Source organism: Carboxydothermus islandicus, from assembly GCF_001950325.1.
GTDB classification, from domain to species: domain Bacteria; phylum Bacillota; class Z-2901; order Carboxydothermales; family Carboxydothermaceae; genus Carboxydothermus; species Carboxydothermus islandicus.
Map to the genome: position 1 here is coordinate 57,672 of NZ_BDJL01000035.1, position 57,215 is coordinate 114,886.

60 protein-coding genes, 1 riboswitch and 1 other annotated feature (2 of these 62 cut by a window edge) are annotated in these 57,215 nt (G+C 43.0%); of the genes, 46 read left to right on the forward strand and 14 right to left on the reverse strand.

All coding sequences use genetic code 11. The features are described from left to right. Positions 1–213, reverse strand: the start of a protein-coding gene (locus ciss_RS05970) for an alanine/glycine:cation symporter family protein (RefSeq protein ID WP_075865376.1). 1,242 nt of this gene lie to the left of the window's left edge; 213 of the gene's 1,455 nt are visible here — the first part of the coding sequence; its start codon is at positions 211–213; its stop codon lies beyond the left edge, outside the window. Positions 214–567: 354 nt separating this feature from the next. Between ciss_RS05970 and ciss_RS05975 the strand changes: the two genes are divergently transcribed. From ciss_RS05975 to ciss_RS05995, 5 genes are all read left to right on the forward strand, one after another. Further along, positions 568–1,662: a PfkB family carbohydrate kinase gene (locus tag ciss_RS05975; RefSeq protein WP_075865377.1), complete on the forward strand. Its 1,095-nt coding sequence runs from the start codon at positions 568–570 to the stop codon at positions 1,660–1,662. After that, entirely contained in the window at positions 1,659–2,573 is a 915-nt protein-coding gene (locus ciss_RS05980; RefSeq protein WP_075865378.1) for a pseudouridine-5'-phosphate glycosidase, read from the forward strand. The genes ciss_RS05975 and ciss_RS05980 overlap by 4 nt, the downstream gene beginning before the upstream one ends. Before the next feature lie 79 nt (positions 2,574–2,652). Beyond that, a complete protein-coding gene (locus ciss_RS05985; protein ID WP_075865379.1) occupies positions 2,653–3,117 on the forward strand; it encodes a GyrI-like domain-containing protein in 465 nt (154 codons plus the stop codon). An 18-nt stretch (positions 3,118–3,135) separates the two neighbouring features. Beyond that, positions 3,136–3,951, forward strand: a complete 816-nt coding sequence (locus ciss_RS05990; RefSeq protein ID WP_075865380.1) for an amidohydrolase family protein — start codon at positions 3,136–3,138, stop codon at positions 3,949–3,951. Positions 3,952–4,082: 131 nt separating this feature from the next. Then, positions 4,083–4,532 (forward strand): universal stress protein, encoded by a 450-nt coding sequence (locus ciss_RS05995; protein WP_075865381.1) that lies wholly within the window; start codon positions 4,083–4,085, stop codon positions 4,530–4,532. 160 nt (positions 4,533–4,692) lie between these two features. On the opposite strand, the gene ciss_RS06000 is transcribed toward ciss_RS05995, so the two are convergent. From ciss_RS06000 to ciss_RS06010, 3 genes are all read right to left on the reverse strand, one after another. Beyond that, entirely contained in the window at positions 4,693–5,364 is a 672-nt protein-coding gene (locus tag ciss_RS06000) for a Crp/Fnr family transcriptional regulator (RefSeq protein ID WP_075865382.1), read from the reverse strand. Positions 5,365–5,483: 119 nt separating this feature from the next. Beyond that, positions 5,484–7,394, reverse strand: a complete 1,911-nt coding sequence (gene cooS / locus ciss_RS06005) for an anaerobic carbon-monoxide dehydrogenase catalytic subunit (RefSeq protein ID WP_075865383.1) — start codon at positions 7,392–7,394, stop codon at positions 5,484–5,486. 17 nt (positions 7,395–7,411) lie between these two features. Next, entirely contained in the window at positions 7,412–7,846 is a 435-nt protein-coding gene (locus ciss_RS06010) for a 4Fe-4S dicluster domain-containing protein (protein WP_075865451.1), read from the reverse strand. Positions 7,847–8,286: 440 nt separating this feature from the next. Between ciss_RS06010 and ciss_RS06015 the strand changes: the two genes are divergently transcribed. Genes ciss_RS06015 through ciss_RS06035 form a run of 5 tightly spaced genes read left to right on the forward strand, consistent with a single transcriptional unit; the run spans position 8,287 to position 13,543 of the window. Then, a complete protein-coding gene (locus ciss_RS06015) occupies positions 8,287–9,468 on the forward strand; it encodes an efflux RND transporter periplasmic adaptor subunit (RefSeq protein ID WP_075865384.1) in 1,182 nt (393 codons plus the stop codon). Beyond that, positions 9,465–10,157 (forward strand): ABC transporter ATP-binding protein, encoded by a 693-nt coding sequence (locus ciss_RS06020; RefSeq protein WP_075865385.1) that lies wholly within the window; start codon positions 9,465–9,467, stop codon positions 10,155–10,157. Before ciss_RS06015 ends, ciss_RS06020 begins: the two co-directional genes overlap by 4 nt. 10 nt (positions 10,158–10,167) lie before the next feature. After that, complete coding sequence (locus ciss_RS06025; protein ID WP_075865386.1) at positions 10,168–11,370, forward strand: ABC transporter permease; 1,203 nt, start codon at positions 10,168–10,170, stop codon at positions 11,368–11,370. Between the two features lie 14 nt (positions 11,371–11,384). Beyond that, positions 11,385–12,842 carry a sensor histidine kinase gene (locus ciss_RS06030; protein ID WP_075865387.1) on the forward strand — a complete coding sequence of 486 codons (1,458 nt, stop codon included), beginning with the start codon at positions 11,385–11,387 and terminating at the stop codon, positions 12,840–12,842. Continuing rightward, entirely contained in the window at positions 12,839–13,543 is a 705-nt protein-coding gene (locus ciss_RS06035) for a response regulator transcription factor (RefSeq protein WP_075865388.1), read from the forward strand. Before ciss_RS06030 ends, ciss_RS06035 begins: the two co-directional genes overlap by 4 nt. Positions 13,544–13,690: 147 nt before the next feature. Here ciss_RS06035 and ciss_RS06040 read toward each other — a convergent pair whose 3' ends face one another. Continuing rightward, positions 13,691–14,818: a 4Fe-4S binding protein gene (locus ciss_RS06040; RefSeq protein ID WP_075865389.1), complete on the reverse strand. Its 1,128-nt coding sequence runs from the start codon at positions 14,816–14,818 to the stop codon at positions 13,691–13,693. Between the two features lie 90 nt (positions 14,819–14,908). Continuing rightward, positions 14,909–15,271, reverse strand: a complete 363-nt coding sequence (locus tag ciss_RS06045) for a YbaN family protein (protein ID WP_077177475.1) — start codon at positions 15,269–15,271, stop codon at positions 14,909–14,911. 79 nt (positions 15,272–15,350) lie between these two features. Between ciss_RS06045 and ciss_RS06050 the strand changes: the two genes are divergently transcribed. Then, positions 15,351–16,256, forward strand: coding sequence for a radical SAM protein (locus ciss_RS06050; protein WP_075865390.1), 906 nt, complete (start codon positions 15,351–15,353; stop codon positions 16,254–16,256). A gap of 64 nt (positions 16,257–16,320) precedes the next feature. On the opposite strand, the gene ciss_RS06055 is transcribed toward ciss_RS06050, so the two are convergent. Continuing rightward, entirely contained in the window at positions 16,321–17,031 is a 711-nt protein-coding gene (locus ciss_RS06055) for a formate dehydrogenase subunit gamma (RefSeq protein WP_075865391.1), read from the reverse strand. Continuing rightward, positions 17,018–18,016 carry a 4Fe-4S dicluster domain-containing protein gene (locus tag ciss_RS06060; protein WP_174574965.1) on the reverse strand — a complete coding sequence of 333 codons (999 nt, stop codon included), beginning with the start codon at positions 18,014–18,016 and terminating at the stop codon, positions 17,018–17,020. Before ciss_RS06060 ends, ciss_RS06055 begins: the two co-directional genes overlap by 14 nt. Before the next feature lie 236 nt (positions 18,017–18,252). Here ciss_RS06060 and ciss_RS06065 point away from each other — a divergent pair, with 236 nt between their 5' ends. From ciss_RS06065 to ciss_RS06085, 5 genes are all read left to right on the forward strand, one after another. Continuing rightward, positions 18,253–19,104, forward strand: a complete 852-nt coding sequence (locus ciss_RS06065; RefSeq protein WP_075865392.1) for a formate/nitrite transporter family protein — start codon at positions 18,253–18,255, stop codon at positions 19,102–19,104. Positions 19,105–19,150: 46 nt separating this feature from the next. After that, the gene (locus ciss_RS06070) at positions 19,151–20,371 is read left to right on the forward strand and encodes an MFS transporter (RefSeq protein WP_075865393.1); all 1,221 of its coding nucleotides are present in this window, start codon (positions 19,151–19,153) and stop codon (positions 20,369–20,371) included. Continuing rightward, positions 20,365–21,504, forward strand: a complete 1,140-nt coding sequence (locus tag ciss_RS06075) for a THUMP domain-containing class I SAM-dependent RNA methyltransferase (RefSeq protein ID WP_075865394.1) — start codon at positions 20,365–20,367, stop codon at positions 21,502–21,504. The genes ciss_RS06070 and ciss_RS06075 overlap by 7 nt, the downstream gene beginning before the upstream one ends. Before the next feature lie 40 nt (positions 21,505–21,544). Further along, positions 21,545–22,942 (forward strand): ATP-binding protein, encoded by a 1,398-nt coding sequence (locus ciss_RS06080; protein WP_075865395.1) that lies wholly within the window; start codon positions 21,545–21,547, stop codon positions 22,940–22,942. A gap of 103 nt (positions 22,943–23,045) precedes the next feature. After that, entirely contained in the window at positions 23,046–23,909 is an 864-nt protein-coding gene (locus tag ciss_RS06085) for a DMT family transporter (RefSeq protein WP_075865396.1), read from the forward strand. A 55-nt stretch (positions 23,910–23,964) separates the two neighbouring features. Here the strand turns inward: ciss_RS06085 and ciss_RS06090 are convergent, their stop codons facing one another. The 3 genes from ciss_RS06090 to asnB all read right to left on the reverse strand — a co-directional run bounded on the left by ciss_RS06090 (position 23,965) and on the right by asnB (position 27,549). Next, complete coding sequence (locus tag ciss_RS06090; RefSeq protein WP_075865397.1) at positions 23,965–24,477, reverse strand: ferritin; 513 nt, start codon at positions 24,475–24,477, stop codon at positions 23,965–23,967. Positions 24,478–24,549: 72 nt separating this feature from the next. Beyond that, complete coding sequence (locus ciss_RS06095) at positions 24,550–25,473, reverse strand: HD-GYP domain-containing protein (protein ID WP_166503992.1); 924 nt, start codon at positions 25,471–25,473, stop codon at positions 24,550–24,552. Positions 25,474–25,532: 59 nt separating this feature from the next. Further along, positions 25,533–25,617, reverse strand: a riboswitch (cyclic di-GMP riboswitch). 93 nt (positions 25,618–25,710) lie between these two features. Next, positions 25,711–27,549, reverse strand: a complete 1,839-nt coding sequence (gene asnB / locus ciss_RS06100) for an asparagine synthase (glutamine-hydrolyzing) (protein WP_075865399.1) — start codon at positions 27,547–27,549, stop codon at positions 25,711–25,713. A 179-nt stretch (positions 27,550–27,728) separates the two neighbouring features. Between asnB and ciss_RS06105 the strand changes: the two genes are divergently transcribed. From ciss_RS06105 to ciss_RS06125, 4 genes are all read left to right on the forward strand, one after another. After that, complete coding sequence (locus ciss_RS06105) at positions 27,729–28,115, forward strand: YckD family protein (protein WP_075865400.1); 387 nt, start codon at positions 27,729–27,731, stop codon at positions 28,113–28,115. Between the two features lie 100 nt (positions 28,116–28,215). Further along, positions 28,216–29,220 carry a spore photoproduct lyase gene (gene splB / locus ciss_RS06110; RefSeq protein ID WP_075865401.1) on the forward strand — a complete coding sequence of 335 codons (1,005 nt, stop codon included), beginning with the start codon at positions 28,216–28,218 and terminating at the stop codon, positions 29,218–29,220. A 371-nt stretch (positions 29,221–29,591) separates the two neighbouring features. Beyond that, positions 29,592–30,437 (forward strand): zinc metalloprotease HtpX, encoded by an 846-nt coding sequence (gene htpX, locus ciss_RS06120; protein WP_075865403.1) that lies wholly within the window; start codon positions 29,592–29,594, stop codon positions 30,435–30,437. Between the two features lie 131 nt (positions 30,438–30,568). After that, positions 30,569–31,021, forward strand: a complete 453-nt coding sequence (locus ciss_RS06125) for a YkvA family protein (protein WP_143298494.1) — start codon at positions 30,569–30,571, stop codon at positions 31,019–31,021. 16 nt (positions 31,022–31,037) lie between these two features. On the opposite strand, the gene ciss_RS06130 is transcribed toward ciss_RS06125, so the two are convergent. Next, positions 31,038–31,262, reverse strand: coding sequence for an ATP-binding protein (locus ciss_RS06130; RefSeq protein WP_075865405.1), 225 nt, complete (start codon positions 31,260–31,262; stop codon positions 31,038–31,040). Between the two features lie 131 nt (positions 31,263–31,393). On the opposite strand from ciss_RS06130, the gene hflX reads away from it, so the two are divergent. The 20 genes from hflX to ciss_RS06230 all read left to right on the forward strand — a co-directional run bounded on the left by hflX (position 31,394) and on the right by ciss_RS06230 (position 51,413). Further along, the gene (gene hflX, locus ciss_RS06135; RefSeq protein WP_075865406.1) at positions 31,394–32,644 is read left to right on the forward strand and encodes a GTPase HflX; all 1,251 of its coding nucleotides are present in this window, start codon (positions 31,394–31,396) and stop codon (positions 32,642–32,644) included. Beyond that, positions 32,619–33,116, forward strand: a complete 498-nt coding sequence (locus ciss_RS06140; protein WP_075865407.1) for a phosphatase PAP2 family protein — start codon at positions 32,619–32,621, stop codon at positions 33,114–33,116. The genes hflX and ciss_RS06140 overlap by 26 nt, the downstream gene beginning before the upstream one ends. 38 nt (positions 33,117–33,154) lie before the next feature. Continuing rightward, positions 33,155–33,365 (forward strand) — a binding site (T-box leader). 44 nt (positions 33,366–33,409) lie between these two features. Then, positions 33,410–33,892 carry an Lrp/AsnC family transcriptional regulator gene (locus tag ciss_RS06145; RefSeq protein WP_075865408.1) on the forward strand — a complete coding sequence of 161 codons (483 nt, stop codon included), beginning with the start codon at positions 33,410–33,412 and terminating at the stop codon, positions 33,890–33,892. Beyond that, the gene (locus tag ciss_RS06150; protein WP_075865409.1) at positions 33,889–35,067 is read left to right on the forward strand and encodes an aminotransferase class I/II-fold pyridoxal phosphate-dependent enzyme; all 1,179 of its coding nucleotides are present in this window, start codon (positions 33,889–33,891) and stop codon (positions 35,065–35,067) included. Before ciss_RS06145 ends, ciss_RS06150 begins: the two co-directional genes overlap by 4 nt. A gap of 106 nt (positions 35,068–35,173) precedes the next feature. Continuing rightward, the gene (locus tag ciss_RS06155) at positions 35,174–35,605 is read left to right on the forward strand and encodes a MarR family winged helix-turn-helix transcriptional regulator (RefSeq protein WP_075865410.1); all 432 of its coding nucleotides are present in this window, start codon (positions 35,174–35,176) and stop codon (positions 35,603–35,605) included. Continuing rightward, on the forward strand, positions 35,602–36,261 hold the full coding sequence (locus tag ciss_RS06160; protein WP_075865411.1) for an ABC transporter ATP-binding protein: 660 nt from the start codon (positions 35,602–35,604) through the stop codon (positions 36,259–36,261). The genes ciss_RS06155 and ciss_RS06160 overlap by 4 nt, the downstream gene beginning before the upstream one ends. Further along, on the forward strand, positions 36,258–37,004 hold the full coding sequence (locus tag ciss_RS06165) for an ABC transporter permease (protein ID WP_077177477.1): 747 nt from the start codon (positions 36,258–36,260) through the stop codon (positions 37,002–37,004). Before ciss_RS06160 ends, ciss_RS06165 begins: the two co-directional genes overlap by 4 nt. A gap of 123 nt (positions 37,005–37,127) precedes the next feature. Continuing rightward, the gene (locus tag ciss_RS06170; protein ID WP_075865413.1) at positions 37,128–38,597 is read left to right on the forward strand and encodes a sodium:solute symporter family transporter; all 1,470 of its coding nucleotides are present in this window, start codon (positions 37,128–37,130) and stop codon (positions 38,595–38,597) included. A gap of 4 nt (positions 38,598–38,601) precedes the next feature. Continuing rightward, a complete protein-coding gene (locus ciss_RS06175) occupies positions 38,602–39,924 on the forward strand; it encodes a phenylacetate--CoA ligase family protein (RefSeq protein ID WP_075865454.1) in 1,323 nt (440 codons plus the stop codon). A 15-nt stretch (positions 39,925–39,939) separates the two neighbouring features. Continuing rightward, a complete protein-coding gene (gene iorA / locus ciss_RS06180; RefSeq protein ID WP_075865414.1) occupies positions 39,940–41,685 on the forward strand; it encodes an indolepyruvate ferredoxin oxidoreductase subunit alpha in 1,746 nt (581 codons plus the stop codon). Next, positions 41,678–42,241 (forward strand): indolepyruvate oxidoreductase subunit beta, encoded by a 564-nt coding sequence (locus ciss_RS06185; protein ID WP_174574966.1) that lies wholly within the window; start codon positions 41,678–41,680, stop codon positions 42,239–42,241. Before iorA ends, ciss_RS06185 begins: the two co-directional genes overlap by 8 nt. A 71-nt stretch (positions 42,242–42,312) precedes the next feature. Beyond that, positions 42,313–42,735: a YwiB family protein gene (locus ciss_RS06190; RefSeq protein WP_077177478.1), complete on the forward strand. Its 423-nt coding sequence runs from the start codon at positions 42,313–42,315 to the stop codon at positions 42,733–42,735. Positions 42,736–42,737: 2 nt separating this feature from the next. After that, positions 42,738–44,411: an arginine--tRNA ligase gene (argS, locus tag ciss_RS06195; RefSeq protein WP_075865417.1), complete on the forward strand. Its 1,674-nt coding sequence runs from the start codon at positions 42,738–42,740 to the stop codon at positions 44,409–44,411. A gap of 76 nt (positions 44,412–44,487) precedes the next feature. Then, complete coding sequence (pyrG, locus tag ciss_RS06200; protein ID WP_075865418.1) at positions 44,488–46,095, forward strand: CTP synthase; 1,608 nt, start codon at positions 44,488–44,490, stop codon at positions 46,093–46,095. 121 nt (positions 46,096–46,216) lie between these two features. After that, positions 46,217–46,585, forward strand: coding sequence for a response regulator (locus ciss_RS06205; RefSeq protein WP_075865419.1), 369 nt, complete (start codon positions 46,217–46,219; stop codon positions 46,583–46,585). An 81-nt stretch (positions 46,586–46,666) separates the two neighbouring features. Then, positions 46,667–47,242 carry a hypothetical protein gene (locus tag ciss_RS06210; protein WP_075865420.1) on the forward strand — a complete coding sequence of 192 codons (576 nt, stop codon included), beginning with the start codon at positions 46,667–46,669 and terminating at the stop codon, positions 47,240–47,242. Between the two features lie 17 nt (positions 47,243–47,259). After that, positions 47,260–48,114 carry a class II fructose-1,6-bisphosphate aldolase gene (locus ciss_RS06215; protein WP_075865421.1) on the forward strand — a complete coding sequence of 285 codons (855 nt, stop codon included), beginning with the start codon at positions 47,260–47,262 and terminating at the stop codon, positions 48,112–48,114. Positions 48,115–48,125: 11 nt separating this feature from the next. Further along, entirely contained in the window at positions 48,126–48,770 is a 645-nt protein-coding gene (fsa, locus tag ciss_RS06220; RefSeq protein ID WP_075865422.1) for a fructose-6-phosphate aldolase, read from the forward strand. A gap of 127 nt (positions 48,771–48,897) precedes the next feature. Next, positions 48,898–50,175, forward strand: coding sequence for a transcription termination factor Rho (rho, locus tag ciss_RS06225; RefSeq protein WP_075865423.1), 1,278 nt, complete (start codon positions 48,898–48,900; stop codon positions 50,173–50,175). Beyond that, positions 50,172–51,413: a radical SAM family protein gene (locus tag ciss_RS06230; RefSeq protein WP_075865424.1), complete on the forward strand. Its 1,242-nt coding sequence runs from the start codon at positions 50,172–50,174 to the stop codon at positions 51,411–51,413. Before rho ends, ciss_RS06230 begins: the two co-directional genes overlap by 4 nt. A 49-nt stretch (positions 51,414–51,462) precedes the next feature. On the opposite strand, the gene ciss_RS06235 is transcribed toward ciss_RS06230, so the two are convergent. Continuing rightward, positions 51,463–51,783 carry an AzlD domain-containing protein gene (locus ciss_RS06235; RefSeq protein ID WP_075865425.1) on the reverse strand — a complete coding sequence of 107 codons (321 nt, stop codon included), beginning with the start codon at positions 51,781–51,783 and terminating at the stop codon, positions 51,463–51,465. Continuing rightward, positions 51,780–52,487, reverse strand: coding sequence for an AzlC family ABC transporter permease (locus ciss_RS06240; RefSeq protein ID WP_077177480.1), 708 nt, complete (start codon positions 52,485–52,487; stop codon positions 51,780–51,782). Before ciss_RS06240 ends, ciss_RS06235 begins: the two co-directional genes overlap by 4 nt. Positions 52,488–52,672: 185 nt before the next feature. On the opposite strand from ciss_RS06240, the gene ciss_RS06245 reads away from it, so the two are divergent. The 6 genes in view from ciss_RS06245 to ciss_RS06270 are tightly spaced (at most 18 nt apart) and all read left to right on the forward strand, a layout consistent with a single transcriptional unit that may run on beyond the window. Next, complete coding sequence (locus ciss_RS06245) at positions 52,673–53,566, forward strand: methyl-accepting chemotaxis protein (protein ID WP_143298496.1); 894 nt, start codon at positions 52,673–52,675, stop codon at positions 53,564–53,566. Next, positions 53,559–54,245 (forward strand): type IV pili methyl-accepting chemotaxis transducer N-terminal domain-containing protein, encoded by a 687-nt coding sequence (locus tag ciss_RS06250; protein ID WP_075865427.1) that lies wholly within the window; start codon positions 53,559–53,561, stop codon positions 54,243–54,245. The genes ciss_RS06245 and ciss_RS06250 overlap by 8 nt, the downstream gene beginning before the upstream one ends. 18 nt (positions 54,246–54,263) lie before the next feature. After that, positions 54,264–54,986 carry a ferredoxin-like domain-containing protein gene (locus tag ciss_RS06255; protein ID WP_075865428.1) on the forward strand — a complete coding sequence of 241 codons (723 nt, stop codon included), beginning with the start codon at positions 54,264–54,266 and terminating at the stop codon, positions 54,984–54,986. Beyond that, a complete protein-coding gene (locus ciss_RS06260; protein ID WP_075865429.1) occupies positions 54,987–55,427 on the forward strand; it encodes a hypothetical protein in 441 nt (146 codons plus the stop codon). 11 nt (positions 55,428–55,438) lie between these two features. After that, positions 55,439–56,191 carry a globin-coupled sensor protein gene (locus ciss_RS13735; RefSeq protein ID WP_075865430.1) on the forward strand — a complete coding sequence of 251 codons (753 nt, stop codon included), beginning with the start codon at positions 55,439–55,441 and terminating at the stop codon, positions 56,189–56,191. 1 nt (position 56,192) lies between these two features. Further along, positions 56,193–57,215: the 5' portion of an HD-GYP domain-containing protein gene (locus ciss_RS06270; protein ID WP_075865431.1), read on the forward strand. The gene runs 192 nt beyond the window's last position; 1,023 of the gene's 1,215 nt are visible here — the first part of the coding sequence; the start codon lies at positions 56,193–56,195; the stop codon falls past the right edge of the window.

Genomic DNA, 57,215 nt, shown 5'->3' on the forward strand with positions numbered 1-57,215 from the left:
AACCCGACCGGCAATAGCCATGGCAAACGCCTGGAAGGACGATACGCCTTTTTCCGAACTCTGGCCACCAAAGAGCAACTTCCACATGTCTTTGATGTACCTTACCTGGAAAAAGCGCATCCTGATGGAAAAATAAAGTCCTGCTAAAAGACAGAAGTAAACTAAAGCTTTGCTCCAGACGAGACTGTTCAAAAAGTCCACAAGCTGTGCCATAACTTACCTCCTTTGTTTGTGGTTTGTAAATAGTATTTGTCGGCGGTGCCTAATTTATGATAACACATTTTTTAATAATTTTAAATATTCAATTTAATATTAAAATTTTAATAACAATACCCGAAAATGTTTTGGAAGGTAAAATGTACCAAAATATTTATTATCTAAAAATTAGAAAAATTTATTAAAAATTAGATAAAAAACGATTTTGAGAACTGTATAATGTATACAAACTTTTAAACTTGTAAAATATGGTTTTAGCATAAAACCAAAAAAACTTTTTCACATTAGAATTTTTTGGTTATAATTATAAATAGATGCTTAGACTTAATAAACAAAAGCTTAGGAGGTATTATGACCCGGCGGGAGGAAGAAATTTTAAAATTACTTCGGGAAAATCCCTTTATAAATCAAGAAGAAATAGCCCGGATCCTTGGAATTACCCGGTCCAGTGTGGGAGTGCATATTGCTAATTTAATGAAAAAGGGCAAAATTAAAGGACGCGGTTACATCCTTTCCCCTAATGAACCGGAAGTTACCGTTATTGGTGGGGCCAATATAGATATTTATGGCTTTCCCTATGAAAAGCTTCGCCTGTATGATTCAAATCCTGGTAAAATTAAAATAAACGTGGGCGGGGTTGGCAGAAATATTGCGGAAAATCTTGCGCGCCTGGGTGTAGCTACAAGACTTATTACTGCTGTAGGAGATGATTTTTACGGAAAATACATTAGCGAGCGTTGCCGGGAAGCAGGTGTTAATACGGAAGAAATTTTAACCGTAAGTGGTGAAAGCTCTTCGGTTTATCTTGCCATAATGGATGAAGCCGGAGATATGACGGCGGCTGTGGCGGGGATGGATATTTTAAACCATTTAACTTTGGATTTTCTGAAAAGGAAACTTTCAATAATAAATTCATCTCCCGTTTGCGTGGTAGATACCAATCTTCCGGCAAAAAGTTTAGAGTTTCTTATAAATAATGCTTCCAAAACGGAATTTTTCTTAGATGGAGTATCGGTAACCAAAGCTCTTAAATTAAAAGAGCTTCAAGGAAAATTTTATGCGGTAAAATTAAACAAAATGGAAGCGGAAGGGGTAACCGGGGAAAATTTAAATACCGATGCCGGTCTTAAAAAGGCGGCGGAATTTTTCTTAAATAAGGGAGTTGAGCAGGTTTACTTTACCCTTGGTGCCGAAGGGGTTTTTTATGCGGATAATAAAAGTTACGGGAAAATAGTTTTGCCTCCGGTGCAACCGGTTAATACTACCGGAGCCGGTGATGCCTTTACGGCAGCGATTGTTTACAGTTATTTAAAAGGATATGATATAGATAGGGCTGCCCGCTTTGGTGCGGCGGCAGCAATTTTAACGCTTTTGGTGGAAGAGACGGTTAATCCTGAAATATCCGAAGAAAAAATTAAAAAGAAAATGGAGGTGTTGGGACTATGAATGAATATTTGGTTTTAAGCAAGGAAGTAAAAGAGGCTTTGGCTGAAAGTGCGCCGGTAGTGGCTTTAGAATCAACCATTATTGCACACGGTATGCCTCATCCGCAAAATGTAGAAACGGCATTAGCGGTAGAAAAAGCAGTTCGGGAAAATGGCGCCGTTCCGGCCACTATTGCAGTTATTGGCGGACAAATTAAGGTAGGGTTGACTTGCGAGGAAATAGAGTATCTTGGAGAAAAGGGGCCGGAGGTTTTAAAAGTAAGCCGCCGGGACCTGCCGTATGTGGTAGCCAAAGGTTTGGATGGGGCGACTACGGTGGCGGCAACCATGTTTATTGCTGCAATGAGTGGCATAAAAGTTTTTGCTACCGGTGGCATAGGTGGAGTTCACCGGGGAGGCGAAAAAAGTTTTGATATTTCTGCCGATTTACAGGAACTTGCGCGGACCAATGTGGCGGTGGTGTCGGCAGGAGTTAAGTCAATTTTAGATATTGGACTTACCCTTGAATATCTTGAAACCTATGGAGTTCCGGTAATAGGTTTTGGTACCGATGAGTTTCCCGCTTTTTATACGCGGAAAAGCGGCTATAAGGTGCATATCACTGCTGATACTCCTGCGGAGCTTGCGCGTATTATTAAAGTTAAGTGGGATTTAGGTTTAAACGGAGGCGTAGTGGTGGCCAATCCGATACCTGAAGAATATTCTTTAGATTTTGAAGAAATTACCCGGGCGATAGATAGTGCGGTTTTGGAAGCGGAAGAAAAAGGGGTAAAAGGGAAGGAAGTAACTCCGTATTTGTTGGCTAAAGTAAAAGACATCACCGGCGGTAAAAGTTTGGAAGCCAATATTCAATTAGTGTTAAATAATGCCCGGCTTGCTGCTAAACTTGCAAAAGAACTAAGTAAACTATAAAGTGAACTCCATGTCCGTAACTCTATTTCGGGCATGGAGTTTTTGGTATATAATTAGGTTAAAAAATTGGGGGAATTAGATGAAGCCGGAGATAATCTTTAAACCGGGATTTTTTTTAGTGGGAATGAAATATGAAGGGCGGAATGAAAAGGGAGAAATTTCAGAATTATGGAAAAAGTTTAGCGAAAAAATTTTTGAAATTAAAAATCGGGTAAATGAAAAAGAGTGCATAGGGCTTAGTATTTATAGCGAGAAGTTTTTTGCTACCGGTGAGTTTCTTTATTTGGCGGCGGTGGAAGTAACAAAGATAGAGGAGGTACCTGAAGAAATGGTTGCGGTAGAAGTAGATCCTGCCAGGTATGCGGTTTTTACCCTCCCGGCAGATCCGGATAAACTTCCAAAGTTAATCCACGATATCTACTGTCGCTACTTAAAGGAAGAGGGCTTAAAGCCGGTTGGTAATTATGATTTTGAACTTTATAACGAACGGTACCCCCCGAATCAAAAAGATTCTAAAATATATTTTTTTGTGCCGGTAGAATAAGGTAAAGGTTGGGAAGCTATGGAGGAAAGAAAAATTATTGACGGTCATGTTCACTTACTGCCGGATAAGCTCATGCGGGCAATTTACCGGTGGTTTGAGGAAAATTTGAGCTGGAATATGCCGTTTAAGTACGATTTAGAGGGCTATATTAATTATTTGGAGTCTCTGGGAATTTCTGAAATGATGGTTTTGGGGTATGTTCATAAACCGGAAATGGGCCGGGGGTTAAACGAATGGTTAAATAATGTTAAAGAAAAGTACCCGCAGGTGAAGCCTTATTTGGCGGTCCATCAAGATGATCAGGATAAAGGGAAAATGGTGCGGGAATTTTTGGATAAGGGGTTTTTAGGAGTAAAAATTCACTGTTTTGTGCAAAAAGTTGGAGCCGATGACCCGAGATTTTTTGAAGTTTATAAAATTTTAGCGGAAGAAGAAAAAGGGTTGGTTCTTCATGGAAGCGGTATGCCGGTAAAAGCGGAGTTTATATTTCCGGATCAGGTAAAGAAACTCCTTAAAGCTTTTCCGGGGATGAAAATTATGGTTGCTCATCTTGGTTTGCCCGATTATTTAAATGAGTATTTAAATCTGGTAGATAAGTACGAAAACCTCTGGCTCGATACGGCCTATGTCCTGGGAAATCCTAAATTTGATAATAAGTACTTGCGAAATGTTCTCTTAAATTATACGGAAAGGATTATTTTTGGAAGCGACTTTCCGATAATGGATTATTCGCCTGAATTGGCTTTGGAAGAGCTTTTTTCTTTTAACCTGGGGCGGGAGAAGGAAGATTTAATCTTGTTTAGAAATGCCGAGGAATTTATGGGCAGGGGTTAAATTAAGGTATAATAAAAGAGTAGAAAAAGACTTAAAAGGGTTTTTAATTTATAAAACTGGAATATTATATGAAGGTTTTGAAAGAATAAAAGGTTTTATTTTAGAAATTCTTAACCAAGAAGGTGAAAAAGGTGTTTAAAAAAATTTTAGTGGGGATAGACGGCTCGGCTAAAGGGGATAAGGCTTTGGAGATGGCTATTGGGCTTGCCAAAGAAAGTGGGGCTGAAATTCATCTTGTTCATGTAATCCCCTGGCCAAATTTACCCAATGTGTTTCCGCCTGGGGCGATTGCTTACGTGCCGGAATCGGTGATACAAGATCTTACAAATGAGCTTAAAGCTAAAGCAGAAAAGACCCTTAAGGAAAGGCTTTTAAAAGTCGAAGAGGCAGGAGTTAGCGGAAAAATTAAGGTGTTAGAGGGAGAGCCGGCCAGCGCCATTGTAAATTACGCCCAAGAAGAAGGAGTGGAGTTAATTGTAGTGGGCAATCGGGGGATTTCGGGGGTAAAGGAGCTGCTCTTAGGAAGTGTAAGCCATAAAGTATCGCAGCTTGCCCGTTGTCCGGTTTTGATTGTAAAGTAACCGTTAGGGACGGTTCTGAGAGGATACATTTAGAGAAGTGGTCATTGTGGCTACTTCTCCTTTATTTATGAAGGGAGAATAGCATAATGAATACGGGAAAAGGGCTTGGCCCCTAAAAAAAGTTTTGCGGAAATGTTAAAATAAAATTTGAAAATTTTGGTTACAAACTCCTTTGAAAAATCACCTTTTTTAGGGCTTCTAAGTCCCTTACAAAAATGCTCCTCTTGTTTACTTTAATAATTTTTTGAGCCTCAAACTCTTTTATTAAAGTAGCCAGCCTTTGCCGGGTGGCTCCAATTAAATAGGCCAGTTCTTCTTTGGTCAAACCGGTATTTACCAGAATACCCTCCTCCTTGTGTATGCCTCGGTTGAGTGCCCAATGATATAAAAGATTGGCTAAACGAATTTTAGCTTCCATAAAAACCATTCGCTCAATTACATCCAAAGAGTGTTTTAATGCGTCTCCCAATACCCGAACCAACCCGTACATTAGCTCAGGATATCTTATCAACATTTCACGGAATGTATCTATCGGGATCAGCAGCATAACCGAGTTTTCAAGAGCCTGGCCAAAAGCACGGGTGTGGCCGCTGAAAATATCTCCAGGCTCCAGCAAAGTAAGGATAAACTCATTACCGTCCGGGTAAGTGAGAAATACCTTGATCCGGCCTCTGGTAACTAAAAAAATATCCCTGGGGTAACGTCCGGGCGCAAAGGCCATTTCTTTTTTCTTAAGATGAATTTCTTTAAAACCTTTGATAAATTCTTTAAGCTTTTCCCCGGATAACCCGTCCAGCAATTTATTTTCAGTTTTAAAATAGAAGCTGCGCAATCAAATTCACCCCTATCACTATTCTACCATCGCGTCATAAATATAAAAACCTCGTTTCGGGTGTGATAGGAAAAAAAATGCCCTCCTATTTGGGGAGGGGCAGTATTGGTTATTTTCTTCTAATTACGCAACCCCAAGCTGGCCCGGCGTTCGTTGATAGCTGCAAGGAGCTTATCGGCTGCCGCTTCGGGATCGAGTTCGACAATAAAGTAGCCCCCGGTTATATCTTTGACGCTGTTCGTAAGGATTTGAGTTACTTGTAAACTGCCTGTAACCGGCGGTAAAACACCAATGTGAGTAGGTAAGCCAATGGTTACGGCCCAGGTGCCGATTGCAACGGCTTTTTCGTGCATTGCCTCGGCGGCTGAGGCTACCACCGGAAGTCTATCTATATCTACCCCCAGCCGATTGGCCAATGCTCCAACTAAAGCCACTGCCCGGGAGTTATCCACACAGGAACCCATATGGAGTACCGGTGGCAGAGGACCGCCTAAACCGTTGGCTTTTCCAATGGCAGTAAGTACCGCTTTAAGGCCGTCACCACACAGCTCTTCTACGTTGGCCGGATCCATAAAGCCGTGACGCATTAGAGCGCCAGCACCGCAGCCGGTGGCTACTACGAGAACATTCTCTTTGAGAAGTTTGCGAGCGATAGTGGTGAAGTTTTGATCCTGGGGAACTTTGATGTTGTTACAACCGGCGAAGAGACAGACACCCCGAATGTTACCGTTAACTACATTATCGATTAACGGTTTCAACGGATCTTGGGCGTCCAGTTTGCTGAGAGCATTGAGGATGGCTTCAGTAGAAAATCCTGCAACTACCTTAGTTTTTATATTGGGGATTTCGACCGGTTTACCTTTGCGGCGTTTAAAAGTATCGATGGCCAGGCGAAGGATTTGTTTGGCATTTTCAACGGCCGTTTCTTCGGTAAAATTCACGTGAGTTGCACCGGAAATTTTTGATATTTCCATAGTGGTGATAACGGTGGTTCCGGTACATTCGGCTATGGTAGCTACTGCAGGCTGAATACATTGATAGTCAACAACCATGGCATCCAGGGCTCCGGTGATCATAGCCATTTCCTGGCTCACCGAATGAGTAGCGGCAGGGATACCGTGGCGCATCAAGACCTCGTTGCCGGTGCAGCAAATGCCCACCACGTTAATACCGGTAGCGCCAGCCGCTCGAGCTTCATCTTCCATTTCTTTGCTTACCGACACGATAATGTCGGATAGAACCGGGTTATGACCGTGAACGGCCACATTGACCGCATCGGCTTTGAGCACTCCGAGATTGCTCTCGGTAACTACCGGCGCGGGAGTACCAAAGAGAATGTCAGCTAAATCGGTACCCATGTAACAACCGGCTAAATCGGCCAGGGAACAGCGAAGACCGCCCAGTAATAAATTTTGAGCATCGGCATCACAGCCCATGGAAGTACGGTGCATAATTTCAGCTATTTCGTGGTCGATACCGGCGGGAAGCAGACCATAGTCCGATAAAAGCTGTACGCGGTTGGGAGGCAATACCGTAGTTACCCACAGGACCGGGGTATCTTTTTCGTGAAAATCCGCCAGGGCGGCTTTGGCAACCTCGAGAGCGATAGCTTCATCCGTATGTCCTTCGGTAGGAATACCAAGGCGTTTGGCAATGGAGTGCAACTTGGCCCGGTCTTTAATCATATAACTTGCTGCCTTACCTTGAACTGCTTTTTTCAAAGTATGAGCCAGGTGTTTGGCGTGCCCGGAATGCCCTGCTGCCCCAGCAGCAATGGACCGATCTAATCCCCGGGCCACTATCACCTCGGCGGTTGCCCCGCAAATACCCACCTTTGGTTCATCACCAAAGGGATTGATGCGGCAGGGACCCTGAAGGCAGTGCCGGCAGCATAAGCCAGTCTCACCAAACCCACACTGAGGTTTCATTGCTTCATACCGGTCCCATACCGTTTGAATCCCTTCGCGTTTTGCCTTGTCCAGCATTTGCTGTACAGCGCGGTCGGTAGACTTGATACTATGATTAGCCATTAACCCACACCCCTTTTTCATGAAATTTCCTTTACCGTTAGTGCGCCAACGGGACAGGAGGTAACACATACCGGAAAATCAGAGACACCTTTGCATAAATCGCATTTTATACAGCGGTCAATCACCCTGATAGCATGAAACGGGAAGGCTTTTTCACAAAGCCCACAGCCGGTGCACTTTTCTTCCGAACAAACTACTCTGCCTTCTTCGTCATAAAAAAGCGCATTTTCCGGACAAGCTTCTATGCATTTAGCTTTTTTGCAATGTTTGCATTGTTCTATCGTAATTCCAGTTCTCTTGTCGTCCGAGGCATAGACAATGTGTATTCTCGGTTTAATACCGTTCACTATAGCTGAAATTAGTGATTTTTCCGGTGAATGGATGATTGAACAGCCAACTTCACAGCTATGACAGGCTATACAAAGGTTTTTATTAAAAATCACTTTATTCATTTTTTCTTCCTCCCTGGATGGGCTCACCAGACTGTAATTCGGAGTAATGAATTGACAGTATTGTAAAACAAATCTGTTTTTTCTGAATAATTTACAGACACTAACCCCAATGGCAAACTTTTCCCACACTCCTCTTTCGAGTTTTTTTGAATAATTTGCTGACGCTAACATACCAGGATGCCGATGTTCCTGAAATCTACCTCCTTATATTACAGATTTTGCTTGTTTTAAGTATACATTAGGGAAGTTTTTATTTCCGTAAAATATTTTACATTTTCACTTAATTTACACCGGTTATTAAATTTTGCAGTTCCCAAAACGGGACTTTCCGTAATTGTTTCTGCTGGTAATTTAGAAAATTTTAAGGATTTGTTTAGAGGGGGTTTAGGAAATTGATGTAGAATTAGGGTAAAATACATTCATTAAACGGAGGGTGAATCATGAAAAAGGGTGTAAAGATTGCGTTTGTGCTGGTGGTTTTAGCGGTTGTTGTGGTAGTTTTTTTTTCCTATCGAGCAGTGATGGATAGAAAAAACTCCGAGCTTTCGGTTAAAACCGCTAAAGCTACCGTAGGGGATGTAGCGGCGTATCTTTCGGTTTCAGCGACAATCGAGTCCCAAAAGAAAAAAGATTATTATGCTCCTCAAGCTAAGGTAAAAAAGGTTTATGTTAAAGTAGGAGATAGGGTTAAAAAAGGTGATGTTTTAGTTACCTTTGAAACCCAGGATTATACTGCGCAAATCGAACAGGCCAAAATTCAGTATGATAATGCGGTGCTACAGCGGGATGAGCTTTATGCTCAGAAAAAGGAAATTGAAGATAAAATAAAAGAGCTTGATGCCCAAATAAGTAGCTTAGAAAAAAGCAATAATCAAGATGCGGCAAAGCTTGAAAGCTTAAAACAGCAAAGGGCTAATATCCAGCCGGTATCTGATGCCCGGATTAAGCAAGCGGAAAACTCGGTAAAGCTTGCCAAACTTGCCTTGGATAATGCCAAAAAAGCAGCAGCAGAGGTCCAGGACAAGATAACCGCCGACTTCTCCGGGGTGGTTACGGCGGTGAACGTGGTGGAAGGAGCTATGGCCAATGCCATGCAGCCGGCGGTGACCGTTATGGATCTTTCTAATTTAAAAGCGGTAGCAAAGCTTGGCCGGTTTGATGTGGCTAAAGTTTCTTTAGGGCAAAGAGTAATTTTACGTAATGGCAAAAAGAGCTACAATGGCGAAGTTAACTTTATTGAGCCGGTAGCCAGCACCACAATGAGTGCCTCGGGGCAGGAAAGCACTGTTGGGGTAGAAATTAAAATTTTAGATAAAAACCCTGATTTAAAGGTTGGTTTTGATGTGGATGCTGATATTTTAATAGGAAGCAAAACCGGGGTGGTAAAGGTGCCGGTGGAAGCAATACGCCAGGAAAAAGATAAAACCTCGGTATTTGTAGTCGAACAGGGGAAAGCAAAGCAAAAGGAAGTACAAACGGGTCTCTGGGCGGATGATGAAGTGGAAATTATTTCGGGGTTGACAGCAGGGGAAACGGTGATTTTAAACCCGGGATTAAAAGTTACTGATGGTGCTCCGGTAAGGCTTCCTTCCTCCAGCGAACCGGGAGGGCGGATGCAGTGATTGAATTAGTAGATGTAGTTAAAGAGTATGAAGTAGGGAAAGAGCGCTTTCGGGCTTTAAAAAATATTAATTTAAAGATAAAAGCCGGAGAGTTTACCTCGATTATGGGCCCGTCGGGGTCCGGTAAATCAACAATGATGAATATTTTAGGACTTCTTGATAGGGCGACAATCGGAAAATATTTTTTAGATGGTAGAGACGTATCGGTTTTATCCGATAGAGAATTAGCTTATATCAGAAACCGGGAAATAGGCTTTGTTTTTCAGGCGTTTAATTTAATTCCCCGGATGACGGTTTTAGACAATGTTATGCTGCCCATGGTTTATGCCCGTATCCCTGGAAAAGTGCGGCGGGAAAAAGCCCTTGAGGCTTTGGCCAAAGTAGGTCTTCTACATCGCATTAAACACTATCCCAATGAAATTTCCGGTGGGGAAAAGCAGCGGGTTGCCATTGCCCGGGCTATAGTTAATACCCCTAAAGTAATTTTAGCGGACGAGCCGACCGGGAACTTAGATTCCAAGTCTTCAGAGGAAATTATGAAAATTTTTCAGAAGTTAAATGATGAAGGGGTAACGATAGTGGTAGTTACCCACGAGCCGGATATTGCCCAGCATACCAAGAGGATAGTGCGTTTTCGTGATGGCCAAATAATATCCGACGAACCGGTAGTAAACCGGATTGTATTATAGGGGGGCTACTATGATTTATGAAAGCCTGAAAATGGCGCTGGAAAGTATTTTAGCCAATAAACTGCGGACGTTTTTAACTATGCTGGGGATAATTATCGGTATTAGCTCGGTTATTGCTATTGTTTCCCTGGGGCAGGGCGGGCAAAATGCTATTACCGGGGAGTTTGAAAAAATCGGGGTAGCCAGTGTCAACATCAAAGTTGATACTTCTAAAGCCAGTGCCGGTGACTATTTTACTTTGGATGACGTGGAAAAAATCAAAGAAAAAGTAGAAACGGTTAAATATGCGGCTATTGAGGTTCAGAAACAAGGGGTAGCAATAACTGACCAGAAAAACAAGCGGGCTGTAATTTTTGGAGGAACGCTGGATTCGTTTTATACTGATAATGTGGAAATCCTCTACGGAAGGTTTTTTAACGAACGGGAATTTAACGAAGGAATGGCAGTAGCAATAATTGACAGTAATGCCGCCAAAACCCTTTTTGGCTATGAAGATGCGGTAGGTAACACTTTAAAAATTGGTCCCGCGACCAACCCTAAAAAGGTCACTATTATTGGAGTTTCCAAGGGCTTCACCGGGCCTTTTGGCGGCGGTGACAACATGCCGGTTTTTGTAACGGTGCCGGTAACCTTTTTTCAGGGGCTATTTTCCGGCGAGGTAGTCTTTGATAGTATGACTATTATGGCTACTTCAAAGGATGCTGTCGAGGATGCCGGAAATGCGGCTATTCGCCTTTTAGAGGCCCGGCATAACAATGCGGGTAACGAAATTTATACGGCGCAAAATGTAATGCAGCAGCTTGAACAAATAAATAATGTCTTAGGCATCTTTACGGCGTTTATCGGAGCGGTAGCGGCTATTTCCCTCCTGGTTGGCGGTATCGGGGTTATGAATATCATGCTGGTGTCGGTTACCGAAAGGACTCGAGAAATAGGGATTAGAAAAGCCATAGGTGCGACTACCACCGATATTTTAATCCAATTTTTGATGGAATCAATAATTATTTCGTTGATTGGTGGATTAATTGGTATGTTTGTCGGCATTGCGGGGGCAAATATTGTTGGAAGTATGATAGGAGTAGTGCCGGCTTTATCGCTGACGGCGGTTTTAGGAGCAATTGTTTTTTCTTCGGCGGTGGGAATTTTCTTTGGGATATATCCGGCAAGAAAAGCGGCAAAGTTAGATCCGATTGAATCCTTACGGTATGAATAAAGGAGGTGCGGCCGGTGTCTTTAAAATTTCGTCTTATACTGTCTTATTTAGCAATGCTGGTGATACCCATTTTATTATCGGCGGTAGCCAGCTTTTTAGTGGGTTTAATTTATATTGGAGACGCCGGCCAGGCTTTTAATCTTCCCCATGGGCCTAAAGCCTTTCGGGAAGTTTTTCGCGAGCGTCAGAAGACAATTAATGAAATTAAATTAAGTATCTTAAAACAGCCGGAAAGGGCTTTAAGTATAAGTTTTTGGGCCGATGAGGAGAAAAAGCTTGTAAATCACCAAACTTATCTTGTGGTTAAAAAAGGAAAGGATTTAATTTATGTGTCAGAACTTCTGCGAGAACAAAAGCTTTTAGAGCAATTACCTGCTTTTGGGAATCCTGAAGAAGAAGGGGCAATAAGGGCGCCGGATGGGAAACGTTATTTATTAAAACAGGTTGATTTTTACTTTAATGATCAGACTCCGGGAAGTGTTTATTTTATTACCGATGTCGAAAATGTCCGGAAAATCATGATTCGCTTTAGCATTACCATGCTGGTAGTATTTCTTTTAATTTTAGTAGCTACTAACGGCACTTTAACTTTTCTTGTTTCCCGCAGTATTTTAAAACCTCTTTCCCAGCTTAAACAAGCTTCCGAACAGATAAAAAACGGCAATTTTGATTTTACGGTTAAAAACAATACTAAAGATGAAATAGGGGAGCTTTTTGTTGCTTTTGAGGAGATGCGGAAAAGGCTTAAAGAGTCGGAAGAAATAAAAAAGCAGTATGAAGAAAATCGCAAGGAACTAATAGCCAACATTTCCCATGACTTAAAAACACCAATTACTGCGATAAAAGGTTATGTGGAAGGAATCCGGGATGGGGTGGCGGACAGTCCGGAAAAGTTATCCCGGTATGTTGACACTATTTACCGCAAGGTTTTGGAAGTAGATGGGCTTATCGATGAGCTGTTTCTTTTTTCCAAGCTGGATTTAAAAAAGCTACCTTTTAATTTTGAAAAAGTTAATTTAAACCGCTACTTAAGCGATGTGGCCGAAGAATTGGAGTTTGATTTAAGAAAGAAGGGAATTGAACTTAAACTTTACCTGCCGGATAACCAGGTTTTTGTTTGGGCCGACCGCGAAAAACTAAAGCGAGTTATCAACAACATTGTGGATAATTCCGTTAAATTTATGGATAAAGAAAAGCCGCAGGTGGTTATTAATGTTAAAGATGGGGAAAAGCGGGTTATTATAGAAATTGCTGATAATGGCCGGGGAATACCGATTGATGCAGTACCGAAAATTTTTGAGCGTTTTTACCGGGTGGATTCAGCCCGTACAGGAACTGCCGGCTCGGGTCTGGGGCTATCAATTGCTGCTAAGATTATTGAAGAGCACGGTGGGGAGATTTGGGCCAATAGTGTTTTAAATGAGGGAACCACTATCAGTTTTACCTTGAAAAAACTGGGGGAAGGCGCATGAAAAAAGTGCTTATTATCGAAGATGACCGGAGTATTGCGGAACTTGAGCGGGATTATTTAGAAGTAGCGGGGTTTTTGGCGGAGATTGCAGTTCATGGTGACCAGGGCTTAAAAAAAGCTTTAGAAGAAGAGTATGATTTAATCTTATTGGATCTAATGCTTCCCGGAATAGACGGCTTTGAGGTTTTACGGGCGATTAGGGCCCAAAAGGATACGCCGGTCTTATTGGTTTCCGCCCGGAAAGAAGATATCGATAAGATCCGGGGGTTGGGGCTGGGAGCGGATGATTATATCACCAAGCCCTTTAGCCCCAGTGAACTGGTAGCCCGGGTAAAGGCTCATATTGCCCGCTATGAACGGTTGACCGGAGGGCGAAAAAACCAGGATTTATTGGAGTTTCCGGGTTTAGTGATTGATACTGCCGGGCGCCGGGTTTTTGTGGAAGAAAAAGAAGTTATATTGACGGGTAAAGAGTATGATTTACTGCTGTTTTTGGCAAAACACCCTAACCGGGTATTTAGCAAGGAGGCATTATTTGAACGAATTTGGGGGATGGATTCCCTGGGCGATTTATCCACAGTTACTGTGCATATTCGAAAACTTCGGGAAAAAATCGAAAAAGACCCTTCTAACCCCCAGTATATTGAAACCATCTGGGGTGTAGGCTACCGGTTTTGTGGTCTGTGGCAAATTAGAGATTAGAAGTTGGAAGTTGGAGGTTAGAGGGAAAAATTCATGTCGATCGGTCATTACGTTTGCTGTCTTTTAACCGGCCGGCTTTTTTGGCGGCTTCCCGAAGTAAATATTCAATGTTTTGCCAACCACCGACGACCGAACACCTACCACTATTTACAGCCGCACTTTTTCCATAGCAATGCGGTACATTTGTTCTTTTTTGTTAAGGGGAACGTTGGGGATATAGTCTCGTTTCGTTAAGGTTAAAGCTTCTTTTTTGCAGGATGAAACACAAACGCCGCAGCCAAGGCAGAGCTCTTTGTTTAAGACCGCTTTTTTACTTTTGGGGTTGCCGGGCTCCCGCTCCACCAAGGATAAAGCATGAACCTGACATCTTTTGACGCAACTGCCACAACCCACGCATTTTTCTTCTTCAATATTTAAGATAAAGCTTGACGGTTCAATAGACATAACCTGATGTTCGTTAATGGCTCTTAATACCCCGCAGCAGCAACCGCAGCAGTTACAAATGTAGGCGGGTTTATTTTGGACATTATCCACCGAGTGAACCAGGCCCAGGTCTTTGGATTTTTTTAGAACCTCTAAAAGCTCATCGACCGTTGCCGGGCGGGCAAAGCCCCGACGAATAAGCCAGTCGGCAGCCCCTCCGAGAGAAATGCAAATGTCTTCAACTGGAGCTCCAACCTTGCAGGTATTGCCAAGATGTTCCTGCTGGTGGCGGCAGTAGCACAAGGTGAGCGCACCGCCACCGGCAGCTTTTACAATTTCCGTGGCTCGCTCGTAAGATACGATTTCGGTTTTAACTTCGTCGTTTATCGCTTCTTCATAAGGTAGGGCCCGAAACATTTTGGTGGGGCTTCCAAAAAACTCTTCCGGTACCCCGGGCTCGTGGTGGTAAGCTTCAAAAAGCTCGGCCAGGTCTTTCAAGGGAAGATTGGGGTCTACTCGCATAAAGGTGTATTCAAAAAAGCCTACAACCGTAGGGGTGAGCATGTAGTAAGTTTCATTGTTACGCACAACGTCAATTACCAGGCCTTTATTGGCCATGTTTTCAAGATATCCCTTTAACTCATTGGGATTAATGCCGGTTGCGGCTGACAGTTTTTCTAAGGTAACAAAACCGGCGGGGAATTTGCTGCCAATTTCTGCTTCCTGTTCGGTATAGAGCGTCTTTAATATTTTCATTAAAGTTTCGGAAAAAGGTGCTCCTACCGGGTTTTTATGAAGCCTTGCCGCTAAAGCTTTATAAACTTCTTCTTTGGAAAACCCAAGATGTCCCATACCAAAACCTCCTGAATATTAAGAATATTATTAAAACTGTATTCGCTAAAAAATAATGAATGCCTTTTCAATCTTAAAGTTTTTTTAAAATTATTTAATAACAGGGAGATTTAAAAGGTAGATACTAACACCGATGGCTATACCCGCTAAGAGCAGTTCAACATAAAAAACTTCCACAAAAAAGAAAATTGAAACTAAGATGGATAGGTTTAGCATTATAATGGAAACTGCTTTGGCTTTTTTAGAAATTGCCCGCTTTTCCTCCCAGTGGCGGATAGCCTGGCCAAAACGGGGATGATTTAAAAGCCACTGATGGAGCCGTTTGGAACTACGGGCAAAAAAATAGGCTGCCAGCAGGATTAATGGGGTGGTAGGTAAAACGGGTAAAAATATTCCTAAGATTCCAAGAGCAAGGGAAAAAATACCTAATATTAGATAGAGAGTTTGCAGCATGACGACCTCCTGCGGGGTAAACTAAATCTACGATTATTATAACAAATTTCGGCAAGATAATAATATCGGGGGGAGTAGGATGAAGGTTGAACCGGGGTATATTTCTCTTTTTAAAACCGGTGAACTTAAAAACCGGGTTGAGTGTTTAGATAAGCTGTTAACCAACTGCGCTGTTTGCCCCCACCACTGCGGTGTAGATCGGTTCCGGGGAGAGCGGGGTTTTTGCGGGGGAGGATATTTGCCGGTGGTGGCAAGTTATGGACCGCATTTTGGAGAAGAAAGGGTTTTGGTGGGGGAACATGGTTCCGGCACAATCTTTTTTAGCCACTGTACTTTAAAATGTGTTTTCTGCCAGAACTGTGAGATAAGTCAGTACGGCGAAGGGGAGGAAGTTACGCCCCAAGATTTAGCCGAGATAATGCTTATTTTACAAAGGAAAGGATGCCACAATATCAATTTAGTTTCCCCCACCCATTTTGTGCCGGCAATTGTAGAAGCCGTCCTTATAGCTGCCCGGGAAGGGCTTATGATACCGCTTGTATATAATACCAGCGGCTATGAAAGGGTTGAGACTTTACGTTTGTTAGAAGGTATAGTTGATATATATATGCCGGATATTAAATTTGGGGATGATGAAATCGGGAAAAAATATGCCAAAGCGCCGGGATATTTTGAAATTACTAAAAAAGCGGTATTAGAAATGGAGCGGCAGGTAGGGGGGTTAAAACTGGATGAGAAAGGGATAGCTTTTCGGGGAGTATTAATTCGCCATTTAATTTTACCGGACAACTTAGCAAAAACTGATAAAGTCTTAGAGTTTATTGCCAGTGAATTATCCAAAGATGTGGCAGTAAATTTAATGGACCAGTACTGGCCGGCTCATAAAGCTTACAGTTTTAGTGAACTTTCCCGGAGGATTACCGGGGAAGAATATCACTACTGGCTTTCCTTTGGGAAAAAACTTAAGCTTAATTTAATTAAATAGCCCAGGCATAAAAGATAAAAAGCAAAAAGGGCAGTCCGGCACATGGACTTGCCCTTTTTATAAATTATCCTTCATCAAAAATTTGCTGTTTAAAGATTTGGGATCTTTCTTGCTGGTCGTTATCATTGTTCTTTATACGCTTTAACCACAGCGGGTGACGATGCTCGGCATATTCCAAACTTACTTTTCCGGTAAACATGCTGGGTATGAGGTTTCGGTTTTCCCGAAAAAGAATAAAGGCTAACAAATGGGCGAAGATCCCGAGTCCCAATAAAAAGGAGGAGATGTTATGCAAAGTAGTTGCCAGCCAAACAAGTTTTGGGTTAAGGCTTATACCTGGCAGATTTTTGTATACCTTGATCATGCCGGTTAATACTATGAGCAAGAAATTAAAAGCCATATATGCATAGGCAAGACGCTGTTCGGCAAGGTATTTATCGCTGGGGGGTTCGGGTTTTTTCGTTATTAAACTTTTTATAATTAAATAAGATTCCCTTATGTCGCCCCGGCGTGGCCAGAGGTCGAAATCCCGGGTAATTATTTTACTGGCCAAATGAAAAAATAAGGCAAAAGTTAAAACCGCTGCGGCCAGGTAGTGAAGCTTCAGGGTAAAGCTATAATCGGCTGACCAGCTAAGACCCGGAAGGGTAGAAATAAAATACCTTTTTGCTACCGGCAACTGCACAAAGCCCGTAAAAAACAATGTAAAAGTTGATAAAGCTACCAGCCAATGGGTCATAATTGCCGAGAAATCATGCCTCTTAATCATTTTCATGTTTACTTCCCTCCCTGGTAAAAGTCTTGTAGGCGGTAATACCTGCTGTCAAAAGGCCAGCCAAGGGAGCAAGAGCAAGGCTTTTAACAAGGTGTTCCGGAGCATCGGAAGGATTATCGGTAAATGTAGGCATTGCTGGTTTCCCAGATTTTTTGTCCCCTGCTCCTTGCTTTATTAGGGCTTCATTTATTTCTGAAAACGGAATATGGGAAACGTATAAAACAGAAGTTCCACCGTTTTCTTTATCGCCGTATATGTAGCCATTTATTTCTTTGGCCCGTTCCCTGGCTAATTTAATTATTTCTTCTTTTGTTCCAAAGGTTATTGCTCCGTTAGGACACGATTCGACACATGCCGGAACCTTGCCTGCTGTAAGGCGGTGATGGCAAAAATCGCATTTGTACATCACGCCACCGCCAAGAAGGCCAGGGGCAATTTTCATGTAAAGACCAACTCCCCCCTGACGCTGGGGTATGCCCCAGGGGCAGACTGCCTGGCACTTGGCGCCGCCCAGGCAACTGCTGTCATCTATAACCACTGCGCCTTCCGGAGTTTGGGTATTTGCTCCAAAAGGACAAAGGTTGGCGCAGGGAGGATTATCACAGTGCATGCAGTGCCGGGGGATATTTATTTTTTCAATCTGGCCATTCCTTAAAATCTCAACTGTTTGAACTATGGTCCAATTATAGGGCGTTAATCGGTCGCGAACCTCTCGCTTATCAGACCAGTCATCGTACTTTCCGGTAGGCCAGTTTACCGGTATCGGGTGGACCGGTTCTGGAAATTTATGACGGTTTTCTTCCCGGCAGGCTAAAACGCAGCTTTCACAACCGGTACATTTAGTCAGGTCAATCATCATGGCATACTTTTTTTGGGTATTGGGAGAAGCGTGGCTGGGTTTTGCATGAAGGGCAACTGCTCCGGCTGCTCCGGCGATTAAGCTTTTTCGTAGAAACTCCCGACGAGACATTTTCTTTTGCTGCATTTTTCTTACCTCCTTTACCTGATAAGAATTTTGCAATTTACGATTATATTTATAAAAAATTACGCTGTCAATAAAAATGACATAATTACATAATTTTAAAAATTTTAAAAATATTTATTAAACCAGGCTTTAAGGAAAATATAGATTGGGTTTTAGAATACTAAGAATTTCCACCGGTTAAATTAAATTCTGGAAGTGCTGCGGCAAACTTTTGGAAACGGGTGGAGGTTATAAAAATGGCTGAAGATAAGCTTTCCATTGACATTTTGTCTCCGGAAGCAGTAACTAAAAAAGCCGAAACCATTGGGGTAAAAAAGGCGAGAAATGCTTTAAGGAGTACGGTAATGCTGGGGGTGCTGGCTGGAGCATTTATTGCGATGGCGGGGGAGTTCTATACTTTAGCGGTAGTTGATACCGGCCTTGGATTTTCTCTGACAAAATTAATTGGTGGTTTTGTATTTTCCCTGGGGCTTATTTTAGTAGTGGTAACTGGTGCTGAACTTTTTACGGGAAATACCCTCTTAATCATAGCTTACATGACGAGAAAAATTACTCTGAAAGAATTAATGAGGAACTGGGTTTTGGTTTACCTGGGGAATTTTATTGGAGCGGTTGGAATTGCGGTGTTAGTTTTTTACGCTAAACAGTACACCTTAAAGGAGTATCATTTTGCGCTGGAGGCTTTAAAAATTGCCCAGGGAAAGCTTGCCAATGATTTTTTTACTGCATTAGTGCGTGGGATTTTAGCTAATCTATTGGTGGTAATGGCTGTCTGGCTGTCTTATGCTGGAAGAAGTCTTGCGGATAAATTTTTAGCGGTAATCCTGCCTGTTTCAGCGTTTGTGGCTTCGGGATTTGAACATTCAATTGCCAATATGTATTTTGTACCTTTTGCTATTTTTATAAAAAGTCTACCGGAAGTAATTGGTGCCTTACAAAAATCAGGTTATAGAGGTGATATTTCTACTATTACCTGGGCAAATTTTTTGGTAAAAAACCTAATCCCAGTAACCATTGGGAATATTATTGGCGGAGGCTTTTTGGTGGGGCTTGTTTACTGGTTTGTGTATTTGTATAAGCGAAAGTGATGTAATATAATAAAATAATAGTTTGTTTTGAGGGGAGAGGAGATTTTTGCAGGTAGTATCGTCTATAAAGAGAAGTTTTAAAATCTACAGCGGCCTTCCCAAAAGCATCTATGTTTTGTTTATTGCCAATATTGTTAATAATATGGGTAATTTTGTCTGGCCTTTTTTAACCATGCTTTTTACCCGGAAACTGGGACTGGGAGCGGAAAAGGCTGGGTTAATAGTTACGTTAGCTATTTTGCTTCAATTACCCGGAGCAGCTTTTGCCGGGAAGATTGCCGATAAGATAGGCCGGAAAAAAGTCTTAGTAATTTTTCAAGGCCTTGCCGGTTTACTGTTTATTCCGGCGGCGTTTATGCCTGGCCCTTATGAGGTGGCTTTCTTTGTAATTATCTCTGGATTTTTCTGGGGAGGAATACAGCCGGTAAGCCGGGCGCTTATTACTGACCTAACTCGGGGAGAAGAAAGGATTCGAGCCTTTTCTCTAACTTATCTCGGGGTAAACATTGGTTTTGCCCTGGGCCCCCTTTTGGCGGGTTTTCTTTATGCCTACGGGATAAAGGTTATTTTCCTGGGGAATGCCTTCTCTTGCCTTGCTTCTTCGCTGTTATCGGCATTTTTTGTGGAGGAACCGTTTAATCCTTCTGAGGCTAAAAATAGTTTAGAAGCGCCGGTAAAGGGTGGACTAATCGATGTATTAAAGCTTAGACCTTCTTTGTTTTTCTTTTCACTGATCTGGTTTATATATTCTTTTGTTTATGTCCAGTCGACTTTCGGGATGTCTTTAACGGTGACGGATTTATTTGGGGAGTTAACCGGGGCTAAGGTGTTAGGAAGTTTGATGACGGTAAATGGGCTGGGGGTAGTGCTTTTAACCGGGCCCCTTACCAAAATCTTTGAGCACCGGGAGCCTTTAACAGCGGTATATATCTCGGGACTTCTTTATGCTCTTGGTTTTGGTATGCTTGCCTTTGTGAAAAGTTATCTCTGGCTTTTAATTTCGGCCTTAATCTGGACTGCCGGGGAAGTGGCGGGAGCGGTTACGGTAAATGTTTATATTTCCGACCGTACTCCTGTAACCCATCGAGGACGGGTAAACGCCTTTTTACATATCATGTCCCGGGCGGGTTTTTCGGCGGGTCCTGTAGCAATGGGAGCGGTAGCCTCGTTATATGGATTAAAACTTTTATGGCTTCTTTCCGGAGTACTGGCTTTAACAGGAGCGATAGCGGTCTTATATTTACGGCAACTGGAGGGGTCTTGGTGAAACTAAACTTAATTGCTACTGCTGCTTTCGGTTTGGAGTCGGTGGTGGCGTTAGAATTAAAAAATCTTGGGATTAACGATGTCATGGTGGAAAATGGGAAGGTGCAGTTTTTTGGGGATTATTCTACTATTGCCCGGACCAATCTCTGGCTTCGGACTGCTGACAGGGTTTTAATAAAAGCAGGGGAGTTTTATGCTGAAAGCTTTGAGGAGCTTTTTGAAAAAACCAAAGCATTACCCTGGGAGGAGTTTTTACCGGAAAACGCAAATTTTCCGGTAACCGGTAAAGCTGTTAGGTCCAGGCTTATGAGCGTTTCCGACTGTCAGGCAATTGTAAAAAAAGCCATTGTGGAGAGATTAAAGGGTAAGTACCGTCTTAACTGGTTTCCGGAGGATGGGCCGGAGTTTAAGATCGAAGTTTCTTTGTTAAAAGATTTAGCAACCCTTACCATTGATACCAGCGGTGCCGGTTTACATAAACGGGGTTACCGAAAATTAACCGGCCGGGCACCTTTGCGGGAAACTCTGGCGGCAGCTCTGGTAATTCTTTCCCGCTGGCGGGAAGACCGGGCTTTGGCTGACCCTTTTTGCGGCTCCGGCACCATACCGGTGGAAGCGGCTTTAATTGGGCTAAATATTGCGCCGGGAGTAAACCGGGAGTTCGCCTTTACCAAATGGCCCTGGTTTCCTAAAAAAGAATTGGAGCTTGCCAGGGAAGAAGCAAGGAGCAAGCAGCGTAACCTTAAGCTTTTAATTTACGGCAGCGATATATCAGAAGATGAATTAAGTTATGCCCGCTATCATGCCAAAGCTGCAGGAGTAGAAAAGAGCATCAGGTTTTTTAAAAAAGATTTCCGGGAAGTTAAATTTGCTGAAGAGTATGGCTGGCTAATTTCTAATTTACCCTACGGGGAGAGAATTGGGGATGGGCGGGAAGTGGAGAAACTTTACCGGGAATTAAAAATCTTAAGGGAGAAACTTCCCACCTGGTCTTTTTATTTTTTAAGCAGTCATCCGGCTTTTGAAAAACTTTATGGCAGAAAAGCGGATAAACGGCGTAAGCTTTATAACGGGAAGATTGAAACCCACTTTTACCAGTTCTTTGGGCCCAAATCACCAAAAATTATACTTTAAATTATAATAATTTAGGGTATAATTATTATGAGGTGGTTTTATGAAGTTTGTTAACCGGGACGAAGAGCTTTCCTTTTTAAAAAAAGAATATTACCGTCAGGGTTCTTCCCTGGTGGTGATTTACGGGCGCCGCAGAGTGGGGAAGACAACTCTTATAAAAGAATTTATAAAAGATAAACCTGCTCTTTATTTTTTAGCAACCGAGGAATCAGAAAATGAAAACAGGAAAGCATTAATTAAATTACTTGGTCAATTTTTAAATAATGAGCTTATTTTAAAAAGTGATTTGAGCTGGGAAGAGATATTTAAATTTTTTGTAAAAGATGATGAAAAAAGAGTTCTGGTCATTGATGAGTTTCAATATTTAGGCGTGGCCAATAGGGCTTTTCCATCGATTTTGCAAAAGATCTGGGATAGTTTTTTAAAAGAGAAAAATATTATGCTTATTTTATGTGGTTCTTTAATAAGTTTAATGGAATCCCAAACCCTTTCTTATAGTAGTCCTCTTTATGGTAGAAGAACGGGACAAATTAAATTACAATCAATTAACTTTTTACACATGCCAGAATTTTTTCCCGGGAAAAACTGGGAAGAAGTTTTAGAAATATATGCAGTTACCGGCGGCACTCCTAAATATATTGAAGTTTTTCAGGAAGAAAAAGATATTTATCAAGCTATTGCTAAAAATATTTTAAGTAAAAATAGTTTTTTATATGAAGAACCAGTATTTTTACTGGAAAAGGAATTAAGAGATATTGGTAGCTACTTTTCTATAGCAAAAAGCATTGCTGCCGGAAATCACAAGTTAGGGGCGTTAGCTACTGCGTTAGGAATTTCGCAGACCGGTCTTACGAAATACTTAAAAACTTTGATTGAATTAGATATTTTAGAAAGAATTACTCCTATTACCGAAGATAATCCCGAAAAGAGTAAAAAAGGGTTATATTTTTTAAAAGATAATTTTTTGGACTTTTGGTTTAAATTTGTTTATCCTTATAAAAGTTTTCTTGAAATTAACGAAAAAGAATTTGTTTTAAGGAAAATCCGGGAAAGTTTTATTGAAAAGCATCTAAGCTTTGTATTTGAAAAAGTTTGCCAGGAACTCCTCAGGTATTTAGTGAAAAGGGGAGACTTAAACACAGAATATACAAAAATAGGAAAATGGTGGGATAGACAAACCGAAATTGATGTAGTTGGGCTTAATAAGGATTCGGGAGAAATTATCTTTGGTGAATGCAAATACCAGAATCGTAAAGTTGGTTATGAAGTTTATAGCAATTTAATTGCAAAAGCTCAAAAAGTACAGTGGGATAAAGGAAAGCGAAAAGAGAGTTTTATAATTTTCAGTAAAGAAGGGTTTTCTTCTGAACTTATTGAAGTGGCTAAAAAAAATAAAAATTTATATTTATTTGATTTTAAAAATTTTTCATTAGTTTAAAAAGGGCTACCGAAAAGGTAGCCTTTTTTTATAGAGAGGTACACTGTTTTCAATATCCTTCATATATGTTATTATTGATAAAAAAATTTTGGGGGAGCGGGGAATGAGTCAGTACTACCGGGGGGTTTTACTTACTTTTTTATCGGCGGCGGGCTTTGGTTTACTTCCGATTTTTGCGGTGTTTGCGTATAAGGAGGGGGCTTCGCCCTATACGCTGCTTTTTTGGCGGTTTTTCTTGGCGGGGCTTATTTTTCAGGTTTATAACTATTATGTTCATAAGGGTTTTGGCATTACCAAAAAAGAGATTTTATATGTTTTGGTAATGGGTGTTTTATATACAATGCAGTCAAGTTTCTTTTTTCTTTCGGTAAAATACATTTCAGCATCGCTGACATCGCTAATCTTTTATACCTACCCGGCGCTGGTGGCGATTTTATCAAGCATAGTCTATAAAGACCGGCTGGGGTTAAAAGGATTTATTGCGGTAGCCTTGGCTTTTGCCGGGCTAATTTTGGTTTTGGGGAATATAAGCGGCAAATTAAATCTAACTGGGGTATTTTTTGCTCTGGCTACGGCGTTAGTTTATTCGGTTTATATAACGCTGGGGAAAAAGGTTTTAGCACAAATTCCCTCTCTAACCGCCAGCAGTTTTATTGCAGTTTTTGCGGCGATGTGTTTCCTGGTGGTCGGTTCATTAAGCGGCACTCTTGATTTTCTGCCGCCGGAAAAAGTGTGGTTTTCAATTTCCGGAATTGTAGTATTTTCTACCCTTCTTGCAATGTTTACTTTTTTTCGGGGAATTGAGCTTTTAGGACCGGCCCGTGCTTCGATTATTAGCATGTTTGAACCGGTGGTAACGGTTATTTTTGCGGCATTGTTATTTTCCGAAAAATTAACCCCCGGACAAATTGCCGGGGGCGTGCTGGTGCTTCTCGGAGCTTATTTAGTAGCCAAAGTAGAAAAATAGGGACGGTCCCCTTTTTTATACTTAAAGTATAGTTTTAGGGACTGTCCCCAAATTACTACTTTGTAGGGACGGGGGGAGTAAAGACCCGCTGGGCAAGTTCGGCATCCAAAGCGTAAATGGCATGCTGGTCATTTTGAATCCGGGAGAGTTTCTTTACCAGGTTCCCAAAAGTCTCCTCTTCCTCCATCTGCTCATCGATAAACCATTTTAAAAAGCTTATCGTGGCGTGCTCTTTTTCTTCCATAGCAATATCGCTTAAAGCGTAAATACGTTTGGTGACCAGCTGCTCGTGTTCGTAAGCTTTGGTGAACACGTCCAAGATAGAAGCGTACTCGTTTTGGGGCTGGTCGATACCGGAAATCACAATCCGGCCACCCCGCTGGTTTATGTAGTCAAAAAACTTCATGGCATGGAAGGTTTCTTCCTGGACCTGTACCCGAAAGAAATTGGCAAAACCATCTAACCCCTGGTCGTGGCAGTAAGCGGCCATGGCCAGATAAAGATGAGCCGAATAAAACTCCCATTTAAGCTGTTCATTTAAAGCGTCTAAAAGTTTTTGACTAAGCATAGACATACCTCCCTTGGTGGAAATTGTTGAATTAAGTATAACATTAATTAAGGGTAAATATAAAGCTTTCTATTAAGGGCTAAGAGTAAATTTCTTTTTCCTAAAAAGATGTAAACAGGCGGCAGCTATTTCCTGATCATATAATTTGCCGGCACCGGCTTTAATTTCTTTTAGTGCGGCTCCAATCCCTAAAGATGGGCGGTAGGGACGATGAGCACTCATAGCTTCGACAACATCGGCTACCGCTATAATTTTTGCCTCAAGGTAAATTTCATCTCCTTTCAGGCCGTTGGGATAGCCACTACCATCGATACGTTCGTGGTGCTGTAAAACAAATTCGCTAATGGGGGCATCGAAATCAACATCATTTAACAGGCTATAACCCGTCAGGGGGTGAGTTTTAATTAGTTCAAATTCGGGTTTTAAAAGTTTACCCGGTTTATTTAAAATTTCAATTGGTATTCCAATTTTTCCGACATCATGGAGAAGACTTGCTATGTAAATGCTTTTTAATACCGGGGGAGGGCATCCAAGCTCCTGGGCAATGGCCACAGCAAGTCGGGCTACGTTTTCCTGATGGCCGGAAGTATAAGGATCTCGTATCTCGAGAATTTTTGAAACAAGTTTTACGCTTTGAAGATTTTTTGCTTCATTGATTAAGTTTGTAAGCTTAAATGTTTTGACTTCTGACTGCAGAAGTTTAAAATAAAAAAGGCGAAAATCAAAACTTTGATTGCAATCAATATCTACTTTTACAATTAAGTTTTTCGAAGTCTGTAAAATTATTCCTTTTTTTGGAGTTAGAGAATGCTTGGTGGCTTTAAGTGCTGGAAATATGTGAAAAATATTAAAATTTGCAAAATCTATCTTTTCTTGCTTAAACAATTGGTAAAACTGCTGGTTTGCAGCAATTAAATTTCCTTCCCGGTCGGTTAATAATAAAGCGCGACTGGATGCGTGAAAACTTTTTTCAAAGATACTGGCTTTTCGGGCCAAGCTATTTTCCCCCCTCAAAAACTAAAAAACCTCCTGCCCAAGGAGGTTTTTAGTCATCCTTCGGCAGCTGGCTGGCATAGCCTTACGGCCTTAGCCCCTGTAGCTTTGCGTCACCGGCTTTCGCCGGTTTTGCCTTTTTCGACAAAAAATATTTTATTTTTAACAAGTATACTACAAAAAAATGACAATTTTGTAAAGATGGAAGTTGAAAAAAGTTAAATAGTTGTCTACTCAAAATTAAAAAGAAATATGGTATTTTTTAAGCCAGTAATTTAGTTGAATTAAATACGCCATAATCTGGGTATCGCCCATTAACTGGCCAAACCAGGGACGGGCGTTTGGGGGAGAGGGATTGGTGATTAGTTTTCGGACTTCCTTTTCATCTATCAGGGAGTTAATCGGGGAAGAGCTTTCGGCCAGGATTTGCGTTAGCGCTTCTCTTACTAATCTGGTATAAAGCGGATGGTGAGTTTTGGGATATGGAGATTTTTTGCGTTTTAGGACGCAGTCCGGAATAAGATCCGCTACTGCCTGCCGCAGTAAACCTTTTTCCTGGCCTCCAGCGGTTTTATACTGCCAGGGAACATTCCACAAATATTCCACCAGCCGGTGGTCGCAATAGGGCACCCGCACTTCCAGACCCCAGGCCATGGTCATCCGGTCTTTGCGGTCTAACAAAATGGGCATCCAGCGGGTGAGGGTAAGGTAAGTTATTTCCCGGAGCCTTTTTTCTTCCGGGGATAATCCGGAAATTTCAGGAATTTCTTCTAAAGCTTCGTGATAGCGTTTCCTGACGTATTCATCGGGCTTTAATTCGGCAATTAAATCCTGTCTAAAAAGGGTTTTACGGCGATCCAAGCTTAGAGCCCAGGGGAAAGTATCGGCTTCAAGGGCTTCTTTTCTAAAAAACCAGGGATAGCCGCCGAAAATTTCGTCGGCACATTCTCCCGATAAGCCCACGGTGGCTTCTTTTTTTATTTCCCGGCTAAAAAGCCACAGGGAGGAATCAATATCGGCCATGCCGGGAAGGTCGCGAGCGGTTAAAGCCGGAAATAGCGCTTCAAAAAGTTCTTCTTGGGTTAAAACGATATTATGATGAAGGGTTTTAAACTCTTTGGCAACCAAAGGGATAAACATAGCATCGTGATTGGGCTGAAAGGCACTTTCGGTGAAATACAGTTCGTTTTCCGCATAATCCACCGAAAAGGTGTTTAAAGTTTCGCCCCGGCTATGAAGGTGGCGAGCGGCAAAAGCAGTAATTACCGTCGAGTCAAGGCCACCGGATAAAAGGGTGCAAATGGGTACATCGGATACTAACTGGCGGATAACCGCGTCTTCTAAAAGTTCCCGGGTTTTTTTCACTGTAGTGGGAAAATCGTCGGTATGGGGATTAGAAGTAAGACGCCAGTAGGGTTTTATAATTAAACCTTCCGGGTTAAATACGGCATAATCGCCGGGAAGTAGTTCGGAAATATGTGCAAAAACTCCCATTCCCGGGGTGCGGGCGGGACCCAAAAACAATACTTCTTTTAAGCCATCGGTGGAAAGTCTGGAAGGGATGTCCGGATGATGAAGAAGGGCTTTAATTTCCGAGGCAAAAATCAAACTGTCATTTACCAGAGCATAAAAAAGGGGCTTTACTCCGAGCCGGTCCCGGGCTAAAAAAAGCTGGTTTTCTTTTTCATCGAAAAGAGCAAAGGCAAAGATACCGTTTAATTTAGAAAGACATTCTTTGCCCCATTCAATGTAGGAAACCAGTAAAACTTCGGTATCACAGGTGGTGTAAAAATGGTGTCCCCGAGCTTCTAACTCGTCCCGGAGCTCTTTGGTATTATAGAGTTCACCGTTGTAAACGATAACGTACTGCCAATTCCCGTAAGTGCGAATCATCGGTTGCCGTCCCCGCTCCGGATCGATGACCGCTAACCGCCGGTGTCCAAGAATGACATTTTCCGAATGCCAAATACCTGAGGCGTCTGGACCGCGGTGGGTAAGGGATTGGGTCATTTTTTCTAATAGAGGAACGAAAGGTGATAAATCCTTAGAAAAACTTATCATACCTGCAATTCCACACATGTTAATCCTCTCCTATAGGTCTACTTTTGTAGCAGTCTTTTTTATGATATGCCGCAGAAGAGGAAAGGGTTCGCTGGAATTTAACTTAAACAAATTTGTAATACTTTCTTAGAGAATTTGCAAACTGTTTGGGCTAAACTAAAAGCAAGAATAAAAATAAAAGAAAGGAGAGGATTTTAATGAAGAAAAAAGTTATCGTTGGTTTAGTGGTGGTTTTGCTCTTAGCTTTTACCGTTCCGGCCATGGCCGCCCTGACTGCCGACCAGAAAAATGAGTTGATTGACCTCTACAAACAGCAAGCTGAAATTATGAAAAAAATAATTGACGTTCGGGTCAAAGCCGGGCTTATTACCAAGGAGCAAGGGGATTTCATGAAGCAGCGGATTGATGCAATGCTCCAGTACAGAATACAAAATCCGGATGCTTTTGGTCCCGGTTGTGGCGGTTTTGGCAGAGGAGGTTTTTGGGGCAGGTGGAATCAGCAGGTACCGAACAATAACAATGCCGTACCCCAGGGTTTTTACGGCCCCCGGGGTGGTATGATGGGCGGATATTCTAACTTATAAAAGCCTTCCTCAATGCACCTTCCTCCTTTTATATAGATTTTAGCCGGCGTTTTGCCGGCTATTACTCTTTTTTGGGGAAAATATTTTTGAGGTGAAAATCATGTTTTTTCCCAAAAAAGTTTTAATGGAAAAAGAGGCTTTAAATTATCCGGTAGGGGAGAGGGTTTATAAATTTTCCCGGCAGCATAATATTCCAGTAGAGGTTTTGCCAAAAACAGTAAGGTTTACTTCAATGGAAGAAAAGCCTTTAAAAAAATTTCTTGAAGCTAAAGAAACCTTAGCTGTGGTAGTGAAAAAGAAAATACAGTTTTTAACCTGTAAACCTTCGGCGGATTATCAGCTGCCGCTTATTACGAGCTGCCCTGGTTTATGCACGTACTGCTATTTATTTACCAATTTAGGGAAAACCCCGTATCTTCGAGTGTATGCTAACACCGGGGAGATATTCCAAAAAGCTAAGGAAATTATAAATAAAAACGCACGGTTAACTGCTTTTGAAGGATCCGCTACTTCCGATCCCGTAGCGGTAGAACCAATTACCGGGAGTTTAAAAGAAGCTATCTCGTTTTTTGCTCAAATTGAGCTGGGAAGGTTCCGGTTTACCACCAAGTTTACCGACATAGATAGTTTAATTGATTTAGACCACAGGTTTCGCACGGAAATAAGATTTTCCATTAATACACCCTATATAATAAAAAAATACGAGTTTCGTACTCCTTGTTTAGAGGCGAGGCTTGAAGCCTCTAAAAAAATAAAAAAGGCAGGTTATCCCCTGGGGTTTTTAATTGCACCGGTATTTGTCTATGATGGCTGGGAGCGGGATTATAGAAAACTTTTAGAACAGTTAGCCGGGGCCATGGACGGATTGTACTTTACTTTAGAAATTATTTCTCATCGTTTTACCGCCAGGGCTAAAAGTAACATTGAGGTGCTTTTTCCCCGGCACGGCCTTCCGTTAGGGGAAGAAAATCGCCGCTATCAATTTGGGCAATTTGGTTATGGGAAATATGTTTACGATAAAGATAATTTTAATAAGCTAAAAGAATTTTTTTATCAGGAAGTACCGAAGATTTTACCTCAGGTTAAAATTTTATATATAGTGTAATTTATTTTTGACTTTTTTTGATGTATAATTATAGTCAGGTGAGGATAATGTTAAAAGCTGTTCGGTTATTGTTAATATTATTAACTATTATCCTGTCGCTTTTTTGCTGGGGTGGAAGTATAGAAGAGATTGCTTTTAGGGAAAGTGGTTTTTTCCCGGCAGTAGCAAAAGTTTTCAGGCTTAAAAGCAAAAAAGTAAAGAATAAAGAAAGGATCAGGAGAATTAGATTTTTTACATTAGCCGGTAAGGTTTTTGAGATAAAAGATGAGCTGAAATTTTTTATAAGGGCACGTTGGTATCAAACGTCCTTTTTTGAAGGTATTAACTTAAATTGTAATCTTTAAACAATTGTATGAAGGGGGAAGAGAAAAATGACCAATACGATAAAAACCTGGCTTTTAATGGGTGTTTTAACCGTTTTGCTGGTTTTACTTGGCAGAGCTATTGGTGGAACGACGGGAGCCTTTACGTTTTTCCTGATAGCTTTAGCGATGAACTTTATTAGCTACTACTTTAGCGATACCCTGGTAATTAAAATGACCGGCTCTTATCCGGTAAGTGAGGCGGAGGCGCCGGAATTATACTCCATTGTGCGAAATCTTTCCTTAAAAGCGGGCATTCCCATGCCGAAAATTTACATTACTCCGTCGCCTCAGCCCAATGCTTTTGCCACCGGGCGTAATCCTGAACATGCAGCGGTGGCGGTTACCGAAGGGCTTTTAAATCTTTTAAACCGGCAGGAAATTGAAGGGGTGCTGGCTCACGAGATAGCTCATATTAAAAACCGGGATATCCTCATTGGCACTATTGCGGCAGCAATGGCGGGAGCTATTTCCATGCTGGCGGATGTTTTTCGCTGGGGATTGTTTTTCGGAGCTAACCGGGATGACGAAGAAAGTCCCGGTGGGTTTATTGCCGGAATTGTCATGATGATTTTAGCACCGATTGCGGCTTTACTGGTGCAAATGGCGATTTCCCGCTCCCGGGAGTATTTGGCCGATGAAACGGGGGCTAAAATTGCCGGGTCACCGGTGGGCCTGGCGGAGGCTTTAAAGAAGCTCCATGCTTACAGCTTGCGGTTGCCAATGGAAGTGTCTCCGGCCGCATCGCATATGTTTATCGTAAACCCCTTGAACGGTCGGGCTTTGATGGCGCTTTTCTCTACCCATCCGCCTATTGAGGACCGGATTGAAAGGCTTTATGCTATGAGGTGGTAGTTTAAAATTGCAGGTACGGTTTTCAACTGTACCTGCATTTAATTTTATTCCTGACTGTGAAAGAAGGAGAATTTTCAAAACAGGATTAAATCTAAAATGGGGTGGATAAAATAAGTAAAGGTGATTTAAAAATGATTGAAAGGATATCTTTTCTTGTAAAAAAAGCTCCGAAATACGCTAAACTTGCTTGGCGCCTGGTGCGCCACCCGGAACTTACTCTTAAGGAAAAATCGATTTTGGCGGGAGGTTTGTTATACTGGGCATCGCCGGTTGATTTTATTCCCGGGGTTATTCCGGCATTGGGGCAGCTTGATGATTTAATCGTTGCTTTATCTTCCTTGAACTATGCGTTAAAAAAGCTGCCGCCGGATATTCGAAAGCAGGAACTTTTAGAGACGGGTTTAGAGGAAGGAGAAATTGAGGAGGATATCCGTTATTTAAAAGCAATAGCCCGGGAGATAGCCGGACAAACCCTGAATTTTTCCGCAAAAACCCTGGGCTTTGCCGGAAGGCAGGCAACAAAGTTAATGATCAAAGGAACGGGTTTTCTTTTGCGAAAATTAATAAAATGGAGCCAAGGCTGACCTTTTTGGGCCAGCCTTATTCTTTTTCCACAAGGCTAATAGCCCCTGTAGAACAAAAAGGGAGACATTTACCACAGCCGGTACATAAGTCTTGATTAACCGTAACCGGTTTGCCAAAGCCGGGGGAATCGTATTCTGCCGGCTCCTGTTCAATAGCCCCAAAGGGGCAGACCACAACTAAAATACAAGCGGGGGCTTGATCGCAGAGAGTTGGGTCAACTACAGCAACTTTTTTCGCCATGACAACCTCCTTGGATTATGCTAATAATAGTATTTACGAAATAAACTTAGAAATATCTTAAAAAAGTTTTAGCTTTAAGTCAAGAAAAATTTATTTGTGGTATAATGGTCAAAAAAACCGGAGGTTTTCTTGTGGAAAAAGCTTTAGTGGCTTTTTTGGTTGAAGACCTGAAAAAATTTTCCTACCAAAAAGAAGAGTTTTTAGCCCTCCTGAAAACTCGCGGGATTGAAGCTGTTGACATTATAAGCCAAAGGCTCGTGCATCCGGTACCTGCAACTTATTTTGGCTACGGGAAGGTGCAGGAAATAGGAGAAGTTTTAAAAAAGCACAATTTAAATTTGCTGGCGGTGGGAGGAGATTTAACCCCTACCCAGGCCAAAAATTTAGAAGAACTCCTTGAAGTTACGGTAGTGGATCGAACCCAGATTATCCTGGAAATTTTTGCTGAGCATGCCCACACCCATGAGGGGAAAATTCAGGTGGAGTTGGCCCGGCTGATGTATAATCTTCCCCGGATTACCGGGCTTGGACGGGTTTTGTCCCGCCTGGGGGGCGGAATTGGTACCCGGGGTCCCGGAGAGACCAAATTGGAGGTTTTGCGGCGGACTATTCGGAAAAGGATTGCCGATTTGCGCCGGGAATTGAAAGAAATTGAACAAAACCGGGAAGTCAAAAGGTCCCGGAGGCTGGAGGCGGGAGTGCCAATTGTAGCCCTTGTGGGGTATACCAATGCGGGTAAATCCACTTTACTTAATGCCCTTACCGGGGCGGGAGTGCTGGCGGAAGATAAGCTTTTTGCCACTCTGGATCCGACGGTTAGAAAACTAACTTTGCCCGGAGGGCAAAAGCTTCTTTTAACCGATACGGTGGGTTTTATTGAAAATATGCCACCCCTGATTAAAGAAGCGTTTAAATCAACTTTAGAGGTAGTGTATGAAGCAGAGTTAATTTTGCATGTGGTGGATGGGGCAAGCCCGTACCGGGAAGAGCAGGAAGCGGTGGTTGAAAAAATTCTAACGGAAATGAAAGTAAAAGCACCGGTAATTACCGTTTATAATAAGGTGGATCTTTTGCCGGAACCGGTTTTGTTTTTGGGTAAAAGGGCAGTTGCGATTTCTGCCCGTACCGGCTATAACATAGAGCTACTTTTAAAATTAATTGAGGAGAACTTATTCTGGCAGGAAATTACGGTGAAAGCGGTTTTGCCCTTTGCTCGGGCTTTTAAAATTGGTGAGCTAAAGGAAAACTTGAAACTTATAAATTTGGAGTATTTACCGGATGGAATTGAGGTTACCGTAGCCGGTCCCCGGGAAAGGATAGCGAGGCACTTAGGAAGGGAAAAGCTGGAGGAGATCAATGGCGAAAAGCTGGTTTGGACTTAAGAAAAGTTATTTAGATAAAGTAATGGTCTATTTATCCCTGGGGGGAATTTATTTTTACTGGCTAATTATGCTGTATTTGTTTTTTACGGGAGATTTAAAGGTTAAGTTTTATCTTTTTAAAACCGGTGTGGTGGGGTTAATTGCCGTATATTTGGCAAAATATTTGGGTAAGCGCTATTATTTTCCCAGGCCTTTTGTCGAAAAAGGGATTAAACCGTTATATCCCCATGCCGCTGACAGTTCCTTTCCTTCCGACCATGTAACCGGAGCGGTGGCCCTAACGATGGGGATTTGGGAAGTGTCGAAGGCAGCGGGAATTATGGCCCTGGTATATGTAGTGTTTTTAATGATTTCCAGGATTTACGTTGGCCACCATTATCTTCGGGATGTGCTGGCCGGGGCCTTTTTAGGGGGATTTGTTTATTACCTTCTGCAATTTGTTTTTCCTTTGCTTATTGACATTTTCGTATAATTTTGCATAAAATATTCTCCAAATACATGGCAAATAGGGAAAAGGCGATGCGAAGAAAAACCGGTACTTTTTCCTGTTAAAGAGAGCCGGGGCAGGTGAAAGCCGGTACAGGAAAGGCCGGGGGCCGTCTTCAAGCCGGAAAGCTGAAGTAGCAGTAAGCTTTCCCGGGAGACCGTTATCCGAATGAAGGGGGCAGGATTTTTCCTGCCAAGTTGGGTGGTACCGCGAGGGTAAGCCCTCGTCCCAATTGGGGACGGGGGCTTTAATATTTTAGGGACAAGGAGGAAGGGAGAATGGAAAAGGAGATTTTACAGTTACTTCATGAAAATGCCAAGCTTACGCCCAAGCAAATTGCCACGATGTTAGGGGTGACGGAAAAGGAAGTCAGGGCCAAAATTAAAGAGCTGGAAGAAAGAAAGGCTATTATTAAATACCATACCCTCATTAACTGGGAGAAAACCGAATACGAGCCGGTAAGGGCTTTAATTGAGGTAAAGGTAACCCCCCAGCGGGAAGTGGGATTTGACGGAATTGCCCGGAGGATATACCAGTTTGATGAAGTTAAAGATGTTTACCTGATGTCCGGGGATTATGATTTGGCGGTGATGGTAGAAGGGAGTTCGATGAAGGAAGTGGCTTTATTTGTTGCTTTAAAGCTTTCTACCATTGAAGGGGTGCAAAGCTGTGCTACCCACTTTATTTTAAAGACCTACAAGCATGAAGGAGTTATTTTGGATGATGAGGAGGAAGATAAAAGGCTGGTGATAACGCCATGAGTCTTGAAGAAAAAATTAACCCGGTTTTACGGCAGATACCTCCGTCGGGGATTAGAAAATTTTTTGATCTGGTGGCCAATACCAAAGGCGTTATCTCCCTCGGGGTAGGGGAACCGGATTTTGTTACGCCCTGGTATATCCGGGAAGAGGGGATTTATTCCCTGGAAAAGGGTTACACCATGTACACTTCCAATCAGGGGCTTTTAGAACTGCGGGAAGAAATTAGCCGCTACCTCTTAAGGCTTACGGGGATAGTTTATGACCCGGTTCAGGAAGTTTTGGTGACCGTTGGGGTCAGCGAAGGGGTGGATTTAGCACTTCGGGCCCTTGTTTCTCCTGGAGATGAGGTGCTTATTCCCGAGCCTTCCTATGTTTCTTACGGGCCAACGACGATGCTGGCGGGAGGGAAGCCGGTTTATATAAGGACCAGGCCGGAAAACGGCTTTAAATTAACGCCGGAGCTTTTAGAGGGGGTGATAACCCCGAAGTCGAAAATCTTGCTTCTCTGTTATCCCAATAATCCGACCGGAGCGGTGATGACCGCCGATGACTTAGCAAAACTTTTACCGGTTATTGCCGAACACGACCTTCTCGTAATTTCCGATGAAATTTATGCGGAACTTACTTATGAGGGGAAGCACGTTTCCATTGCTTCCTTTCCGGGGATGAAAGAGCGGACGGTGATTTTAAATGGCTTTTCCAAGGCTTTTGCTATGACCGGGTGGCGGCTTGGTTATGCAGCCGGACCTAAAGAAATCATTGCGGCGATGACCAAAATACACCAGTATACCATGCTTTGCGCTCCGATTACGGCGCAAAAAGCAGCAATAGAAGCTTTAAGAAATCAAAACGGTGCGGTCAAAAAGATGGTGGAAGAGTACAATTACCGGCGAAGAATTTTAGTGGAAGCTTTTAGCGAAATGGGGCTCAGGCTTTTTGAACCCAAAGGAGCCTTTTATGCTTTCCCGGATATTTCGGCAACCGGCTTATCCAGCGAAGAGTTTGCCGAAAAGCTTTTATTTGAGGAAAAGGTAGCGGTGGTCCCCGGATCTGCTTTTGGACCATCGGGGGAAGGCTTTATCCGGATTTCCTATGCTACCGCCCGGAAAGATTTAATTGAGGCTTTAAAGAGAATAAAAAGATTTGTGCGGAAAAAAACTTTAAAAAAGCAATAAAAACCCCTTCGGCGGGTTTTTTCTTTTTTTAATTTTAACTTGAATTTTACAGGAAAAAGAAGTAAAATATTATTCGAGATACGTATTATACGAAAGGTGAACAATTATGGAGGAGCTTTTACATCGGCTGGCAGCGGTTTTTAAATTTAAAGAAGAATGGCAGTTAGAAAAAACCGGCCTTAGCAGTCAGGAACTGTTTGTGCTGGAACATTTGCAGGAAGGGGAGAAATTTCGTTTTAGCTATTTTGCCCGGAAATTTGGTTTAAAACCTTCTACCTTAACCGGAATTATCGACCGTTTGGAGCAAAAGGGTCTGGTGGTGCGGAAAAGAGATGAGAAAGACCGGAAGGCGGTTTATCTGGTATTGACCGATAAGGGTCGAGAACTGGTTGCCGAGCATTTTCAGGAAGACCGGGAGTTTTATCAAGCATTGCTAAAAAATTTAACAAACCAGGAAAAACAGCAGTTTCTCGCTTTGCTAACCAAAATCTTGCCCGCTGATTTCGGGGAACTGCTGCCGGGAGGTGAGGAAAAATGAGTATTATTGTCGTGGATAACGTAAAACTTAACGGCAGAGATGGGAAAGTGATTTTGGATGGCATTACTTTTACTGTGGAAGAAGGGGATTTTCTCGGGGTATTAGGGCCTTCCGGGGCGGGGAAAAGTAGCCTTTTTAAGTTATTAAACCGCCTCTTATCGCCTACCTCCGGAGAGATTTATTACCGGGGAAAAAATCTTAAAGAATACGACCCCGTCAAACTTCGCCGGGAAATTGGGTATGTTTGGCAAAAACCTTATCTTTTTGGGCAAAAGGTTCTGGAGGATTTAACCTATCCCTTTCGCTTAAGTCAGGAAAAACCGGACATGGAGTTAATTTACAAATATTTAGCCCAGGCCAATTTAAAAGAAGAAATCCTTGCCAAAAAACCCACCGAATTATCCGGAGGAGAAGCCCAAAGGATTTCCTTAATTAGAACGCTTTTAGTAAAACCCAGAGTTTTACTTTTAGACGAAGTTACGTCCGCTCTGGATACCGAAAACACCCGGGCTATTTTAGACCTTATTTTAAGGGAAAAAGAGGAAAAAAACCTTACGGTGTTAGCGATTACCCATAATCTTGAGGCGTTTAACTTTAAAAAAGTGCTGTACCTTAATGCCGGACAGGTAAAATATTTTGGGGAGGGAAAGATTTGAGCAACTGGTCGCTTTTTTTAAGCTTTAGTTTGGTTATTCTGGCAATGCTTGTTTCCAAAAAAGAGAAGCTTTTTTTAGAAAAAGATCTTTTAGTGGGAAGTATCCGGGCAGTGGTGCAGTTGGTAGCGGTAGGATATATCTTAAAATTTATTTTTGCCCAGAACAATTTCTGGTTTACTACGGCCCTTTTACTGGTAATGGTTTTAAATGCGGCTTACATAGCCGGCAAAAGGGGTGAAGGAATTAAAAATAGCCATCTTATCTCCTTTGGGGCAATCGTGATGGGACTTAGTGTTACCCTGGGAGCTCTTATTGCTTTTCGGGCTATTTCCTACAAACCCAGCCAGGCCATACCGGTAAGCGGAATGATTGTGGGAAATGCGATGGTGGCGGTGGGACTGGTGTTTCGAAGCTTAAAACAAACTTTTCGCGACCGTCGGGAAGAGGTTGAGGTAAAATTAAGCCTGGGTGCTCCTCCCCGGGAAGCGGCTTTTTCCCTTATCCGCGAAAGTATTAAAACGGCAATGCTTCCCACCGTAGACCAGATGAAAACGCTGGGAATTGTTCAGCTGCCGGGAATGATGACCGGTTTAATCTTAGCCGGGGCGAATCCGCTCTTGGCAATAAAATACCAGATTATGGTGGCATTTATGCTGGCAGGGGCGGTAACGGTAGCGGCGTATGTGGCCAGTTATTTTGCTTACCGGGGATTTTTTAATGAAGATTTCCAGATCGTGAGTTAAAGTCCCGAAAATTTCGACAAAAAATTATCAATTTTGACAGAAAATTTTATAGAAAATAATTTTAAAATAGTTTAAAATAATAAGAAATTTTACTTTTAAGATTAGGATGGGAGGACGGATAGGATGGTTAAGTTCTGGTTTTTGGGAATTTTTGTTTTTATTATGCTTGTTTCGGGATTTTTTGGGTTCAAGAAAACGAAAACGGTGGATGATTTCATCTTAGGAGGCCGCAAGGTGGGTCCGTGGCTGTCGGCATTTGCTTATGGCACGACCTACTTTTCTGCGGTTCTTTTTATTGGTTACGCCGGTAAAGTGGGCTTTAGCTTTGGGCTTCCGGCCCTCTGGATTGCCCTTGGCAATGCAGTAATAGGAAGTTTTCTTGCCTGGAAGATATTAGCAAAACCTACCCGGCAGATGACCCAGCAGCTAAATGCCCGGACAATGCCGGAATTTCTGGCAAAAAGATATGACTTTCCCCTTTATAAGCCTCTGGCTGCTTTAATCATTTTCATTTTTCTAGTCCCTTACTCGGCATCGGTATACATGGGCCTTAGCTACCTGTTTGAAGCGGTATTTGGCTTACCCTATCTTTTTGCCCTTTTATTAATGGCCGGACTGACCGCAATCTATCTTTTGCTGGGAGGTTATTTTGCCGTAGCTCTTACCGACTTTATCCAGGGAATAATTATGCTGTTAGGTGTTTTTCTCATGGTAGGGTACCTGGTAAATACGCCGGAAGTGGGGGGAATCAGCAGCATTGCTTCCAAGCTTTCCGCCATTAATCCGGACTTTACTTCTCTCTGGGGTGGACAGGGCTTTAGTTCCCTTTTGTTTTTAATGCTATTAACCAGTTTCGGGAGCTGGGGTTTACCGCAAATGGTACAAAAATTTTACGCGATACGGGATGAAAAGGCAATAACACCGGCAACCTGGGTTTCGACCCTCTTTGCCTTAATCATTGCGGGGGGAGCGTATTTTACCGGTGCCTTAACGCCTTTATTTTTTAAATCCCTGCCGGTAGATCCGGCAACAGGCAAACCTACCCCAGACCTTTTAATTCCCCAGTTAATTGCCCAGCATTTGCCGGAATGGGTGGCGGCGTTGATCTTACTCCTGGTTTTATCGGCATCGATGTCTACCCTGTCTTCTCTGGTGCTGGTATCCAGCTCAGCGGTGGCGGTGGATCTTTTAGGGGAAACGAGCTTATTTAAAGGTAAAGGCGAAAGCCAAATTTTCGTCTTACGCCTTTTAACAATCCTGTTTATCGCTTTATCGGTGGTTATTGCCCTTTTAAAACCGGCGATTATTTTATCTTTGATGGCCATATCCTGGGGAGCCGTAGCGGGAAGCTTTTTAGCTCCGTATTTCTGTGGCTTATTTTTCCGGCGGGTAAATGCGGTGGGCGCCCTGGCTGGAACCCTCACCGGCTTATTAACGGTGGTAACTTTAGCGGTAAAGCACGGCTTTGATGCTAAAATTCTTCCAGCAGCCGGGGTTTACGGCATATTCTTACCCTTTGTGGTTGTGCCTCTGGTAAGTTTATTAGTACCGCTAAAGGAAAGTAAGACGGTGAAACTTTTATTTGAAGAGTAGCGGGATGGAAGGGGAGAGAACTTTGGGGTTTATCTGGAACAGAGAAAGGGAATGTATGTCCAGGAAGGACCTGGAAGAACTTCAGCTTGCGCGATTGAAAGCCCAGGTAAAAAGAGCCTATGAAAAAGTCCCCTTTTACCGGGAGAAATTAGAAAAGGCCGGGATTTACCCCGAAAAAATAAAGACGTTAAAGGACGTGCGGTATCTACCGGTAACGACCAAGGATGATCTTCGGGATAATTATCCCTTTGGTTTGTTTGCCGAGCCCAAGAAAAATTTGGTGCGGCTTCACGCTTCCAGCGGCACCACCGGTCGGCCTACGGTGGTGGGCTATACCCGGGGGGATCTGGAAGTCTGGGCCGAGGTGGTGGCCCGCATCGTCACCATGGCCGGTGTTACCGACGAAGATACCGCCCAGATTGCCTTTGGCTACGGCCTTTTTACAGGAGCTTTTGGACTTCACTATGGGTTAGAAAAAGTGGGAGCGCTGGTGGTACCCATTTCGGTGGGTAATTCCCGCCGTCAGATTCAGCTAATGCGTGATTTCGGAACCACCGCTTTAATTTGCACTCCCTCTTATTCTTTACATCTGGCGGAAACAGCCCGGGAACTGGGGATAGAGCCCAGAAGCTTGGGGCTTAAGTGGGGGCTTTTTGGCGCGGAGCCCTGGACGGAAGAAATGCGGGCGGAAATTGAAAAGCAGTGGGGAATTGTGGCAACGGACAATTATGGCTTGTCGGAAATTATCGGACCCGGAGTTTCCGGGGAGTGTCTGGAGCGAGAAGGACTTCACATTAACGAAGACCATTTTTTGGTAGAAGTGGTGGACCCGGAAACCCTGGAGCCCAGAGAACCCGGCGAAGAAGGGGAGTTAATTATAACGCCGCTGACTAAAGAAGCTTTACCTCTACTACGCTACCGGACCCGGGACATCAGTAAAATTAATCCCGAACCCTGCCGCTGCGGCCGGACCACCGCCCGGATGCAGCGGGTGAAAGGGAGAACCGATGATATGTTGATTATCCGGGGGGTCAACGTTTTTCCCTCGCAAATTGAAAGCGTCTTAATGGAAATTGAAGGCACAGCTCCCCATTATCAGCTCATACTTTCCAAACGGGGATATCTGGACGAGTTAGAAGTGCAGGTAGAAATCGAAGAAAAGTTTTTTACCGGAAAGTTTAAAGACCTTGAACAACTAACCCGCGCAATAGAAGAACGTCTTGCTTCAACCCTGCAGATTTCGGCCAAGGTAAAGCTTTTAGAGCCCAGATCTTTAGAACGCTCCGAAGGTAAAGCCAAAAGAGTTATAGATTTAAGAAAGATTTGAGAAAGGGGATAGAGGATGGCCAGGTTAATGACCGGAAACGAAGCGATTGCCCGGGGTGCTTTTGAAGCAGGGATTAAAATTGGGGTGGGCTATCCCGGTACTCCCAGTACGGAGATATTGGAGAATTTTGCCAGGTACCCGGGAGTCTATGCCCAGTGGTCCCCCAATGAAAAAGTGGCCTTAGAGGTGGGGATTGGAGCTGCCCTTGCCGGAGCTCGAACCCTGGTAACCATGAAACATGTGGGGGTGAACGTGGCAGCGGATCCGCTTTTAACCTTGAGCTATACCGGTGTAAATGCGGGGCTGGTGCTGGTCTCCGCCGATGACCCGGGGATGCACAGTTCCCAGAACGAACAGGATAACCGCTATTACGGTAAATTAGCTAAAATACCGGTACTGGAGCCCTCGGACAGTGAAGAGGCCCGGAAGTTTGTGAAACTTGCCTGTGAATTAAGCGAAGAGTTTGATACACCGGTTATTTTAAGGACAACCACCCGGATTGCCCATACCCATACTTTGGTAGAAGAAGAGGAACCTCAAATAGTCCCTTTAAAACCATACCAGAAAAACCCTCAAAAGTACGTAATGGTTCCGGGAAATGCCCGCCTGCGCCATCAGGTGGTGGAGGAGCGAAGGCAGAAGCTTCTGGAATATTCCGAAAATACTCCGATAAACCGGATAGAAGAGGGAACGGGGGATGTGGGTTTTATCACATCGGGAATAAGCTACCAGTACGTTAAAGAAGCTTTTCCCGGCTTCCCGGTTTTAAAGCTGGGATTTACCTGGCCCCTTCCGGAAAAACTTATTTTAAAATTTGCCGAAAAGGTTAAAACCATCATAGTGGTAGAAGAATTAGAGCCGTATATAGAAGAACACGTGCGCGCCCTGGGGTTAAAAGTCGTGGGCAAGGAAATTATTCCCCGTACCGGTGAGTTAAACCACCAAATCGTGAAAAGGGCGGTTTTAAAATATTTAGGAGAGGAAATAGTCGATTCCCTTGAGGAGTTAGATTTACCCCAGAGGCCGCCGGTAATGTGTCCGGGCTGTCCTCACCGGCCGGTGTTTTATACTTTAAGCGAACTTAAACTTACGGTAACCGGTGATATCGGCTGCTACACTTTGGGGGTGATGCCGCCCTTTGGAGCTATTGATACGACCGTTTGCATGGGGGCGGGCATCGGGATGGCCTTAGGAATGGAAAAAGCCAATCCGGAGTTTTCAAAGAAAACGGTAGCGGTAATTGGCGATTCAACTTTTTTACATTCGGGGATTACACCGTTACTCGATATGGTATATAATGGAGGCAAAGGGACTATATTAATACTGGATAACCGCACCACGGCAATGACCGGCCATCAGCCTCATCCGGCAACGGGTCAAACCTTAATGGGAGAGCCGGCACCACAGGTGGATTTTGAGGCGTTAGTTAGGGCGTTAGGGGTAAAGCGGGTTACGACCGTTGATCCCTTTGATTTGCAGCGACTTAAAGCCGTAATAGCCGAGGAAGTAGCGGCCGGAGAGGTATCGGTAGTGGTGGTGCGGCGGGAATGTGCGCTGTTGCCCAATCAAACCAAAGAGCCCCTGATGATAATTTCTGAAAAGTGTACCGGTTGCCAGCGCTGTTTAAAGCTTGGCTGCCCCGCAATAGCGTTTAAAGACAAAAAGGCTTTGATTGACCCGCTTTTATGTAACGGTTGCGGGGTGTGTGCGCAAATTTGTAAATTTTCGGCCATAATTAAGGGTGGTGATTCCCTTGGATAAAAATCTTTTACTGGCCGGAGTTGGCGGGCAGGGGACTATCTTAGCAAGTAAAATTATTGCCGGGGTAGCGGAAAAGGCTGGACTTGATGTTAAAGTAGCCGAAGTCCACGGGATGGCCCAGCGGGGAGGAGCGGTGGTCACGTATCTTCGCTTTGGCGAAAAGGTAAATTCTCCGTTAATTGCTCATAGAGAAGCGGACTTTCTTTTAGCTTTTGAAAAGTTAGAGGCCTTAAGATGGCTTTCATACTTAAAGCCGGAAGGCCTGGCTTTAGTTAACGACATGGAAATTTATCCTCTGCCGGTACTGACCGGTAAAGCTTTTTACCCGGATTTTCGGGAAAGGGCTCAAGGAGTAAGTTTTAACTTGATTCCTGCCCGGGAAATTGCGAGAACACTAAACAATCCCCGGGGAATTAACATGGTTCTTTTAGGATTTTTAGCAAAGAGGCTTACTTTCCCTAAAGAAGCCTGGCTTGAGGAAATTCAAAATCGCTCGGGAAAGTTTTCGGAAGCTAATATTGCCTGTTTTCAAGCAGGATTTAATTATGGAGAATAGGAAAGAGGGTTTTTCTACCTTCTTTCCTTTTTATTTTTAAAAATTACTTTATTCCAAGGAGGAATGCCAAAGTGAAAAAGGAAGTTTTAATTACCATCAGGGGAAGCCAGAGAAATGAGTGGGGGGAGGAAGACACCATTGAGCTCACGACCCTGGGGTATCTTTACAAAAAACCCGATTGCTACTATTTAGTGTATCATGAGTCGGAGCTTTCCGGAATGGAGGGTACAACTACCACCATTAAAGTGGAACCATCCCGGGTTACCTTAAACCGTATGGGGAAAAATGAACAAAAGTCGGTGTTTGAGCAGGGTGTTTTTCACGAGTGCATGTATATTACTCCCTTTGGCATGATGAGTTTGGCGGTTCATCCTTCGGAAGTATTTATAGACTTGACAGAAATGGGTGGGACGATTAAGCTTTTATATGAATTAAATTTAGAGCGGCAAAAGGTTTCCGACAACTTTTTGTCTATCGAGGTCAAGGAGGCTTGAAAGTGGGGTATCTTTTACAGAGAATTACGGGGGAGATTGCGGAAAATCTAAGAAAAGCGGCGGTGAAAGCGGGGTATTTGGACCCTTCGGACGAGTTTGCTTTTGAACTGGAAAAACCCAAAGAAAAAGCCCACGGAGATTTAGCCACTAACTTAGCAATGCTTCTTACCAAAAAGGCGCGGAAAAATCCGCGGGAAATCGCAGCGACCTTGTTGGAGTATTTAGAGATTCCAGCGGTAGTGGAACGGGTGGAGATTGCCGGACCGGGATTTATAAACTTTTACTTCAAAAAAGATTGGGCTTTAGATGTAATCCCGGAAATTTTAAACGCTGGGGAGAAGTACGGACGTTTGTCTATAGGGTCTGGAAAGAAGGTTCAGGTAGAGTTTGTTTCCGCTAACCCCACGGGACTTCTGCACATGGGTAACGGCCGGGGTGCAGCATTGGGGGATATCCTTGCCAATATTTTAGCGGAAGCGGGGTATGAAGTATCCCGGGAGTACTACATTAACGATGCGGGCAATCAAATTGAAAACTTTAACAAATCGGTGGAAGCCCGGTATTTAGAACTATTAGGGTATAAAGTGGAATTTCCCGAAGAAGGATACCACGGGGAAGATATTATTGATACAGCGCGCAATATCGTTGCCCGCTTTGGGGACCGTTTTATCCATCTTCCCGAAAAAGAAAGGCAGGAAACTCTCGGGAAAATTGCTCTGGAAGAAAAATTACAGTCCATTAAAAAGTCATTGGAAAATTTTGGTGTAAAATACGATGTCTGGTTTTCCGAAAGATCGCTCCATGAATCCGGCGAAGTTGAAAAAACCGTAAAACTTTTATTAGAGCGGGGTTATTTATACGAAAAGGATGGAGCCCTCTGGTTTGCCGCTTCGAAGTTAGGCGAGGAAAAAGATGAAGTGCTGGTCCGGAAAAATGGTGTGCCGACGTATTATGCTGCCGATATTGCTTATCACAAAAATAAGTTTGACCGGGGCTTTGACCTGGTAATCAACATCTGGGGAGCTGACCATCACGGCCATGTAAGCCGGATGAAAACTGCCCTTAAAGCCTTAGGCTATGATCCGGAACGGCTTATTGTGATCTTAATGCAGTTAGTCCGCCTTTTCCAGGGCGGGGAATTAGTGCGGATGTCCAAAAGAACCGGGCAGTACATTACTTTAGATGAACTGGTGGAAGAAGTGGGAGTTGATGCTGCCCGCTACTTCTTTGTCATGCGCAGCCACGATGCCCATCTGGATTTTGACCTGGATTTGGCCAAAGAGAAATCCAGCGAAAACCCGGTTTACTATATTCAGTATGCCCATGCCCGGATAATGAGCCTTTACCGGCAGTGTAACGAGCAGGGAGTTAACCTGCCTCCGGTGGAGGATGTGGATTTAACGATTCTAAGCAGTGAAGCGGAATTAGAGCTTTTACGCCATCTGGCTGAGTTTCCGGTGGAAATAGAAAAATGTGCTACTGCCTTAGCTCCTCACCACCTGGCAAGATACCTCCATGAATTAGCGGGGTATTTCCACACCTTTTACAACAGCTGCCGGGTTTTAGGGGTAGAGGAAAACTTAAGTAAAGCCCGGTTACTATTAGTTGAAGCAACCCGGATCGTGCTTAGAAAAGGATTAAAAATGCTGGGCGTTTCAGCTCCGGAGAAAATGTAACTTTTAGCTTGACTTTGGCTATATTGGCCGTTTAGAATGGAAAAAGTGAGTAGTTGGTAGTATTGGGAGGATTAAGATGACGAAATTTATTTTTGTGACCGGAGGAGTAGTTTCGTCACTGGGCAAAGGAATCACCGCAGCATCGCTGGGACGGCTTTTAAAAAGTCGCGGGCTTAGAGTAGCGATTCAAAAATTTGACCCGTACATTAACGTCGACCCGGGGACCATGAGTCCGTATCAGCATGGAGAAGTGTTTGTCACCGACGATGGAGCGGAAACCGACCTGGACCTTGGTCACTACGAACGATTTATCGATATTAATTTAACCAAGAATTCCAATGTTACTACCGGTAAAGTTTACTGGGCGGTAATTAGCAAGGAACGGCGCGGGGATTATCTCGGTGGTACCGTTCAGGTTATCCCGCACATTACCAATGAAATTAAAGAAAGGATATTGAGGGTAGCTAAAGAAAGCAATCCCGATGTGGTGATAACCGAAATTGGCGGTACCGTTGGGGATATTGAATCCCTGCCTTTTTTGGAAGCTATTCGCCAGCTAAAAAACGATGTGGGCAAAGACAATGTCCTGTACATTCACGTTACTTTGGTTCCTACCTTAAGGGTAACCGGCGAACTTAAAACCAAACCAACCCAGCACAGCGTCAAGGAATTGCGGAGCATCGGTATTCAACCGGATATTATTGTTGCCCGCTCGGAGCAGCCTTTATCCAGGGAAATTACCGAAAAAATTGCTCTCTTCTGTGACATTGATAAAAATGCCGTTATTCAGGCGGTGGATGCATCTAACATTTACGAGGTTCCTTTAAAGTTAAAAGAAGAAGGTTTGGATGATATTGTTATTAAAAAGTTAGGGCTTACCTGCGGAGAGCCGGATTTGTCGGAATGGGAACAAATCGTCGAGCGGTATAAAAACCCCAAGTTTGAAGTAACTATTGGTATTGTTGGAAAGTATGTATCCCTTCCCGATGCTTATTTAAGCGTGGCCGAAGCTTTACGCCATGCCGGGATTTATCATGAAACCCGGGTTAACATCCGCTGGATAGATGCGGAAATATTAGAAAAGGAACCGGTGGAAAAATATTTAAGTAACCTGGATGGAATATTGGTTCCCGGAGGCTTTGGCGACCGGGGAGTGGAAGGAAAAATCAAGGCCATTCAGTATGCCCGGGAAAACAAAGTGCCTTATTTGGGCTTATGTCTTGGCATGCAGACCGCCGTAATTGAGTTTGCCCGAAATGTGGCAGGCCTTAAGGATGCCAATAGTTCTGAATTTAAACCGGATGGCCCCCATTCGGTAATAGACCTTTTGCCGGAGCAAAAAGAGGTGGAACAACTTGGAGGCACCATGCGCCTTGGGCTGTATCCGTGTAAGCTCGTTCCGGGGACCAAAGCTCATGAGGCTTACGGAGAAGAAATTATTTACGAACGCCACCGGCACCGGTATGAGTTTAATAATGAGTACCGGGAATTATTAACCGGTTTAGGTCTGGTAATAAGTGGTACTTCTCCCGATGGCCGGCTGGTGGAAATAATAGAACTTTCGGACCATCCGTGGTTTGTGGCAACCCAGTTTCACCCCGAGTTTAAATCAAGACCCAACAGACCCCATCCGCTTTTTCGGGAGTTTATCGGGTCGAGTTTAAAAACCAATAAGTTGTTTTAGGAGAAAACCGGCTTAATATTTAGCCGGTAATTTTTTTAAAAAAAGTTAAGACAAAATTCGACATACAATGAAGGAATATAAAAGTTTTTGACGAAATTACAACCTTCAGGAGGCGGAAAAATTGACAAAACCCTCTATTTTAATCGTAGATGATCAGCCGGGTATCATAAAACTTTTAAAAGATGCGTTAGAGTTAAAAGGTTACGTGGTTTATATTGCGGGGAACGCCGGTACTGCTAAAGCTTTGGTTTTGGAGAAAAAACCCAGGATTTTAATTTTAGATGTAAATCTTGGCGGAGAGAATAGCTTTGCCCTGGCAGGGCAGATAAAAGAGATCCTGCCGGAGGGGAAAATTATCTTTATTACCGCTTATCAGGAAGAGGAGATTTTAAGACGAATTCGGGAATTAGGAGGGGAAGTACTGGTTAAACCTTTTGCTTTGGAAGAGTTATACCAAAAGGTACAGTCGGTGGTTAGTAGTGATGGATGATGGGAGATATTGTCTAATTGTGACACAAGGAATTTTTAAATTTAAGGCGAACTCTTCCCTTAAACGGGGAGGGGTTTTTCTATGGTGGTTTTTCCGGAAAAAGAAGTTACTTTGCGCTGTCCAGCTTGCCAAGAAAATCAGCAGTTTAAAATATCGGTATTTAGCCTGAAAAAAAGGGAAAAAGAAGATTATTTTTGTGCCTGCGGTTTAAAGCTTTTAACCATCAGGCTTTTAAACCTGGAGGAAACGGTTGTAAGGTTGTACTTTTATGATGACAGTGAGATAAAAAGCTTGCGCTTAAAAGAATTTGTAGCTTTAGATTTTTCTTCCATAACCCCGAAAAATAATGGGCTTAGTTTAAAACCAGGGCGTGGTTACGACCCCCTCAAAGATGAAAACTTTTTAAAAGAGTATTTTGTAGCTCCTGCGGTTATGTATGAATTGTTAAGTCACTTGGAAGGCCTTGGCTATCAGGGTAAGATTCAGTGCGAATGTAATGATTTTAAGGGAGAGTTAGAACTTTTTCCCGAGTATTTGATTTTAAGGTGCAAGAATTGTAGAAGGGAAAAAATTTTTTGGGCAACTCAGGAAGAAGATGTGCTAAAATTAGGACAGAAGGCTATACTATTAACAACGGTCACCAAAAAAGAAAAATAGTTAAAGGGGGAGATATCTTGGCTTTAGTTACGGTGGCGGAACTTTTAACCAAAGCTTACCGGGAAGGATATGCGGTTGGTGCTTTTAACTGCAACAATATGGAAATTGTGCAAGCAATAGTTGCGGCTGCGGAAGCGGAAAACAGCCCTGTTATTATTCAGGCCAGTCAAGGGGCTATAAAATATGCGGGGATTGATTATATTGCCGCTTTAAGCCATCAGGCGGCCAAAAATGCCAAAGTACCGGTGGCCCTTCATTTAGACCATGGCACCAGTTTGGAACAGGTGATGGCCTGCATCCGGCACGGGTTTACTTCGGTAATGATTGACGGTTCTAAATATCCCTTTGACGAAAATGTAGCGATAACCAAAAAAGTAGTGGAGCTGGCCCATGCGGTAGGCGTTTCGGTAGAAGCGGAGCTTGGTAAAATTGGCGGGACCGAGGATGATATTTCGGTGGACGAGCGGGAGGCTTTCTTTACCGACCCGGAGGAAGCCCGGGAATTTGTTGCCCGGACGGGGGTGGACTCCCTGGCGGTAGCTATTGGTACCGCCCATGGCCGTTATAAGGGAGTGCCAAAACTTGATTTTGAACGATTGGCGAAAATCCGGGAGCTTGTACATATTCCCCTGGTGCTTCACGGTTCTTCCGGTGTTCCCGATGAGGATATCAAAAAAGCCATTTCCCTGGGTGTGGCCAAGGTAAACATCGATACCAACATTCGGGAAGCGTTTGTGGGGAAGATGCGGGAAGTTTTGGAGAAAAATCCCGATGAGATTGACCCGCGGAAAATCTTAGGTCCGGCAAGAGAAGCAGCTATTGAAATTATCCGGGAGAAAATCAGGGTATTTGGTTCTTCCAATAAAGCCTAAGAGGTGTTGTTATGGAAATTTTTTTGGACACCGCCAATATTGAGGAGATAAAAAAGGGAGCAAGTCTGGGAATTATTTCCGGAGTTACCACCAACCCTTCCTTAATTGCCAGGGAAGGCCGGGACTTAAAAGAAGTAGTAATGGAAATAGCCGGCCTTATAGATGGGCCGATTTCCGCCGAGGTTATTAGCCTCGAGTATGAAGGGATGGTGAAGGAGGCGGAGGAGTTATCAAAACTTCATCCCAATATTACCATTAAAATTCCCATGACCTGGGATGGTGTCCGGGCGGTAAAAACCCTATCCCAAAAGGGGATTAAAACCAATGTAACTTTGGTTTTTTCGGCAAACCAGGCCCTGCTGGCGGCCTTGGCCGGAGCTACTTTTGTCAGTCCCTTTGTGGGAAGGCTTGATGATACCGGACATGATGGTGTTTATTTAATTGAAGAGATCAAAGCTATTTATGAAAATTATAATTTTAAGACCAAAATCATAGCGGCAAGTATCCGGCATCCGTTGCACGTGACCCAGGTAGCCAAAGCCGGGGCGGATATTGCAACGGTACCCTTTAAAGTCTTAACCCAAATGTTTGCCCACCCTCAAACCAAGGAAGGTATTGAAAAGTTTTTAGCCGACTGGCAAGCTATGAAAAGATAACAAAACGGGCGGAATATTTTCCGCCCGCTCTTCCCTCTTTTTTCTCGCCTTTTTTGTTTCCCGGAACTGTTTTCTAAAACTAAGTTAAAAAAAATACTGGCTATTTATAAAAGGAGGCACGGTTCTTTTGCTTACCAAGGAACAGCTGGAACAAAAGACCATAAAGGAGCTTTATGCTCTTGCTCGGGAACTGGAACTGCCCGGTTACTACCGTTTGAAGAAGCAGGAGTTAGTGTTTGAATTAGCAAAAGTTTTTGCCCAAAAAGCCAAAGAGCAGGAACAAAAGGAAAGTTTACTAACGGCTTCCGGGGTACTGGAAGTTTTACCCGATGGGTATGGTTTTCTACGACCCTTTAAGTTTTTGCCCAGTCAGGACGATATTTATGTTTCACCCTCGCAAATAAGAAAATTTGACTTAAGAACCGGCGACCAGGTGTTTGGGGTAATAAGACCTCCCAAGGAAAACGAACGGTATTTTGCCCTGCTGCGGGTGGAGAAGGTAAACGGAAAGGAGCCCGAGACTTCTCCCGAAAGGCTCCACTTTGATGCGTTAACTCCCCTGTATCCCCAGGATCGGCTGTATCTGGAGACAGCGCCCGATGAGGTGTCGGCCCGGCTGATTGATTTAATTGCCCCGATAGGCAAAGGACAGAGGGGTTTAATTGTTGCTCCGCCCAAAGCCGGAAAAACAGTTTTGTTAAAGCAGATTGCCAACAGTTTAATTAAAAATTATCCCGACCTTTACCTCATTGTCCTTTTAATTGATGAACGGCCGGAAGAGGTTACCGATATTGAACGATCGGTCAAAGGAGAAGTGGTAAGTTCAACTTTTGATGAGCATCCGGAAAACCACGTTAAAGTGGCGGAAATGGTACTGGAGCGGGCCAAAAGGCTGGTGGAGCATAAATACGATGTGGTTATCTTATTGGACAGTATCACGCGGTTGGCCCGGGCCTATAACTTGGTTATTCCGCCCAGCGGCCGGACGCTTTCGGGAGGGGTGGACCCGGCGGCCCTTTATAAACCCAAGTGGTTTTTTGGGGCTGCCCGGAATATTGAAGAAGGGGGAAGCCTGACCATACTGGCGACGGCCCTGGTGGAAACGGGCAGCCGGATGGATGATGTTATTTTTGAAGAGTTTAAAGGCACCGGCAACATGGAGCTGATTTTAGATAGAAAATTAGCCGAGAGGCGAATTTTCCCGGCGGTGGACGTTCAGCGCTCCGGCACCAGAAAGGAAGAGCTTTTGTTTACTCCGGAAGAGTTGGAGTTTGCCTGGAAGCTTAGAAATGAACTTTCAAACCTTACTTCCCAGGATGCGACTGAATACTTAATAAACCTTATTAAAAAGACCAGGAGCAATGAAGAACTAATCGAACGCTATTTAAGGAAGAGCAGGGCATGAGGTTGGTTGTTTCCCGGGAAAACGGCGAGTTTTTTGATTATCCCCTCTATCCTGCCGGGCGTACGGGAAATTTCTTTACTCCCATTGAAAAGTCGGAATTAATTAAGCTTCCCCGGGGGGCAACGTTAGTTTTAATACCGGGAAGTAAAGCCCTGGGATTTGACAAAACGGGGGAACTTCGAAAAACCGAATATTTAGCGGTGGCAGCTCTTCTGCCCCAGGGGTATACCCGGCTCTTTCTTCCGGCCTACGTTAAAGAAAAGGAGGAATGGTTGCCCCTCTTTGGCTATACCGCGGTGGTGTCGTATCGCGGAGAGCTTTATGTGGCAGCGGCAAAAACCGATGACGAATTTCGCTGGGCACCGGAAAATTATGATTTACCGGAGTTAAACGTTAAAATAAAAGAGGCAAAAACCCTTTTTCCCGAAAACCGGTTAGTACGCCACCTGGAAAACTGTGCTGTAAACTATCGCTGCTTTACCGCCCAGAATCTCTTTTACCGCCGCTGGGAAGGCGGCATTCCCGTATCGCCCGCCTGTAATGCCCGCTGCCTGGGGTGTATTAGCCTGCAGCCGGCCGATTGCTGTTCTTCACCTCAGGAACGAATTAAATTTGTTCCGGAAGTTTCGGAAGTAGCTTCCCTGATGACCTATCACCTCACGGGAGCAGGAAGGGAAGGCATTGTAAGTTTTGGGCAGGGATGTGAAGGAGAGCCTTCCCTGCAGGCGGGAATAATTGCAAAAGCAATTTTAGAAACAAGGCGAGAAGTTAAAAGCGGAACCATAAATATCAATACTAACGGCGGTAATTTTCCGGGTTTAAAGGAAATTATCGATGCCGGGGTTGATAGTTTGCGGGTAAGTATCATAAGTGCCCGGGAAGAAGTTTATGAAAGCTATTTTCAGCCGGTAAACTATAACTTAGAGCAGGTGAAAAGAACCATCAAATATGCTAAAGAAAAGGGCAAATTTGTAGCGTTGAACTACTTAGTGTTTCCGGGACTTTCGGATACTAAAGAAGAGTATGAAGCTCTGAAATCTCTGCTCCGGGAGTGCCAACCGGATATGGTGCAGTTTAGAAATTTAAACATTGACCCGGATTATTTGGGAACGAGAATAGTTTTTACTTCTAATCCTTTTGGCCTTAAAAATTTAATTTTAAAGCTTAAAAATGATTTTCCCGGGCTTATCTTAGGGAATTACTCCCGTCCAGTAAACAGGGAAGAAAACAATACTTAAAAAATTTTGCCCCATTGCCAAAAACTTTGCGGAATGGGGCTTTTTTGTTTTACAACAAGTACCTTAATACTACCAGCGAGGTGATACCAAGGACAATACTTAAAATCGCATTTTTACCTATCAATAAAGAAACAACGGTAATAAAGCTGGCACCGATATAAGGATTGGTTAAACTTAAATCCAATTTTCCCTGAGGGGCAAAGATGCCCGGAAAAATTAAAGTTGCAAAAATGGCTACAGGAATATATTTTAAAGCCCGGTAGATAATCGTGGGGAGGTTTTTACTGGTAAAAAGTACGAGAAAACTTACTCTTGTCAAATATGTTACCACTGCCATTAGTATAATCAGAAGTATGTACTCTATTTTCATTGGGCGGTACTCCTTTTCTCTGTTAATAATTCCAAAATAGTTCCCAATATCGTGGCAGCTACGGTAGCTAAAATAATGTACCATTTGCCGGGGATTAAAAGGTAGCCGACAATTGCCAGGATTCCGGCAATTAAGAATACTACTAAGATTTGCCACGACTTAATTTGTCCGATAACAATACTTAAAAAAGTAGCGGGCATAGCAAAATCCAGGCCCCAGGACAAAGGGTCTTTAATTAAAGTTCCCAGTAAGGCGCCGGCAAGAGAACTAATTAGCCAGAAAAAATAAAGACCGACTTCGGAACCTAACATAAAATAGGGGTTACCTTTATCCCTGCCTTCCTGCTGGTAGTGACCGATGGTAGTTCCGTAAACTTCATCGGTTAAACCGAAGGCAAGCAGGTAAAGCCACTTGGTATTCAACTTATTTAAGAAAGGCGCTAAAGAGAGGCCCATGAGCAGATGTCTTAAATTAATCAGTAAAGTTGAAAGAACGATAAAACCCGTTCCAACCCCTTCTTTAATCATACCGACGGCCATAAATTGAGCGGAACCGGCAAAAACCAGAAGAGACATCAGGAGGGTTTCCCCAAGGGATAGTTTTGCTTGCGTAGCCATTATCCCGTAGGCTAAACCAAAGGGAATGAGGCCTAACATAAAAGGGGTGGTTTTTTTAAGACCGAGCAAGAAGGCTTTTAAATCCACCGGGGATTGCTCTCCTCCTTTCTAATTCAACTTAAAAAGAATTTTGCCATATTTTTCGTAAATTGACAAGGAAAAAGTAACAAATTGTCGAAATAGTAAGGAATAGCTTGACAGTAAAAAGGACAATTCGGTAAAGTAATTAGCAAGATAATTTATTAGTATTAATAATAAATTGCAGTAGGAAGGTGAAGATTTTGATACGGGATGAAATTACCCTTTTACTTTTGAAATTTGGCAAGATGAAGAAGGATTTAACAAATCTTATTCGGGCCTTAAAAGAGCAGGTGGCAAAAGTATTTAGACTAACTCAGGACTTGGCAACCAATATCGAGCAGAGCAGTATCGGTATTAACGATGCCGCCGATGGAGTGGTAAAAATATCGGCGGCGATTGATGGCGTGGCGCAAAGGGCGTTATCCATTTCCGAAAAAACTGATAAAACTGCAGTTTTATCCCAAGCTGGGGAAGAAAAGTTAAAGCAAATGGTTAGGCAAATGGAAACCCTTTATGAAAATGCATTGGATGCGTTAACCAAAATTGAAGTATTTGTTAAACGTTCGGGCCAGATCGACCAAATTGCCGAAACTATTGCCCAAATTGCCGAGCAAACGAATTTATTAGCATTAAACGCTGCCATTGAGGCTGCCCGAGCTGGAGAGGCAGGGAAGGGGTTTGGAGTGGTTGCGGAAGAAGTGAGAAAATTGGCAGAACAATCGGCCGAATCCTCTCAGGAGATTGCCAAAATTGTCAGGGAATTAAATGCAGAGATGAGCCATATGCAGACGTTAATTAGGGAGTTTTCTCAAAAAACCGTTGAAAGCAAAAAAGTGGTTGATGAAACGGCTGCGGCTTTTAAAGAGATATTAGAAGACATAAATAGCATTGATAGCGAGATAAAAGAAATGGCCCGGTCGGCCCAAGAAGTTTCCGAAGCTTCCCAGAATATTGCAGCGGCTACGGAGGAACAAAGTGCTATTTTACATGAAATCGATCAATCGGTAAAACAGGTGGAAGAAATAGCAGAAGTTCTAAATTCACTGGCGGAGCAGTTCAAGGTAGGAGGAGAAAGTCATGCTTAAGTTTATCAAGGATTTTTCTGACCGGTATCCATTAAAAATAAAATTACTGGTTCCGGCATTGTTAATATTTTTAGCTTCTTTTGGCACTATCCTGATTATTTTAGGCCTTAATTCCTATAACGTAAAAACGCAGACAGCAATTAACATTGCGGGAAGGCAAAGAATGCAAATTCAAAAACTTACCAAGGAAATTTTGGCCTACAAATTAACCAAGGATCCAAATTTAAAAGTTAAAAGCCAGGAAACTGCCATGCTTTTCAAGCAAACTTTGGATAGTTTAAGCCGGGGAGGAACGGTGGAAATTGCCGGAAATAAGTTTGAGCTAACAAAAGCACCGGCGGAAGTTGCCGAACTTTTAGAGGATGCCAAGAAAGCATGGGAAGAAGAAGCACAAAATTTTCAGCCGGAAAGCAACATCGCTCCCCAGGAACTTTTAGCTAAATCGGAAAAACTTTACCAAAGGTTTGACCAAATAACTTTAGCCTACCAAAATTATTCTAAGAAGTTGTATAATAAACTTACCAACTGGATTTTAATTTTGACTTTTTTCAATGTTCTGGCAGCAATTGGTGCCTGGTTTTATACCACCTATCTCATAAGTAAGCCCATGAAGCAACTTACCTACTGGGCCGAAAAGATGGCAGCAGGAGATTTGGATTTTGAAACAGAAGAATATTAAGAAAAGGGAGGAATTATCTTGAGTCAGGCAGTATTTAAGCAGCGAAACGGTTTAGTAGCGGTAGTTTTAGTTACCGATTGTGGAGTAATTACTCCGGAAAAGTTTAAGCGTTTGGGGGAAATGATTGACGAATTTGGCATCAAAGCGTTTAAACTGACAACGCGGCAAACTTTAATTGTTTTATTACCCGAGGAAAAGGTTGAACCTTTTATTCTGGCAGCGGGGGAAAGAGGGTTCAAGATTGGATGTTTTAAGGAAGCGGTCCGTAATGTCAAAGCCTGTTCCGGCAGCAGTGAGCTTTGTCCGCGGGCTTTAGGGGAAGCTTTACCTTTGGGAATTAAGCTTCAGGAAAGGTTTTTTGGCCGGCCGCTGAAACATGACTTTAAAATTGCTGTTGCCGGCTGTCACCGGGGTTGTACCGATCCATATTGTGCCGACTTTGGAGTTATTGCCCGGGGAAATAATTTGTTTGATATATACATAGGGGGCCGGGGCGGTAGCAGGAAGCCGGTACACGGGATAAGAATTGCTGAAAAAATTAAAGAAGATGGTATTGAGGAAATATTAGAATATATTTTAAAAACTTATAACGAATTAGCCGAAGAAGGAGAAAGGCTTTGTTTAACGATGGACCGGGTGGGAGCGGAAAAGTTTATACCTACCGAAATAATTGAAAAATACCGGGAGCGGGGAGAAATTATCGATCAGGACTTTTTAAAACTGTTTCAGGGAGGTAAATAAATGGAGAAGCAGGGGATAAATTTGGAACGCTTATGGGCACCTTTAACTAAGATTTGTGCCGAATGCGATTACGCTGATGGACCGGACTGTAATCCGCAAAAGTGTTATGTATCTTTTGCCAAAACGGTAATTGAGTATTCCCGGACCAAAGGAGTTACCGAGATTCCCGGTATTCATAAGTTAATTCCACCCCAGGATTTAAAACCTTATTATAAAGATCTGGTTAGTGAAGGAATAGCGATTACCTGCCAAGAATGCAGGCAGTGCCGGGAAAACCATTCTCCTGATTGCGTAGTAGCCCTGGTGCGGTCAAGTTTGGAAGGGACTGTTTTACCGGAACATCTGGAGTATCCCGGTAGTGTCCTGGTATATATTGCTAAAATTAAAGAACTTGACCCGGAGTTAGCGGAATTCATTGCCGCTAAGATGGCTAAAAAATAGGGGGTTAACCTATGGGGGAAAACTTACTTATAAGCCGTTATCAGGAAAGTTTAAGTTTTTTAGATTTAACTGCGGAAGACCTGCAATTAATGGCCGAATTTAAAGAATTATTTTCGCAAAAAGCACCGGAGTTTGTCGATAAATTTTATCAACATTTAACTAAGTTTCCCTATTTACAGGAATTAATTAAAAAACACAGTACCATTGAGAAGTTATCCAGAACCCAGGCGGAGTATTTTATTTCATTAACCTCGGAGAAAATTGATGATAATTATATTAAAAATCGCCTGGCGGTCGGAAAAAAACATATGGAAATTGCCCTTTACCCCAACTGGTATATAGGGGCATACCGGTTATATTTCGAAGTGGTCGGGGAACTGGTAGCCCGGAAATATTCTCCCGGCACGGAGTTGTATTTTAAGGCTGTTAACGCTTTTGCCAAAAGAATAAATTTTGATATCCAACTGGCGATCGAAAATTATATTGCCGAACAATTAAAATACTTGGCAGCGATTCAAGAGCAGGTAGCGGAAGCTGCCGGTTTTATTTCCTCGATTGCCACAAAAACAAATATTTTAGCCTTGAACGCGTCGATTGAAGCGGGAAGAGCGGGGGAGCATGGCCGGGCTTTTGGCGTAGTGGCCCAGGAGGTGCGCAAATTAGCCCAGGAGTCTTCCAAAGTTGCTAAAGAAATAACGGAAATGATTAAACATAATATGGAGGAGATTGAAAAAATTCGCCGGCAGAATAGCGGGATGATGTAAAATGGTTACTTTTAATCGTTTTAATTTTATAAAAAATATGTCCAAAGCGTTAGATTTAAGTATGGAGGGGTTGCAGGACCATCACCGGCGGGTGGCTTATATTGCTTACCGTTTGGGAGAAAAGTACAATTTAACGCCAACGCAAAAGCGGGATTTGGTGTATTTGGGCTTAATTCATGATATAGGAATTTTAAGATGGGATGCCAGTGATGAAAGAATCCAGCAAATAGCGGAAAATGAGTTTGAACATTGCCGGCGGGGGGCGCTTTTTTTAAAAAATTCTTATTTCGACCACTATGCCAGGTATATTTTCAGTCACCATGACCATTATGTCGGAAAAAATCCGTCGGGTCTTACGGGAGAAGAAATCCCCTTACTTTGCAGGGTGTTGTTTTTGGCCGATAGAATAGCGGTAAATTTTCATCCTGAAAGCTGTATCCTGGAAAAGGTGAAATATTGGCGGGAATATTTTAATAAGCGAAAAATTTTTGATCCCCGCCTCTTAGAGGTGTTTTTTGATTTAGCGGAAGCGGAAGAATTTTGGCTAACCCTTGGCGATAGCGATATTTTAAATCAACGCTTAGAGGAAATTGGTTATGCAGAAGAACTAATAAATTTACCGGATATGATTACCTTAGCGGAATTATTTGCCAAGCTTGTAGACCATAAGTCACGGTTTACTTTTTTTCATTCGCAGTTAGTGGGGGAAATTGCGGAATATTTAGGAAAAGTTTTAAATTTTGGCCAGGAGGATGTTAGTTTTTTTAAAATAGCCGGACTTTTACATGATATAGGTAAAATGGCCGTTCCCGAAAGTATTTTGGAAAAGCCAGGTTCTCTTACCGATGAAGAGTTTTTGTATATGAAGAAACATACTTTTTATACTTACTATCTTTTAAACAAAGTTTTTCCGGAAAAAGTTGTAAAAATGGCCGCCTATCATCACGAAAAACTTGATGGCTCCGGATATCCCTTTAAGAAAAAAGGCGAGGAATTAAGTTTTGAAGATCGGTTAATGGCGGTC

What these genes read in the sequence shown, in the direction of transcription:
- ciss_RS06155 (WP_075865410.1), top strand. Translation starts at nt 35,174, where the DNA reads ATGGAGGAGCTTTTACATCGGCTGGCAGCGGTTTTTAAATTTAAAGAA.
- ciss_RS06090 (WP_075865397.1), bottom strand. Translation starts at nt 24,477, where the DNA reads ATGCTTAGTCAAAAACTTTTAGACGCTTTAAATGAACAGCTTAAATGG.
- ciss_RS06025 (WP_075865386.1), top strand. Translation starts at nt 10,168, where the DNA reads ATGATTTATGAAAGCCTGAAAATGGCGCTGGAAAGTATTTTAGCCAAT.
- iorA (WP_075865414.1), top strand. Translation starts at nt 39,940, where the DNA reads ATGGCCAGGTTAATGACCGGAAACGAAGCGATTGCCCGGGGTGCTTTT.
- ciss_RS06230 (WP_075865424.1), top strand. Translation starts at nt 50,172, where the DNA reads ATGAGGTTGGTTGTTTCCCGGGAAAACGGCGAGTTTTTTGATTATCCC.
- ciss_RS05985 (WP_075865379.1), top strand. Translation starts at nt 2,653, where the DNA reads ATGAAGCCGGAGATAATCTTTAAACCGGGATTTTTTTTAGTGGGAATG.
- ciss_RS06170 (WP_075865413.1), top strand. Translation starts at nt 37,128, where the DNA reads ATGGTTAAGTTCTGGTTTTTGGGAATTTTTGTTTTTATTATGCTTGTT.
- ciss_RS06150 (WP_075865409.1), top strand. Translation starts at nt 33,889, where the DNA reads ATGAGTCTTGAAGAAAAAATTAACCCGGTTTTACGGCAGATACCTCCG.
- ciss_RS06040 (WP_075865389.1), bottom strand. Translation starts at nt 14,818, where the DNA reads ATGGGACATCTTGGGTTTTCCAAAGAAGAAGTTTATAAAGCTTTAGCG.
- fsa (WP_075865422.1), top strand. Translation starts at nt 48,126, where the DNA reads ATGGAAATTTTTTTGGACACCGCCAATATTGAGGAGATAAAAAAGGGA.
- ciss_RS06050 (WP_075865390.1), top strand. Translation starts at nt 15,351, where the DNA reads ATGAAGGTTGAACCGGGGTATATTTCTCTTTTTAAAACCGGTGAACTT.
- ciss_RS06175 (WP_075865454.1), top strand. Translation starts at nt 38,602, where the DNA reads ATGGAAGGGGAGAGAACTTTGGGGTTTATCTGGAACAGAGAAAGGGAA.
- ciss_RS06260 (WP_075865429.1), top strand. Translation starts at nt 54,987, where the DNA reads ATGGAGAAGCAGGGGATAAATTTGGAACGCTTATGGGCACCTTTAACT.
- ciss_RS06065 (WP_075865392.1), top strand. Translation starts at nt 18,253, where the DNA reads ATGGCTGAAGATAAGCTTTCCATTGACATTTTGTCTCCGGAAGCAGTA.
- ciss_RS06105 (WP_075865400.1), top strand. Translation starts at nt 27,729, where the DNA reads ATGAAGAAAAAAGTTATCGTTGGTTTAGTGGTGGTTTTGCTCTTAGCT.
- pyrG (WP_075865418.1), top strand. Translation starts at nt 44,488, where the DNA reads ATGACGAAATTTATTTTTGTGACCGGAGGAGTAGTTTCGTCACTGGGC.
- ciss_RS06015 (WP_075865384.1), top strand. Translation starts at nt 8,287, where the DNA reads ATGAAAAAGGGTGTAAAGATTGCGTTTGTGCTGGTGGTTTTAGCGGTT.
- ciss_RS06145 (WP_075865408.1), top strand. Translation starts at nt 33,410, where the DNA reads ATGGAAAAGGAGATTTTACAGTTACTTCATGAAAATGCCAAGCTTACG.
- ciss_RS06055 (WP_075865391.1), bottom strand. Translation starts at nt 17,031, where the DNA reads ATGAAAATGATTAAGAGGCATGATTTCTCGGCAATTATGACCCATTGG.
- htpX (WP_075865403.1), top strand. Translation starts at nt 29,592, where the DNA reads ATGACCAATACGATAAAAACCTGGCTTTTAATGGGTGTTTTAACCGTT.
- splB (WP_075865401.1), top strand. Translation starts at nt 28,216, where the DNA reads ATGTTTTTTCCCAAAAAAGTTTTAATGGAAAAAGAGGCTTTAAATTAT.
- ciss_RS13735 (WP_075865430.1), top strand. Translation starts at nt 55,439, where the DNA reads ATGGGGGAAAACTTACTTATAAGCCGTTATCAGGAAAGTTTAAGTTTT.
- ciss_RS06060 (WP_174574965.1), bottom strand. Translation starts at nt 18,016, where the DNA reads ATGCAGCAAAAGAAAATGTCTCGTCGGGAGTTTCTACGAAAAAGCTTA.
- ciss_RS06250 (WP_075865427.1), top strand. Translation starts at nt 53,559, where the DNA reads ATGCTTAAGTTTATCAAGGATTTTTCTGACCGGTATCCATTAAAAATA.
- ciss_RS06160 (WP_075865411.1), top strand. Translation starts at nt 35,602, where the DNA reads ATGAGTATTATTGTCGTGGATAACGTAAAACTTAACGGCAGAGATGGG.
- ciss_RS06235 (WP_075865425.1), bottom strand. Translation starts at nt 51,783, where the DNA reads ATGAAAATAGAGTACATACTTCTGATTATACTAATGGCAGTGGTAACA.
- ciss_RS05990 (WP_075865380.1), top strand. Translation starts at nt 3,136, where the DNA reads ATGGAGGAAAGAAAAATTATTGACGGTCATGTTCACTTACTGCCGGAT.
- ciss_RS06125 (WP_143298494.1), top strand. Translation starts at nt 30,569, where the DNA reads ATGATTGAAAGGATATCTTTTCTTGTAAAAAAAGCTCCGAAATACGCT.
- ciss_RS06035 (WP_075865388.1), top strand. Translation starts at nt 12,839, where the DNA reads ATGAAAAAAGTGCTTATTATCGAAGATGACCGGAGTATTGCGGAACTT.
- ciss_RS06210 (WP_075865420.1), top strand. Translation starts at nt 46,667, where the DNA reads ATGGTGGTTTTTCCGGAAAAAGAAGTTACTTTGCGCTGTCCAGCTTGC.
- ciss_RS06080 (WP_075865395.1), top strand. Translation starts at nt 21,545, where the DNA reads ATGAAGTTTGTTAACCGGGACGAAGAGCTTTCCTTTTTAAAAAAAGAA.
- asnB (WP_075865399.1), bottom strand. Translation starts at nt 27,549, where the DNA reads ATGTGTGGAATTGCAGGTATGATAAGTTTTTCTAAGGATTTATCACCT.
- ciss_RS06085 (WP_075865396.1), top strand. Translation starts at nt 23,046, where the DNA reads ATGAGTCAGTACTACCGGGGGGTTTTACTTACTTTTTTATCGGCGGCG.
- ciss_RS06140 (WP_075865407.1), top strand. Translation starts at nt 32,619, where the DNA reads ATGGCGAAAAGCTGGTTTGGACTTAAGAAAAGTTATTTAGATAAAGTA.
- ciss_RS05975 (WP_075865377.1), top strand. Translation starts at nt 568, where the DNA reads ATGACCCGGCGGGAGGAAGAAATTTTAAAATTACTTCGGGAAAATCCC.
- ciss_RS06010 (WP_075865451.1), bottom strand. Translation starts at nt 7,846, where the DNA reads ATGAATAAAGTGATTTTTAATAAAAACCTTTGTATAGCCTGTCATAGC.
- cooS (WP_075865383.1), bottom strand. Translation starts at nt 7,394, where the DNA reads ATGGCTAATCATAGTATCAAGTCTACCGACCGCGCTGTACAGCAAATG.
- ciss_RS06045 (WP_077177475.1), bottom strand. Translation starts at nt 15,271, where the DNA reads ATGCTGCAAACTCTCTATCTAATATTAGGTATTTTTTCCCTTGCTCTT.
- ciss_RS05980 (WP_075865378.1), top strand. Translation starts at nt 1,659, where the DNA reads ATGAATGAATATTTGGTTTTAAGCAAGGAAGTAAAAGAGGCTTTGGCT.
- ciss_RS06130 (WP_075865405.1), bottom strand. Translation starts at nt 31,262, where the DNA reads ATGGCGAAAAAAGTTGCTGTAGTTGACCCAACTCTCTGCGATCAAGCC.